Below are 57371 nucleotides of genomic sequence, written 5' to 3'. Positions count from 1 at the left end.
GCGTCGATCCAGAAGCACGGCATCTACAACCAGAACCTTCAGGCCGTCCCGCCGACCGGCTCGATCTCGTACATCAACAACTCCACGTCGTCGATCCACCCGATCGCGTCGAAGATCGAGATCCGCAAGGAAGGCAAGCTCGGTCGCGTCTACTACCCGGCGGCGTTCATGACGAACGACAACCTGGAGTACTACCAGGACGCGTACGAGATCGGCTACGAGAAGGTCATCGACACCTACGCGGCCGCCACGCAGCACGTCGACCAGGGTCTGTCTCTGACCCTGTTCTTCAAGGACACCGCCACCACGCGTGACATCAACAAGGCGCAGATCTACGCATGGCGCAAGGGCATCAAGACGATCTACTACATCCGTCTGCGTCAGCTGGCGCTCGAGGGCACCGACATGGCCGAGTGCGTCTCGTGCATGCTCTGACCTGACAAACTGTCGACCCGAGAACGCGGCTGAAAACCCGAGAAACGACGAAGAAATGACTCCTGAAAGACTCAAGCTGGTCTCCAGCGTGCAGGCGATCAACTGGAACCGCATCCAGGACGACAAGGACCTCGAGGTCTGGAACCGTCTGGTGAACAACTTCTGGCTGCCCGAGAAGGTGCCGCTGTCGAACGACGTGCAGTCGTGGAACACGCTCACCCCCGACGAGCAGCTGCTCACCATGCGGGTGTTCACCGGTCTCACGTTGCTCGACACGATCCAGGGCACCGTGGGCGCGGTGTCGCTGATCCCCGACGCGATCACCCCTCACGAAGAGGCCGTGTACACGAACATCGCGTTCATGGAGTCGGTGCACGCGAAGAGCTACTCCTCGATCTTCTCGACCCTCGCGTCGACGAAGGAGATCGACGAGGCGTTCCGCTGGTCCACCGAGAACCCGAACCTTCAGAAGAAGGCTCAGATCATCATGGACTACTACCAGGGTGACGACCCGCTCAAGCGCAAGGTGGCCTCCACCCTTCTGGAGTCGTTCCTCTTCTACTCGGGCTTCTACCTGCCGATCTACTGGTCCTCGAAGGCGAAGCTGACGAACACGGCCGATCTGATCCGCCTCATCATCCGTGACGAGGCCGTGCACGGGTACTACATCGGCTACAAGTTCCAGAAGGGCCTCGAGAACGAGACCCAGGAGCGCCGCGATGAGCTCAAGGACTACACGTTCTCGCTCATGTACGAGCTCTACGACAACGAGGTGCAGTACACGCAGGACCTCTACGACGGTGTCGGTCTGACCGAAGACGTGAAGAAGTTCCTTCACTACAACGCCAACAAGGCCCTCATGAACCTGGGTTACGAGGCGATGTTCCCCTCCAGTGTCACGAACGTGAACCCGGCGATCCTGTCGGCACTCTCGCCGAACGCCGACGAGAACCACGACTTCTTCTCGGGGTCGGGCTCGTCGTACGTCATCGGCAAGGCCGAGGCCACGGAAGACGACGACTGGGACTTCTGAGAAGTCAGGGAGGATGCCCGAGCTTCGGGCGCATCCAGATCACCAGCGGGTGAGAGGGCCTCGGGATCATTCGATCCCGAGGCCCTCTCTGCGTCGTCGAATCCCTTCGCTCATCCATGCACGGGTGCGGGATCGTGGCCCACTGCGCCCACGAGGTCGGGCGCGGTCATCGCCCTTCGTTCGTGCGCCCGGCAACGCGCGTGGCGCGGCGGCGCCGGGCTGCGTCAATGCGTGACAGAAGTGGCTCCAGAAAGTGATTAAACGATTATGCTGAGGGGATGCCCGAACCTTCCGCACAACGCGTTCGCATCAGGGACGTCGCTCTCGCCGCGGGTGTCTCGGCGGCCACCGTCTCGCACGTCTACAACGGGCGAGGGAGAGTGTCCGAGCGCACGCGCGCCCGTGTGAAGGCGATCGGCGACCGGCTCGGCTACCAGCCGAATCAGACGGGTCAGGCACTGCGACTCGGGCGGACGAACGTGATCGCGGTCGTGGCGAGCTTCCGCGATCCGCGCGTCACGGAAGCCTCGTTCATGCCGTGCTTCCGGAACATCCTCGCGGGGGCGGCGTTGGAGGCCGGCGCGATGGGGTTGGCGGTCACGGCAGGCCGCGCGGGGGTCGACGGTCAGATCACGACCACGCTCTCGTATGACGGGATCATCGTGGTCGACCCCATGCCCAGCGACCCCGTGGTGGAGCGCGCGCTGAGTCTCGGTCGACCGGTCGTCGCCGTCGGCGGATACGACGAGCGTCCGACGGCTCGCATCCAGCAGATTCGGCTGGGCATACGGGATGCGCTTCCGGCTTACCTCGACACAATCGCAGATGCTGAGGAAGAAGTCCGGCCTGCGATCTTCGTCGGGGCGCGACTGGATCACTTCACCAACGATGCCATCGCCGGGTTTCAGCGCTGGTGTGCGCGGCGGGGGATCACGCCGCGGGGAGGGGCGTTGGAGCCGGGGGAGTCGCTGGACCACGCTGCCACGAGGATGCTCTCGGGCGCACTGCCGCCCACGGTGGTGCACTGCATGAACGAGTCATTCAGCGCAGCCATCCTCCGAGCCGCCGAACGGGCTGGGCTCGATGTGCCCGGTCAGTTGCGTGTGACGACGGTCGGTGATCCCGGCGGGCTCGCTGCGCAGCATGGCGTGGACTATTTCGCCACCGATCCGTTCTGGAACGGATCTCTCGCGGTGAAGGCCATGGCCGAGCTCGTAAGCGGCGAGACCCCTGCTGACCTCCTTCTCGAGCTGCCTTCGGTGGCGGTTTCCGCCTCTCCTTCGTCGTACAGGCTTGCGTGATCCCCTGAGGACGTCTTACCTTGTTTCCATCGACCCAGGTGGCGGTTAACCGATTTTGCAGGTCGGTTCCATGTGCCGCCGCGATGCACGCGAGCAAGGAGACGACATGACTGATCACGAGACCTCCAGCCCGGCAACACCGATGTTCGCGAGGCCGGCTGAAGCTGCCGGCGCCGCACGTCATGTCATCCCTGCCGGTGAGTCGCTTCCGGACACGGCGAAGCAGATCGTGGAGGACGAGACGATCCTCGACGGGAACGCGCGGCTGAACCTCGCGACATTCGTGAGCACCTGGATGGACGATGACGCGAAGCAGGTGTACGCCGCGTCGTTCGACAAGAACATGATCGACAAGGACGAGTACCCGCAGACGGCGGCGATCGAGGACAACTGCTGGCACATGCTGGCGAACCTGTGGAACGCCCCGGATGCGGAGAAGAGCATAGGCACCTCGACCATCGGCTCGTCCGAAGCGTGCATGCTCGGCGGTCTCGCCTTCAAGCGGCGGTGGCAGCAGGCCAGGCGTGCAGCGGGCAAGGACACCTCGACGCCGAACCTCGTGATGTCCTCCGCCGTGCAGGTGTGCTGGGAGAAGTTCTGCAACTACTTCGACGTCGAGCCCCGCTACGTGCCGATCAGTGCGGAGCACAAGACGCTCGACGGGCATGACCTGGCGAAGTACGTCGATGAGAACACGATCGGTGTCGTCGCCATCATGGGTGTCACCTACACCGGCATGTACGAACCCGTCGCCGAGATCGCCGCGGCGTTGGACGAGATCCAGAAGAACACCGGCCTCGACATCCCGATCCATGTCGACGGTGCCTCCGGCGCGATGATCGCGCCGTTCCTGCAGCCGGATCTGGTCTGGGACTTCCGTCTCGAGCGCGTGCACTCGATCAGCACCTCGGGTCACAAGTACGGTCTCGTGTACCCGGGGCTCGGGTGGGTGGTCTGGCGTGACGCCCAGTGGCTGCCGGAGGACCTGGTGTTCCAGGTCAGTTACCTCGGTGGGGAGATGCCGACCTTCGCGCTGAACTTCTCGAGGCCCGGCGCCCAGGTGGTGTTGCAGTACTACCTGTTCCTGCGCTTGGGATTCGAGGGATACCGGGCCGTGCAGCAGGCCTCGCAGGACGTCGCGAAGTACCTCTCCGCGGGGATCGCGAAGCTCGACGCGTTCGAACTCTGGAACGACGGCAGCGACATCCCGGTGTTCGCCTGGCGCCTCAAGGACGGGCACACGAAGAACTGGACTCTCTACCATCTGCAGGACCGGTTGCGGATGAAGGGGTGGTTGATCCCCGCCTATCCGATGCCCGCCGACCTCGAGCAGATCACGGTGCAGCGCATCGTCGTCCGCAACGGGCTGAGCATGGACCTCGCGATCGAACTGCTGCAGGCGATCGAGACCGAAGTCGCGTACCTCGACGCGCTCGAGTCGCCGATGCCGATCGAGAAGCCGCAGTCGGCCTTCCACCACTGAGAGAAGCCGCCATGTCCTCGCCTCAGAGTTCCGCTCCGTCGCCGGCACCGGCCGAGTCGTCCCCGACCGCATCGAACCATCCGCTCGCACCCCGTTCCGCGGTGACCTCCTTCCTGGGAGTGGGGCAGCTCGCCCTCCTCACCCTGGTCGTGGTCGCGAGCCTGCGATCGCTCCCGGCGATGGCCGTGTTCGGCCTCGGCAGCATCACGCTCTACATCATCCCCGCGATCCTGTTCCTCGTGCCGACAGCGCTGGTCGCCGCCGAGCTCGCGACCGGGTGGAAGGGAGGCGTGTACATCTGGATCAGGGAGGCGATGGGCAACCGCTGGGGGTTCACCGCCGTGTGGCTGCAGTGGATCCAGAACGTGGTCTGGTACCCCACCCAGCTCGCCTTCATCGCCGGAGCGCTCGCGTTCGTCTTCTTCGACCCCTCCCTGTCGAGTTCCGGCTTCTTCACGGCCGTGGTCATCCTGGTCCTCTACTGGGGATCCACTTTCATCGCGTTGCGAGGCGGCAACCTCTTCGCCAAGCTCGGCTCCTGGGGTGGCATCCTCGGCACCCTGCTCCCCGCAGCCCTCCTCATCGTGTTCGGAGCGATCTGGGTGTTCAGCGGAGAGAAGAGCGAGGTACCCCTCACGCCCGATGCAGTGATTCCCCCCTTCACCGGCATCGCGTCGATCGTGCTGATCGTGTCGAACTTCCTCGCCTACGCCGGCATGGAGGTCAACGCCGTCCACGTGAACCAGATGAAGGACCCGGGCCGGGGCTTTCCTCGCTCCATCTTCATCTCCGCGGTCCTCATCCTCATCGTGTTCATCCTGCCGACGATCGCCATCGCCGTTGCGGTCCCGCAGAAGGAGCTGGGCCTGACCAACGGCATCATGCTCGCGTTCCAGGAGTACTTCTCGCACTGGGGTGTGGGTCAGTGGGCGACGGCGGCGGTGTCCGCGCTGATCGCCGCCGGCGCACTGGCGTCCGTGATCACCTGGATCGTCGGACCGTCCAAAGGTGTTCTCGCCGCGGCGGAGACGGGGCTGCTGCCCCCACTGCTGCAGAAGAAGAACAAGGCCGGTGTGCAGTCCGGAATCCTGATGCTGCAGGGCACGATCGTCACCGCCCTGGCGGCGATCTTCATCATCGTCCCCAACGTCAGTGCGGCGTTCGTCGCCCTGATCGACATGGCCGCAGCCCTGTACCTCATCATGTACATGATGATGTTCGCCTCGGCGATGGTCCTGCGGCGGACGCAGGCGAGCGTGAAGAGGGCCTACCGTGTTCCTGCGATCAACCTCGTGGCGGGCATCGGATTCCTTGCGAGCCTCGCGGCCTTCGTGTTCGCCTTCATCCCGCCGGAAGGGTTCACGGCGTTCCCGCCGGCCCTGTATCCCTGGATCGTGGCGGCGGTGATCGTCGTGCTCGGCGCTCCGCCGCTCATCTTCTATGCGGTTCGCAAGCCCGCCTGGGACATGCGCACCGAGGAGCAGAAGAATGCCCACGGGACCCACGAAGAAGACGAGCACGCGCAGACGTAGGCGAGCGCGCATGCTCCGGAGCGCGTCGACACGCGCCCGGACCTAGAATCGACCCGATGATCGAGGAGACCGCCACCGAGACGCGCGTGCGCGCGAAGGTGAACCGGACGTTCGTGCGCGCGCCGATCGTCGTGGGCACGGTGCTGCTGATCGCAGCCATCGGGTTCACGCTCGCGGGTGATGACCTCAGCTTCTTCCCGTTCCTGCTCATGCTGGTCGGGGGCTGGTGCTTCGGCTTCGCGTTCGTGAACGTCACCCTGGGCATGGTGCCGGCGCGCAACGGGGCAATCCTGCACCTCGGTGTCGCCATCGTGCTCGGGGCCGTCCTGGTCCTCATGGTGGAGTTCGGGGGAGACCTGCTCGACGGCTTCCCCGAGGCGGTGCGCGGGGTCGCCGTCGTCCTGCAGCTCGCGGGGATACCGGCGACCGGGTGGATCTGGCTCGGACTCCTCAGTCGCGTCACCGATCTCTTCGCCCGTCGGGACGCGAAGAAGAAGCCGCTGCCGGTGACGCCGGACTGGGAACGGGAGGAAGGCGGCGACGGGTCGATCGTGCGCTTCCCCGCCATCGAGCTGCGGATGCGCACGCTCACGCAGGCGATCGTCGGGATCGTCGTGGTCGTCGGACTCCTCGGCGTCGCGCTGCTGGTCGGACTCGACGACATCGTGATGCGGATGGGACCGCGGATCGCGATCGTCCTCATGGGAATCGTGCTCGGGCTTCCCGTATACCTCCTGTTCATGGCGATCCTGCGCCGAGGCACAGCGCAGTGCGCGGTCGCCTTCGGGAACGACGAGTTGCGTGTACGGGTAGGCGATCAGCTCCACACGATCCCGTTCCGGAGGCTCGAATTCCTGCGCTGGCGGTGCCGCAGCGACTACGCGCGGATCGAGGTGCGTGGCGCCGGTGTCGACCTGTCGCTCTTCGCCGGGCTCGCCACGCCGCCGCGCGGCTTCTCCGCGGAGCTCCCCGCACTGCCTCGGCGGGTGTATCGACGACTCGAGCTGGCGGGACTCATCGTCGAGAAGGCTCGGCGGGGCGAGGTCGTCACGTTCCGGAGTGCGTCCGAGCCGGCGTCACGCGCACCCGCACACTGAGCACACCGGACGCTGAGCCCACCCGCACACTGAACGCGGTGTCGGAGGCCTGTGGCAGCATCCGAGCATGGAAGACCTGAGACTCAGGATCTGGTCCGAGAACGACCTCGGACTGCTGCACGCGGCCAACACCCCGGAGATGACGGCGCACATCAACGGCCCGGAGAGCGTCGACCAGATCATCGAGCGGCACGCCCGGTACCTGCGGCTGGTCGCCTCCGGGGAAGCACGGATGTTCGTCATCGAAGACGAGGGAGCGCGAGCACTCGGATCGATCGGGTACTGGCACATCGAATGGCGTGAGGAGCCGGCCCTCGAGACCGGATGGTTCGTCCTGCCCGAGGCGCAGGGGCGCGGCGCGGCATCGGCTGCCCTCGCTCTTCTCATCGACGACGCCCGTGCGCATCGCGAGGGACGACGTTTCCTGACTGCATTTCCCGGGGTCGAGAACCCGGCATCGAACGGGGTGTGTCGCCGCAACGGATTTACCCTGGCGGGGAGCTTCACAGAGGAGTTCCGCGGTGCCGAGCTGACCGTGAACGAATGGGCATTCGACCTCGCGGAGTGACCGAGATCACTCCGCGGGATACTCCTGCGCCTTGAGCAGTCGGGCCAGGTGTGCGGCGTTCCTCGTCGCCGTCCCGATGGCCGACGCGACCTTCTCGGGTGTCTCCTCGAGATCCTTGTAGTCGATGGTCTGCATCGCCTCGCCGTTCCAGTAGACCGAGCCCTGTGCGGCGACCGTGTACCCCACGTCGTTCAGCGACTGGAAGAGGATCGCCGCGATGTGGTGTGCACCGTCTTCGTTGCCGACGACGCCCGCGATGGCCACCTTGTCGAACAGGGTGGGACGGCCGCGGGCGTCCGTCTCGCCGAGCTCCGCGTCGAGGCGTTCGAGCACGCGCTGTGCGACGCTCGAATGCTGCCCCATCCACGTGGGGGTGACGAGGACGAGGATGTCGGCGTCCAGCACCCGTCGACGGATCTGGGGCCATTCGTCGTCGCCACCCATGTCCTTCTCGACACCGGGGCTGAGGGAGAGGTCGACGGCGCGGACCACGTCACCGGTGACGCCGTGGTCGGCGAGACCGTCGAGCAGCTGCGTCGCGAGGAGATCGGAGCTGGAGGGCGCGGGCGACGGCTTGAGTGTGCAGGAGATGGCGACCGCGGTCAGTGGTGTCTTCATGCTCCGAGCAGACCAGACGAGGAAGAACATGCACAGGGGGTTTCCGAGTCCGGGCTATCCTGGTAGACGGCACCGACGACAGGAGATCCCGTGATCCTCAGCTTCCTCTTCTTCATGATCCTCTTCATCGGAGGGATCCTGCTGATGGGCATCTCGTTCGGGCTGCCGGCGTTCCAGGCTCTCGCCTTCTGCGGTGGCCTGCTACTGGTGACCCTGGCCATGGCGTTCATCTTCCGCCAGGGCGGCTCGGCCACCCGCCGATCGAACAACTGGTCGGGCAACGCCACCGAGTGACCCTCGGCGGTCTGGGCGTCGTCGGACGACGCGCCTGACCGCGCTCAACGTCGTCGGGCGAGCCTCGCTTCGAGGTTCGCGCGGACTGCGGGCCACTCCGGCTCGATGATGGAATACTCCACGCTGTCGCGCAGTGCACCGTTGCGGTAGCGGCTCATCGCGCGCATCACGCCGTCCTGCTTGGCGCCGAGTCGCTCGATGGCCGTGCGCGACTGGAAGTTCACCCACTGCGTCGTGAGGCCGACGCGGAAGACCCCGAGGGTCTCGAACGCGTGCCGGAGCAGCAGCAGCTTGGACTCGGCATTCGTGCCCGTGCCGTGTGCCGACGGTCGGTTCCACGTGAAGCCGATGTGCAGCCGGGGAACGTCGGCGACGATGTCGTAGTACGACGTGAGTCCCAGGATGCGACCAGTGGCGTCGAACGTCGTGAAAGGGACCATCTCGCCCTTCTCGACGAGCCCGAGCCGGCGCTCGACCTCCGCGGCGACACCATCGGGTGCGGGTACCGAGGTGTACCAGGCCGTCTTCCACAGGTCGCCCTCCTCCACGGCCTCGATCAGTCCATCGACGTGGGCGCGTTCGAGGGGACGGAGTTCGACGAGTTCGCCGGTCAGGGTGACAGGGGAGGGCGTGACGAGGAAGGGCATGACGATATTCAACCAGCGACGAGGATCGTCTGACGCAGCAGCCGCTGGTAGGCCGTGACGAGCTCGATCGTGACCTCCAGCTCGAAGGCCAAGCTCGCGAGATGCGGACCTCGAACCGCTTCTGCTTCCGCGTAGGCGCGCGGCGTGATGAGCTGCGACGCCGCCCATTCATCCGCCTGGCGCTCCTGCTGGGCGCGGATGGCGGGGGTCGGGGCGGGAACGTGGCCGAGAGCGGCGTGTCCGAGCTCGTGCGCGAGCACGCTGCGAGTGGTGCGGACGCTCATGCCGGGGCTGAGGCGGATCGTGCGAGTCGCGGGGTCGTAGCCCCCGCGCGTTCGACCGGTCCGCTCGACGACGCGAACCCGCTGTTCATCGGCGAGCCGGAGAAGGTGGTGCATGGTCACTCCTCCCGTGCCGATCTCGCGCCGGGAGCGGTGCCCGGCCTATTCGTAGAGGTCGTCGGTGTCGGCGTCGTGGCGGACACCGGATTCGAAGGCGACCTCTCGGGTATCTTCGCGCGGGCCGGCGACATCGGGCGCGCGTCGGATCGGCGTGATGCGCGCGACGGCCTCTCCGTCGGCGCGGAGACGTTCTTCCGCGCGTGCCAGCAGCACGTGGGGTTCGACACCGAGATCGGCGCACACCGCGTAGACGACGGGGACCGGGATCGCACGCTTGCCCGTCACGTAGTTGTCCAGTGCGCTGCGCGCGATCCCGATGGTGCGCGCCATGGCGGCGATGCTGCTGCGCGACGCGGCGATCTCGGCACGCATCTGGCGCCCGACAGCGTCGTTGAAATCCTCGGCAGGTGTCTTCACCCGGCTCACCATAGCAGCGAGACGACGCCAAAATGCTGCCATTCTGGTCCATTCGACCGCCATGCGGGTTCGTTCGTGGCGGTAGTGTAGGCGTATGGGGACAGAATTGCGTCATTTGCTGGCATCCGAAGTCGACGGGGCCCGGTTCCACGCCGGAGTGTCCTTCTCCGAGCTCTCCGCGCGCTCGGGCATCGACCCCGATGCCCTGGGGAATCTGCTCGACGGCATGGAGGACTTCACGGTGGTCGACCTCGCGCGCATCGCCGGAGTCCTCGGCGTTCCGGTCACGGCGCTGATTCCCGGCGCCGCGACCGAAGATTCCTGACGACGTCGGTGCGGGGCGGTAGCGTGATGCGCATGAAGACAGTGCCGTTCGGATCAGCCACCGCCCCCGCCGTGATCGCCGGCATGATGCGCATCGACGACAAGGACGATGCTCACATCCGCACGCTGTACGGCACCGCGCGGACGGCGGGCATCGACTTCTTCGACCACGCCGACATCTACGGCGGCAGCATGCACCATTGCGAGGCGCGGTTCGCCGACGCGTTGCAGCTCACCCCGTCCGAGCGTGACGAGATCGTGCTGCAGACGAAGTGCGGCATCGTGCCCTCGCAGGGGATGTTCGACTTCTCGTACGCGCACATCCTGGCGCAGGTGGAGGGCTCGCTCGCGGCGCTGCGCACGGACCGCCTCGACGTGCTCCTGCTCCACCGCCCCGACGCGCTCGTCGAGCCCGACGAGGTGGCGCGCGCGTTCGACGACCTGGAGCGCGCGGGCAAGGTCAGGGCGTTCGGCGTCTCGAACCACACGCCTCGCCAGATCGACCTCCTCCGCACGGCGGTCCGGCAGCCGCTGGTCGCGAATCAGCTGCAGCTGTCGATCACGCACGCGCCGATCGTCGCGCAGCCGGTCGCAGCCAACATGGCCGGGCAGGAGCAGAGCGTGGTGCGCGACGGCGGTGGCATCGTGGAGTACTGCCGCATCAACGACATCACGATCCAGGCCTGGTCGCCGTTCCAGGACGGGTTCTCCCACGGGGTGTTCCTCGGCAACCCCGAATACGCGGAACTGAACGCCGTGATCGATCGCCTCGCAGCGGCGTACGACGTCGCGCCGATCGCCATCGCGACCGCGTGGATCACTCGCCACCCCGCCGGTATGCAGGTCGTGCTCGGTACCACCACACCCCAGCGGGTGCAGGACGCGGCGGCCGGAGCCGACATCACGCTCACGCGGCACGAGTGGTACGAACTGTTCCGCGCCGGCGGGCATCTGCTGCCGTAGCCCGAGCGGCACGGCGCGGCGTCGTCTACCCTGAACTCATGTCGTTCCTGTTCTCGCTCCTCGTCATCGCGCTGATGATCGGTGCACTGATCGACATCATCACGCGGGACAGCTCGCTGGTGAAGTTCCTGCCGAAGCTGGCGTGGATCATCATCGTGATCCTGCTGCCGTTGATCGGTGGCCTGCTGTGGTTCGGGCTCGGGCGTGACTACGACGAGTCCGGCATCCAGATGCCGCGGATGCGGAGAGCCGAGCGACCCGCGACGCCGACCGATGTGCGTCCGGCGCCACCCAGGGACACCCGCACGACGGAGCAGCAGATCGCCGACCTCGACCGTGAGATCGAGGAGTGGCGATTGCGCCAGGAGATCGAGAAGAAGCGCGGCACCGACGGCGAGGGGCCCGCCGGGGCGGCGAACGCCGGCTAAGCAGCGGGTTCGCGGTCGAACGACTCGCGGATCGCCTCTTCGAGGGTCGGGTATCGGAACTCGAATCCGGCCGTGGTGAGCTTCTCCGGCAACACCCACCGACTCTTCAAGATCAGCTCGGTCTCGGTGCGCATGCCGATCGCTCCGAGTTCCAGCATCCACCGCGGCATCGGCACACCGATGCGCGCGCCCAGCACCCGACGCACCGTCGCCATGAATTCGACGTTGTCGACCGGGTGCGGAGATGCGACGTTGACGGGCCCTTCGAGGGAAGGCGTCTGCTCGAGGAACTCGATGATGCGGGCCACGTCTTCGATGTGCACCCAGCTGAAGCGCTGGCGGCCGCGACGGGCGCCGGGGAAGTGGCCGGTGCCTGCGGCCCGACGCGCAGCGCTGACCGGCCATCGTCCGTCGTACTGGGATCCGCCGAGCCCGAGCCGGGCGAGGTCTTTCACCGGACCGAGGACACCGCCGTGGCCGAGGACGATGGCGCTGCGCAGCGCGACGCGTCGCGTGGAGGGGAGGTCGTCGGCGAACAGGGCCTTCTCCCAGGCCTTGGCGACCTCGACCGAGAACCCGGTGCCGATCTCGCCGGTCGACTCGGTCATGGCACGGTCTTCCGCATGACGGTAGATGGTCGCGGTCGAGGAGTTCACCCAGAGCGCCGGCGGCGTCGAGGCGCGGGCGATCGCGGTGCTCAAGGATGCCGTCGTGTCGAGGCGTGAGCGGAAGATCTCCGCGCGATTCTCCGGTGTGTAACGACAGTTCACGCTCTTGCCGGCCAGGCCGACCACGAGGGCCGCGCCATCGACGGCGCGGTCGATCTCGACCTGGTCGCCCCAGCGGATATCGGCGCCCGAACGGGAGATCGTGACGACTTCACGGCCCTCGGCGCGGAACCGCGGCAGCAGGAATCTGCCCATGAAACCCGTGGACCCGCCGACCACGACCCGTCCTGCGCTCATGCCATCTGCTCCGTCTCGGAATGGTGGATGCGGTAAGTGAAGTCGCCTCGATACTCGTACACGCGGCCCAGCAGCGGCGCGTCGACGGTCAGCGACATGCGCTGACGGTCGAGGGCGTCGTCGAAGCGTTCGGTGAGGCGGATCACGGGGGTGACCGCACGCGGGAGGCGCACCCGAAGGCGTCCGAGACGCAGGCCGACCGCGCGACTGGTGAGGTGCAGGGCCCCGTGGTGGACGTCCACATCGAAGCAGGCGGCGAGGAGGGCGGGCTCTCCGAGCTCGTCGACCACGCGGCCGTGTCGCGTGAGTGCGGCCGCGTCGCGCATGGTCCACGCGCCGTGACGAAACTGGAAGGTGCGCTCTCCGATGGCCCTCGAAGCGATGGTCCGATTCTCCACGCGGAACGGCACATCGCGCTCCCACCCTGCGGCGACCACCCCGCGGCGCTCGAGCAGCCGGAGCAACGGCCACAGCCATCGCCGCGGGGTGCCGACGCGCCCGAACACCCCATCGCCGATGCCGACGGCGCCGTCGGGGATCGCCTCGAAGTACGTGCGAAGCCGGGGATGCAGCTCATCGATGCGCTCGCCGAGCGCCCGGGCGTAGGGAGACTGCGGCACGGGCGTCACGTTTCGAGCCTAGCCCGGTCGTCGGGGTCCCGATCCGCGCCACGTCCTGTTCAGGATGCGGGTCTCAGCAGTCGATCGAGGAGCGCGAGCGCTTCGTGCTGCGGTGCGGTCTCATCGAGCAGCCACTGCGTCTGCAAGCCGTCGGACGCCGCGACGACGAGGGCGGCGACCGCATCCGGGTCGATGTCGTCGCGGATCCGGCCGTCCTCCTGCTGGCGTCGGACGACGTCGGCGAGTCGGGCGCGGAGGCGGCTGAAGCGACCGGTGGCGAACGTGCGGGCCGCCGGGTGTCCCTCTTCGAGAGCGGTGGCGACGAGGGTCGAGTAGAGCTGGACGAGGCCGGGGATCGCGCGGTTGGTCCGCGCGGATTCGATCATCATCTCCACCGGTGTCGCATCCTCCGGGGGAGAGCTGGACTGCCGGGACGGGACCGTGCTCTCCTCGTAGACGGCGACGAGGAGCTCCTCCAGCGAGCCGAAGTAGTGCGTGAGTGCCGCATGGGTGACCCCGACCTCGCGAGCGATCGCCCGCAGGCTCGTGCGGTCGGCACCGCGCTCGGCGAAGACCTCGATCGCGCGATCGAGGATCTCCTGTCGTCGAGCGATCCCCTTGGCGTACGCGCCGCGTGGGCGGGGAGGATCGGCGTGATCGGACGTGTCGGGGGGCATGTGGCGAGTCTAGTCAATCAAAACTTCCGCATGGAGGTATTTGGTGATAGCGTGCCTGCACGGGACAGCGGTCCCGCCACGTCACCGATGACCGAAGGAGCACGACCGATGACGATCCGGACTTCCCTGCAGCTGTTCACGATCAAGGACGAGCTGGAGGCCGACCTCGAATCCTCCCTGGCGGCGGTCGCCGCCCGCGGATTCACCGCCGTGGAGCCCTATGACTTCGTCCGCCGCGCCGAGCCCCTCGCTGCCGCACTGTCCACCGCCGGGTTGGTCGCCCCGTCCGGCCACGCCTTCCTGGCGTCGGAGTCGTTCGTGAACCCCGACGGCAGCGGCACCACGGTGCCGGTGCCGTCACCCGCTGAGGTCTTCGCCGCAGCGAAGGTGCTCGGCATGGACACGGTCATCGATCCGTACACCGAGCCTGCGCGCTGGGAGTCGGTCGAGCAGATCGAGCAGACCGCGCGACTGCTGAACGAGGCGGCGGAGATCGGTGCGACCGTGGGCGTGCGCGTCGGATACCACAACCACGCACACGAGCTGGAGGCCGTGTTCGACGGCGTCACCGGATTGGAGGTCCTCGCGGGCCTCCTCGACGAGCGCGTCGTGCTCGAGGTCGACCTGTACTGGGTCGCTCGCGGCGGCGTCGACCCCGTCGCGCTGCTCGAGCGTCTGGGCAGCCGCGTCGTGGCCGTGCACGCCAAGGACGGCACGCTCGACCCCGCGCTCGCCGGCGCCTACCCGCCCGCCGACCAGGTGGCCGCGGGCGAAGGCTCCGTTCCGCTCGTCGAGGCCATCGCCGCGGCTCCGGCCCTCGAGCTCGCGATCGTGGAGTTCGACCACTACGAGGGCGAGCTGTTCGACGCCATCGAGCGCAGCCGGGTGTACCTCGACGAGAAGGTCGCCGGCTGATGGTGGGCGACACCCGTTCGTTCGGGGACGGCCCCGTCGGCGTCGGCATCATCGGCGCCGGGAACATCAGTGATCAGTACCTGTCGAACCTGACGACTTTCCCGGATGTGCGCGTCCTCGCGATCGGCGACCTGCTCGAGGACCGCGCGCAGGCGCAAGCCGCGAAATACGGCGTCCCGCGCTCCGGCGGGGTCGACGCGGTGCTCGCCGATCCGGAGATCGACATCGTCGTGAACCTCACGATCCCTGCCGTGCACGTCGAGGTGTCCGAGGCGATCATCGCGGCGGGCAAGCATGTCTGGACCGAGAAGCCGATCGGCGTGAGCCGTGAGGAGTCCCGCCGACTGCTGGAGAAGGCGGATGCGGCCGGTCTCCGCATCGGAGTCGCCCCCGACACCGTGCTCGGACCGGGTGTGCAGACGGCGAAGCGGGCGATCGCGCGCGGCGACATCGGCCGTCCGCTGTTCGCGCAGACCACGTTCCAGTGGTCGGGACCGGAGATCTTCCACCCGAACCCCGCATTCCTGTACGCCAAGGGCGCGGGCCCGCTGCTCGACATGGGCCCCTACTATGTATCGGCCCTCGTGCACGTCTTCGGCCCGGTCGCCTCGGTCGCGGCCCTCGGGCTGCAGGGGACGCCGACGCGGCGTGTGCAGGTCGGCGAGTTGGCCGGTCAGGAGTTCCCGGTCGAGATCCCGTCGACGCTGAGCGTGCTGATGGACTTCGAGCAGGGCGGCCAGGCGCAGAGCGTCTACAGCACCGACTCGCCCGTCATCCGGCAGGGGATCGTCGAGATCACCGGCACCGAGGGCACCATCGTGATCCCCGACCCGAACACCTTCGGCGGCGCGATCTCGATCACCCGACCGCTCACGCGTCTGTTCATCCCACCGGAGCCCGTCCAGCAGGACATCATCGAGGTCGAGCAGGAGGGTGTGCTCTCCGGCCGCGGCGTGGGGCTGCTCGACATGGCACGCTCGATCGCCGCCGGTCGCCCGCACGTGGCGACGGGGGAGTTCGGCTACCACGTGCTCGACACGCTGCTGTCGATCGAGGAGGCCGCCGAATCGCGCAGCTTCGTAGAGGTCGAGAGCACGCTCGATCAGGTCGGTTCGATCGCCGCCGACTTCGACCCGTTCGAGGCGACCCTCTGACCGCAGCCGGTGGCGGCGGCGGAGGTTCGGATCACCGCGCCTTCGTCGCCACCGACCGGATCAGGGGGCAGATTCGTGTGCTGATCAGGCAGCGGGTCGATCAGGCGGCGGGCTCGCGCAGACGGACGAGTCGCTCGTGCCCGGTCTCCTCCAGTTCGGCGATGTCGTCGCGCGACTTCAGGAAATCGGAGAACGAGCGGTAGCCGAGGGCCTTCTCACTGAAGGACGGATCCATGCGGCGCATGTGCGTCTTGACCGCTGAGCTGTGCAGCCACTCGTCGGCGTCGACCTTGTCGTGGCCGAGACGCAGCGCGCGTTCGAGCAGTTGGGTCGCCTCGCCCTGCTCGTCGAGCTTGGGCTCCTCGACCTTGGGTGCGGCCGCCTTCGACTTCGCCCGGCGCGGGGTCTTCGCCTTGACCGCGTCCGCGACATCGGGCGCAGCCTCGGGCGCGGGCTCCGCGACGGCCTCGGCCTTCGCGGCGACGGCGGGCGCCGCCTTCACGGGGCGGACCACACCGGGAAGCGAGTCGTAGGATTCGAACTCGTCGCACGCGGCGGCCAGCGACTTGGCTGTGGAGCCCGACACTCCGACGCCGATCACGTAGCGTCCGAGACGCTTGCACCGCTGAGCCAGCGGCACGTAGTCGCTGTCGCCCGCCACGATCACGACGTGCGTGAGGTCGGGCAACCGGAACATGTCCTCGACCGCATCGACGGCGAGGCGGATGTCGGCGCCGTTCTTGGCGTAGGCGGCTGCCGGGAACAGCTGCACGAGGTCGACGGCGCGCGCCACGAGCTGCGAACGGTACTCGGCGTTCACGGGAGACGACCAGTCGGCGTAGGCCCTCGTGAGCACCAGGGTGCCGAACGAGGCCGCGTAGTCGATGATGGCGCCGACCTCGATCATCGCGCGACTCAGCCGGTCGGTGACCTCGGGATCGTTCGGGTTCTCGCTGATCCGCTGACGGTCCTTGCCGTAGGCGTTGCGTCCGTGCACGCGGTCGTACCAGGAGATGACGATGTTGTCGAAGTCGAGGTAGACGGCCACGCGGGCATCGGTGGTCTCGGCCATGATCAGACCTCCTCACGGGGATAGCGGACGCCGATCTGCGCTCTGATCTCGTCGAGAGTGCCCATGATGGCGACGCTCTCGGCGATGGGCAGGATGTCGCCCTCGAGGATGCCGTCGCGGACGAGCCGCTCGGCGGCGAGTGCCTGGTACTGCATCCCGCGGCCCTCGACCTCGGACGTGTAGGTCTCGTGAACGGTGCCGTCGGCGAGGACGACCCGGAACGTGGTCGGGCTGTACCAGACCGTATCGATGTCGATGCGGGCGGCCGTGCCGATGATGCTCGCGACGTTGGGTCCGGCGGCGCGCGACGACGACAGACTGGTCGAGATCGCTCCGCCCTCGTGCGTCATGACGGTCGCGACCTCGGAGTCGGCTCCGGTCTCCACGAGCCGGCCGACGGCGTGGAGCGTGGTCGGTGCACCGAGGATGTCCCAGATGAAGGAGATCGGGTAGATCCCGAGGTCGAGGAGCGCGCCGCCGCCGAGCTCGAGGGCATTGAGGCGGTGGGTGGGGTCGGAGGGCAGCAGCTGCGTGTGGTCGGCGCTCACCGCGCGGATCTCGCCGAGGACGCCGTCGGCGATGAGCTCGCGGATGCGGACCATGTGCGGCAGGTAACGGGTCCACATCGCCTCCATGACGAGCAGGCCGCGTTCGGCCGCAAGCGCCTGCAGATCCTCCGCCTCGGCGCGGTTCAGCGTGAACGCCTTCTCGGCGAGCACGTGCTTGCCGTTCTCGAGCGCGAGCCGGGCGTTCTCGTGATGCATGGGGTGCGGCGTCGACACGTAGATGATGTCGACGTCCGGATCGGACACCAGCGCCTCGTACGAGGGGTGCGCGCGGGGGATGTCGAAACGGGCGGCGAACGCGTCCGCCGACTCCTGCGAGCGGGACCCGACGGCCACGAGGTCGAGCCCCGCGGTTCTCAGATCGGACGCGAATGCGCCGGCGATACCGCCGGTCGCGAGGATTCCCCACCGAAGACCTGTCATGGTCTCAGCGTAGGGGGTGTGCCGGCTGTGACGGACTGTTACATCCCGTGACGCCCGGCATCGGCGCCCTGGCAGCGGAGGGTCGACGGCTCCTACCGTGACGCCATGACCGAACCCCTCATCATCGGCGCCATGGTGCGCACCCTGGGCGCGTACCCCTCGGGCTGGCGGCAGCCCGGCGCGCATCGTGATCCCGCGTCCGACGCCGACATCCTGCGGCGCATCGCGCGGGAGGGGGAGGACGCCGGCCTCGACTACCTCTTCTTCGGGGACTGGCTCGCCACCGGCCCGGATCTGGAGTTCCGCGACCCGTACCTGCTGGCCCGCATCGATCCCGTGAGTGCCGTGCTCTTCCTCGCGGGGGTGACCTCGCGGATCGGCCTGATCGCCACGGTCAACACCACGTACGCCGACCCGTACACGACGGCACGCTCGCTGGCGTCCCTCGACGTGCTCACCCGAGGCCGTGCCGGGATCAACCTCGTCACCGGCGCCGAGCCGCGTGCAGCGGGCAACCACGGCCGCGAGGCGCACGCCGACAACGACTCCCGCTACGACCGGGCGGAGGAGTTCGTCGAGGCACTGCGCCGACTGTGGGACTCGTGGGGCGAGGACGCCTGGATCGCCGACGCCGACCGCGGGGTGCTGATCGACCCGGAGGCACTCCGCGCCGCAGACCTGCGGGGGACGCAGGTGCGCGTCACGGGACCGCTCAACGTCGCCCGCCCGCCGCAGGGACAGATCCCGATCGTGCACGCGGGGACGTCGCCGCGCTCGAGGGCACTCGCGGCCGCCGAAGCCGATCTCGCGCTGACGGCCGCGCCCACGCTGGCCGATGCGATCGCGACCCGTCGACTGCTGCGTGACATCGCGGCGGAATCCGGACGATCGCCGGATGCGCTGAAGGTGATCGCCCCGGTGCTTCCCGTCGTCGCGGACACGGATGCCGACGCGCGACGCATCGTGGAGCGGCTGCTCGCCCTGGTGCCGCTGGCCGAGGGACACCAGGCGGCCAGAACGGCGTTCCCGTCGAATCGCACCGTCGCCGCGCTCGCCGATGCATTCGACGTCCCGCTCGACGACCCGCTGCGCACCTCGACCTTCGACGCGCCCGTGACCTCTGCGGAGGCCCTGCGGCTGGGAGAGCGCGGCGCCGCGCTGATCGAGCGCCTCGGCATCATCGCCGGGCTGCGCGTCTCCGCATCGAAGGTCTCCGGATCGGGCATCGGGAACGGCGATCCGCTCACATGGCGGCACCTGGTCGCCGCGCATGCGGTGCCGGCGGCGTTCGTCGTGGGAGACGCGGCGACGATCGCCGACCATTTCGAGACCTGGCGTGAGGAGGGCGCCGCGGACGGGTTCAACGTGCTGTCGGCGTTCCAGCCCGCGCAGTTCGAGGCTTTCACGCGACAGGCGGCTCCCGAGCTGCGTCGTCGCGGCCTGCTGCGAGACGCGCAGGAGAGCACCCGAGCGACCCTCCGCGACCGTCTGCGCATTTCCTCGTATGTCGACGCGTGACCACGCGTGTCGCCACGCGACACCCGGAGTCGGCCACCTCGCGCCGGAGGAGCCGCGATTCCTACGGTGAAGTCACCTCACCACAGCACCAGAAGCACACCACAGCACCCGAAGCACCGCACCCGAAGCACCGCACCCGAAGCACCGCACCCGAATCCTGGAGGCCCACCCATGAACCGTCGTCTCATCCGCGCCGCCGCCATCGCGCTGCCGCTCGTCCTCGCGGGCAGCCTCGCCGCCTGCGCGTCGACGCCCGCACCGGCGAACTCGCCTGCCGAAGGCGGCGACCCCGTCACAGGAGGAACGCTCACCTACCTCGAGCACCAGGCGTACACGAATCTCTACCCGCCGCAGGCCGGCTTCTACCCGAACGGCGGCATCGTGAACAACATCGCGGCCCGTCTCACCTGGCAGAATCCGGACACACTCGAGATCGAGCCCTGGATCGCCTCCGACTGGACCGTGAACGACGACGCCACCGAGTACACGTTCACCCTCAACCCCGACGTCACGTTCTCGGACGGCACGGTGCTCGACGCTGCGGCCGTGAAGAAGAACTTCGACACCTACGGGCTGGGCGATGCCGAGCGGGGACTCACGGTCTCCGAGGCGATCAACAACTACGCCAGCAGCGAGGTGGTCGACGAGGACACCGTCACGTTCCATTTCTCGGCGCCGTCGCCCGGGTTCCTGCAGGCGACCTCGACGATCAACTCGGGCCTCCTGTCGCCTGCGACCCTCGACGGCACGATCGAGGATTTCGGTGCGGGCAACGCGGCCGAGATCATCGGCTCGGGGCCGTTCACCGTCACGGGAGAGAAGCTCGGCACCGAGTACACGCTCACCGCCCGCGACGACTACGACTGGGGCCCCGACAGCGTCGACAACGACGGCCGCCCCTACCTGGATGCCGTGCACGTGCTGATCACGCCGGAGGACTCGGTGCGCATCGGCTCGCTGCTCGCCGGCCAGGCCGACTACGTCCGCTACGTGCAGGCGTTCGACGAGGACCGCGTCGAGGGGGCCGGCTTCACGCTCTACGCCCCGCAGACCCGCGGCGTGAACAACTCGATCGCCCTCCGTCCCGAGAACCCGCTGCTCACCGACATCCGCGTCCGGCAGGCGATCATCTCCGCCGTGGACGCGCAGGAGATCGTGGACACGCTCTTCACCGAGAACTACCCGGTGGCGACCTCGGTGCTGTCCTCTCAGGCCCTCGGCTACAAGGACGAATCAGAGCACTACGAGTACGACCCGAAGAAGGCCGAGAAGCTGCTCGACGAGGCCGGATGGAAGCCCGGTGCCGACGGCATCCGCGAGAAGGACGGAGAGCGTCTCGCGATCACGGTCTACGAGGCGAAGCCCCAGCCCCTGTCGAAGCAGACCCTCGAACTCGTCGCGCAGCAGCTGGCGAAGGTGGGCGTCGAGCTCTCGGTCAAGCCCGGCGACGCGGGCAGCTACGCCGAAGACACCCGTGACCCGCTGAAGACCGGCTTCTACCACTCGATGGTCGGCCGGGCGGATCTCGACGTGATCAAGAGCCAGTACTTCACGAAGAACCGCGACGTGCTCATCTCGAAGGATGCGAAGCTCGACGAGCTGCTCCTCGCGGTGGCCTCCGAGCCCGACGCCGACAAGCGCGTCGCCGCGTCGCAGGCCGTGCAGGATTACATCGCCGAGCAGGCCTACGTCATCCCGCTGTTCGAGGAGCCGCAGGTGTACGGCACGGCGACATATGTGCACGGCGTCGCGTTCGAGTCGGTGGGGCGCCCGACGTTCTCCGGCGTCTGGCTCTCCGAGCACTGATCGGCATGGTGCGTCGATGAATTTCGTCCTCCGACGAGCCGGGCAGGCCGCGATCGTTCTGATCGCGGCCTTCACGGCCACCTTCTTCCTGCTGCAGCTGTTGCCGGGCGATGCGATCCTGATCAAGTTCTCCGACCCCAGCCTCGGGCTGTCGCCGGATCAGCTCGACAGCATCCGCGCCACGTACGGTGCCGACCTGCCCTGGTGGCAGCAGTACGTGCACGCAGGGCTCGGCTTCCTCGCCGGGGACTTCGGATTCTCGACGCAGTTCGGCACGCCGGTGCTGGCGATGCTCGCCGAGGCGCTGCCGGCGACACTGCTGCTCGCGTCGCTCGGACTCCTCGTCGCGCTGCTGCTGGCGGTCCTGATCGCGGGGCTCTCGTCCCTCGCGCCGTTCGCCTGGCTGCGTGATGGTCTGCGCCAGATCCCCGGACTCTTCGTCGCCGTGCCGGTGTTCTGGCTGGGCATCCTGCTCATCCAGGTGTTCTCGTTCGGACTCGGCTGGGTGCCGATCGTCGGGGCCGACCCGGCGAGCGGGCTCATCCTCCCCGTGCTGACCCTCGCGGTGCCGATCTCGGCGCCCTTGGCGCAGGTGCTGGTCCGGGCGATCGATCAGGTGCAGGCGCAGCCGTTCGTCACGGTGGTGCGCGCGAAGGGCGCGCCGCCGCTGTGGGTGCTCACGCGTTCGGTCGCCCGCAACGCCGCGGTGCCGACGTTGACCATCGCCGGCGTGCTGTTCGGAGAGCTCGTCGGGGGAGCGGTCGTGACCGAGACCGTGTTCGGTCGCACGGGAGTGGGCAGGCTCACGGAGCAGGCCGTCGCGAACCAGGACATCCCGGTGCTGCAGGGCGTCGTGCTGCTCTCGGCTCTCGGTTTCGTGGTCATCAGCTTCGCGGTCGACCTCGTCACCCCGCTCATCGACCCGCGCCAGCGGACGCTCACGCGCTCCCGCCCATCCGCCGCGTTCGCCGCCTCGAAGCCCGCACCTCAGGAGGTGTCTTCATGACCGCTCCCGTGATCGCCGAGACGAGTCTCGAGCCCGGAGCCGTGCCGGCACCGATCCCTCAGGAGCAAGCGCCGGCACCTCGGCGGCGTGGTCGTCTGCGCGGCCGCGCCTGGGGTCTGTATCTGGCGCTCGCCGTCGTGGCGCTCGCCGTGCTCTGGGCAGTCATCCCCGGGGTGTTCGCCCCCGGCGACCCTCTCACCGGCGTACCGGCCGACAAGCTGCTGCCGCCGAGCGCCGCCCACTGGTTCGGAACCGACACCCTCGGACGCGACCTGTTCGGACGCGTCGTCCATGGCGCGGTGCATTCGCTCTCCGGCGCGCTGATCGCGGTCACGGTCGGCCTCGCGCTCGGCACGGTGCTGGGCGCGATCGCCGGGGCCGTGGGCGGTGTGGTCGATGACGTGCTCATGCGCGTCGTCGACGTGCTCCTCGCGATCCCCGGGCTCCTGCTGTCGCTGTCGGTCATCATCCTGCTCGGATTCGGCACCGTCAATGCCGCCATCGCGGTCGGTCTCGGCAGCGTCGCCGCCTTCGCCCGGCTGATGCGCGCCGAGGTCGCCCGCGTGCGGCGCACCGAGTACGTCGAGGCGGCCTTCGGCAGCGGCGCCACCTTCTTCGCGGTGCTGCGTCGGCATGTGCTGCCCAATTCGCTCACACCCATCGTGGCGCTCGCTGCGCTGCAGTTCGGCACCGCGATCCTGGCGATCTCGACTCTCGGCTTCCTCGGCTACGGCGCCCCGCCGCCCACCCCGGAATGGGGGCTGCTGATCGCCGAAGGACGCAACTACGTGGGGACCGCCTGGTGGCTCACGGCACTTCCCGGTCTCGTCGTCGTCGCGGTCGTGCTCAGCGCCAACCGCATCAGCCACCGCATCGGAAGGGGGACGCGATGAGCGTTCTGGCTGCGACGGATCTGCGGATCTCCTACGGGGGTCGCGAAGTCGTGCACGGCATCTCGTTCGAGATCGAGGAGGGCGAGACCCTCGCGCTCGTCGGCGAGTCGGGATCGGGCAAGTCCACGACCGCTCATGCGCTCCTCGGTCTGCTTCCGGCCGGCGGGACGGTCGATGGCGGGACCGTGGCACTCGGAGACCTCGACATCTCCGGATGGACCGATCGCGCGCTTCGGGGCATCCGCGGCGCGGAGATCGGCCTCGTGCCGCAGGACCCCACGACCTCGCTCGATCCGGTGCGTACGATCGGCGCGCAGGTCGAGGAGATCCTGCGCCTGCACGGACACCGGGACCGGCGTTCGCGTCGCGCGCGTGCGATCGAGCTGCTCGACCGCGTCGGCATCGACGATCCGGACCTGCGGGCGCGCCAGTACCCGCACGAGCTCTCCGGCGGTATGCGGCAGCGCGTGCTGATCGCGACCGCGATCGCCCTGCAGCCGCGCCTGCTGATCGCGGACGAACCGACCAGCGCCCTCGATGCCACGGTGCAGCGCAAGGTGCTCGACCTGCTCGACGAGCTGCAACGTGAGGAGGGCACCAGCATCCTGCTCGTGACCCACGACCTCGGTGTGGCCGCCGATCGCGCGGAAAGGCTGGTCGTGCTCAAAGACGGCCGGATCGTGGAGCAGGGCCCGAGCGCAGCGGTGCTCGCTGCGCCGTCCGACCCGTACACGCGGCAGCTGCTCGCCGATGCTCCTGCATTCACGACCGGATTCCGCCGCCCGGAGGCGCCGCCGTTCCTGCGGGACGCGGCGGCCGTCGCCGCGGAGAACCCCTATGCGATCGTGGCCGAGGGGCTCGTGAAGGAGTTCCGCGTCGCGGGGCGCGAGCGCTTCCGCGCGGTCGACGACGTCTCGTTCCGCGTGCGTCGGGGCACCACTCACGCTCTCGTCGGGGAGTCCGGGTCAGGCAAGACGACCACGGCGCGGCTGGTCACGCGCTTCCATCAGCCCGACGCCGGCACGATCGAGGTCGACGGCGAAGACGTGACCCACGCGAAGCGCGAACAGCTGCGCGCGCTGCGCCGACGCGTGCAACTCGTCTACCAGAACCCGTTCGCCTCGTTGGATCCTCGTCAGCACATCATCGACATCGTGGCGGAGCCGCTGCAGAACTTCCGCGTCGGATCGAGCGCCGAGCGCCGAGAGCGGGCGCTGGCCCTCCTCGACCGGGTCTCGCTCCCGGCCGACGTCGCGAGGCGCACTCCGCGCGAGCTCTCGGGTGGCCAGCGACAGCGCGTCGCGATCGCCAGGGCGCTCGCGATCGATCCGGAGGTCGTGGTGCTCGACGAGGCGGTGTCGGCACTGGACGTGACCGTGCAGGCGCGCATCCTCGAGCTGCTCACCTCGCTGCAGTCCGAGCTCGGGCTCACGTACCTGTTCATCTCGCACGACCTCGCGGTGGTGCGCAGGATCAGCCACACGGTCTCGGTGATGCGTCGTGGCCGGATCGTCGAGGAAGGGCAGACGGAGGAACTCTTCCGCGACCCGCAGCACGACTACACCCGGGAGCTGCTCGCCGCTGTCCCCGGACGAACGGAGACCGTCGTATGACCACCGCACCCACCGTCGCCTTCTTCACCCGCCTGCTCGACGACGCTGCACCTGTCGAAAGGTATGCGCTCGCGACCGCGCAGATCCAGCAGGCCGAGCGGCACGGGATCGGGAGGGCCTGGGTCGCCCAACACCACTTCCACGCGGCCGAGGGCGGGCTGCCGTCCCCTCTGGTGTTCCTCGCCCACGTGGCCGCCGTGACCCGCGGCATCCGGCTCGGAACCGGGGTCATCACCCTGCCGCTGGAGGATCCGGTGCGGGTGGCCGAAGATGCCGTAGTCGCTGATCTGCTCTCCGGGGGGCGCGTGGATCTGGGACTCGGCAGCGGCGGGACACCGTCGTCGTTCGTGCCCTTCGGGGAGGACGTGCGCGACAAGGCACCGACCTACGACCGCAAGCTGCGCACGCTGCTCGACGGGCTGGCGGGTCGCGACATCGGGGCGGGCAACACGCTCTACCCGGATGCCGGAGATCTCGCCGACCGCATCTGGCAGGCCACCTTCTCGGCGCCCGGTGGGCACCGCGCCGGGGTGCACGGGCACGGACTACTGCTCTCGCGCACGCAGCCTCGCCGCGCCGACCGACAGCACGCACCGCTCTCCGAACTGCAGGATCCGATCATCGACGCGTACCTCGAGGCGCTTCCGGCCGGGGTGGAGCCGAGGATCACCGCGTCGCGGACCGTGTTCGTCGCGGACGACCGCGCCGAAGCGCTGCGGTTCGCCGAGGTCGGGCTGCGCCGGGCGGCGGAGGGCTTCCGCCGACAGGGGCAGACCATCCCCGGAGACAGCATCGACGAGTTGATCGCCGCTCTCGACACGCACCTCGGCACGCCCGAGGAAGTGGCAGAGTCGCTCGCCGCCGACACCACTCTCGCCCGCGCGACCGAGGTGGCCTTCCAGGTGCACTCGGTCGACGCCCCGCACGAGCACGTGCTGCGATCCATCGCCCTCTTCGCCGATGAGGTCGCGCCGGCCCTCGGCTACGCACTCAGCCCTTCCGCCCCAGACACCCTCACCATCAAGGAGAACGCATGACCGACGACATCGTGGACCGCATCGTGGAGGTGACGCCGGAGCTGGATGCGCTGCGCCGTCGCCGGCCGGTCACCCGAGAGCAGTTGCAGGCGAGCTTCGACGCACTCTTCCGACCGGTCACGGTCGAACACGTCTCGCAGGCGGAGCGCGAGCTCGTCGCCGCCTTCGCGACGGGGCTCGCCGGAGCGGATGACGCGACCGCGGTGTTCTATGCCGACCGCGCACAGGACGCGGATCCGGAGACCGCGAGCGTCGTGCTCACCGAGGCCGCCGGCGCGGCCGTCAGCGGACCCTTCGGCGCGTACACCGAGCTGGGGCTGCAGGAGGAGAACACGGAGGGGGAGCGGTACGTCCCCTCCGACGCGGTCACCGCGGTCATCGGTGAGCGCCTCGCCGCGGCCCTCGCACACACGCACCTGCTCGTGTTCCGGCCCCGCGAGGCCTCGGGAGCCGACCTCGGGCGGCTGCTCGACGCCGGGTGGTCGACCGACGGGATCGTGACGCTGTCGCAGCTGGTGTCGTTCCTCGCCTTCCAGCAGCGCGTCGTCACCGGACTCCGCGTGCTCGGGGCCGCGGGGCTGGCGACCGCTCCCGATACCGCCGTCTCCGAGGAAGAGGAAGCCGCATGACCATCGAACAGACCGTGCTCCGTCACGACGACGCTCCGCACCCGCACGCCTTCACCCGCGGGGAGGTCGGCTGGGTCCCGCACCTGGAACCCCTCGCGGAGGAGGAGCTGACGGCGCGGCACCACGACGGTCTCGTCGACGCCGCGCGGGCGAAGAACGACTACTTCCGACTGCTCGCCCGCGATCCCGAGGTGCTCAGGGCGCGGACCCTCGTCGACAAGGACATCTTCTACAACGCGGCCGAGGGGCTCCCGCGTGCCGACCGCGAGCTGGCGGCCACTGCGGCATCCCGCCGCAACGGCTGCGTGTTCTGCGCGTCGGTGCACTCGCGGTTCGCCGCACACCACAGCAAGCGCGTCGACGACGTCGACCTGCTGCTCGACGAGGGCGTCGATGCGGACCTGGGCGAGCGGTGGAACGCGATCGTCGCGGCATCCGTCGCGCTCACCGATACCCCCAGCGCATTCGGCGAGGAGGAGATCGGGCGGCTGCGCGCGGCAGGGCTCGACGATCTGGAGGTCGCCGACGTGATCCACGGTGCCGCGTTCTTCAACTGGGCGAACCGGCTGATGCTGTCGATCGGACGGCCGGTGGCGCCGGCCTGACCCGGAGCCCCGCGCTATGGCAGCAGGATGATCTTGCCCGAGGCGGCGCCGGATTCCATGAGCTCATGGGCCTGCGCCGCTTCGGCGAGCGGCAGCTGCGGTCCGAGCTCGATCGTGAAGTCGCCGGTGTCCAGGAGTGCGATCGTCTCGGACAGCGCCTCGGCGCGCCAGGCGAGTTCCTGGTCGGTCAGCGGCACCGGCGATCCACCGGAGAAGGCGCGGATGCCGAAGGACGCAGCATCCGGACCCCGCACGATCGTGGCGATGCGGTCGCGGTCGGACACCAGCGCGAGCGAGGTCTCGATCGCCTCGTCGGTGCCCGCGCAATCGAGCACCACCGTGACGGCGGACGGAGCCGCCTCACGGACCCGGTCGAGCAGGCCGTCGCCGTAGGCCACCGGGATGGCGCCGAGCTCGCGCAGCTGGTCGTGACGGGCGGGGCTTCCGGTCGCGATCACGGTCGCGCCCCAGGCGACGGCGAACTGCACGGCTGCCTGTCCGACGGCTCCGGAGCCTCCGTGCACGAGCAGCACGTCGCCCTCGGTCACCCCGAGCGAGCGCAGCGCCTGGTAGGCGGTTCCGGCGGGGATGCCGATGCCCGCGCCCTCTGCGGTGGTCACGGAGTCGGGGAGCTTCGCGAGGTTCCCGGTCGGGACGGCGAGCGCCGAAGCGTAGGTGCCGTGCCCATCGCGGATCGCCACCCGGTCGCCGACCGCGAAGTCGTCGACGCCTTCGCCGAGTGCTTCGACGACACCGGCACCGTCGAAGCCGACCGGACGCGGTTCGGTGATCGGCGGCGACGGGCGCTTGCCGCCGCGCAGCTTCGCATCGATCGGGTTCGCCCCCGCCGCCTCGATGCGGACCACGACCTCGCCGCGGCCCGCCACGGGGTCGGGGATCTCGATCAGATGCAGGACAGCGGGGGAGCCGATTTCGGTGTACACGATCGCGCGAGCCATGCGTTCAGGCTACCCGCGCCGAGAGTGGCGGTCGCGGCTCAGCGCCCGGACAGCACCTTCATGATGCGCTGCGGCGACACCGGCTGCGCGGTGCCCAGACGCTGCGCGAACACGCTGACGCGGTACTCCTCGAGCAGCCAGCGCACCTCCACGAGCGCCGGCGAGGCGTCGGCCGCGAGCGGGATCGTGCCACCGGCGTCTTCGAAGGCCTTCGCCATCCGCTCGTACTCGGTCAGGCGTGCACGGTCCTTGCCGGGCTCGCTGGACAGGGTCTTCAACCGGTCGAGCATCCCCTCCAGGTACCGGGGGAAGTGCGCGAGGCGGTCGACACCGGCGGTGGAGACGAACCCGGGGTGCAGCAGTCCGCTCAACTGGGTGCGGATGTCGTTCAGCGGGCCGAGGAGGGCGAGCGAGTTCTGCGACTTGATGCCGCGCTCCACGTCGCGTGACTTCGTGAGGATGCGTGCGACCAGGGAGACGCAGGCGAACAGTTCGTCGACGAGGACGGCGGAGACCGCGTCGCGCACGCGGGCGAAACCCGCCTCGTCGCGCACGATGCCATCCGGCACGATGCCTTCGATGACTGTGCGGGCGACCGCCGCACGCGAGTCCTCGATGAGGGCGGCGGCCGACGGATAGGGTGAGGCGGCGAGGGCGAGCTTCTCCTGGCTCGTCAGGTGCTCCTGCACGTACGAGGAGGGCGAGGGCACACCCAGCAGAACGAGGCGCAGCACGCCGTCGCGGGTGGCGGCCGCCGCGGCATCCGGGGTCGATTCGACGCGCACCGACACGCTCTTGCCCTGGTCGACGATGGCCGGGTACCCCCGCACGACGCCGCCGGCGACGCGGGTGTCGAGCACCTCGGGCAGTTCGCCGAACGTCCACGCCGTGAGGCCGGTCTGCTCGATCGGTGCCGACGCGATGCGTTCGATCCCCCCGCGCTCGGTGCCGCGTCTCGCTCCCGTCCCCCCGGAGCGGGGAGGAGCTGCGATCGAGCGGGCGACGCTGCTGCGGGCGCGGTCCGAGAGCTGGGTCTGCAGCGCCCGCAGGTCGCGTCCGGAGCCGACGATCCTGCCGCGTTCGTCGACGGCGCGGAAGTTCATGCGCAGGTGCGGGGGCACGCGCTCGTCGTCGAAGTCGGCGGCGGAGACCAGCTGGTTCGCGAGGGGCTGGATGCGGCGGGCGAGCGCCTCCTTGAGCGTGCGCGGAGGCAGGCCGCCGTGCGACTCCGGCCCCTCCTCGACGAGCTCGGCACCGAACTTCTCGGCCCAGTCGGCGGCGGGGACCACGTGGCGACGGATCGCCTTGGGGAGGGCGCGCAGCAGGCCCGTCACCAGCTCGGCACGCAGGCCGGGAACCTGCCAGTCGAAGCCGCGGTCCTCGATCTGCGCGAGGAGCGGCAGCGGCACGACCACGCTCACGCCGTCGTCGTCGGCGCCCGGCTCGAACCGATACGCGAGGCCGAGCACCTGGTCGCCCTGGGTCCACCGGGTCGGGAACTCGCGCTGATCCGCACGCTCCTCGTCGTCGATCAGGTCGCTCTCGCGCATCACGAGCAGCTTCGGCGTCGTCGCCATGGCCTCTCGCCACCAGCTCTCGAACGACCGCACGTCGAACACCTCGGCGGGGATGCGCTCGTCGTAGAAGCGGAACACGGCTTCGTCGCCGGCGAGGATGTCGCGGCGACGCTCGCGCTCCTCGAGCTTCTCGAGGCGCTTGCGCAGTTCGGCGTTGCTGCGCCAGAACGCGCTCACCCGCTTGTCGATCCGTGTCGGATCCCACTCGCCCTCGACGAGAGCGTGCCGCACGAACAGCTCGCGTGAAGCGGCGCGGTCGACGCGGGCGAACTGCACGCGCCGACGCGGGATGATCTCGAGGCCGAACAGGGTCACCTTCTCGAAGGCGACCGCAGCACCGGCATCCTTCGACCAGTGCGGCTCGGTGACCTGACGCTTGGCGAGGTCGCCGGCGAGGGGCTCGGCCCAGGCGGGGTCGATCGCGGCGACCGTGCGGGCGAACGTGCGGGAGGTCTCGACGATCTCGGCGGCGATCACCGCACGCGGACTCTTCTTGCGCAGACCGGAGCCGGGGAAGATCGAGAAGCGGATGCCGCGCGCCCCGCGGTACTCGGCGATGCGACGGCCTTTCGGTTCCTTCGCAGGGGAGTGCGCCTTGCCTGCGGGGGCCGTGCGCTCGTCGAGGATGCCGATCTGCGAGAGCAGGCCCGACAGCAGTGCACGGTGGATGGCATCGGGATCGCTGGTGCCGCCGTCGTCGCCCGCTCTCCGGTCGTCGCGGGGGCGGTCGGGCGTCTTCACGAGCGTGCGCAGCTGGCGATGCACGTCGAACCACTCGCGCACCCGCACGTAGTTGAGGTGCTCGGAACGGCACAGGCGGCGGAACGCGCTCGAGCCGAGCTCGCGCTGCTGCTCGCGCAGGTGGTTCCAGAGGTTCAGCAGGGTGAGGAAGTCACTGGTCGGGTCCACGAAACGCGCGTGCATCCGGTCGGCTTCGTCCCGGCGCTCCTCCGGCCGCTCCCGCACGTCCTGGATGGTCATGCCCGAGACGATCGCGAGCACGTCACGCGTCACGGTGCCGCCGGAGTCCGCCTTCCCTGCTTCGATCAGCATGCGCGCGAACCGCGGATCGATCGGCATGCGGGAGATGTCGCGACCCGTGCGGGTGAGGTGCGGGGTACCGTCTCGGCGCGATGCCTCGACGGCGCCGAGCTCGGTGAGCAGGTCGAACGCGGCCTTCACGCCCCGCGAGTCGGGCGGGGTGAGGAAGGGGAACGCGGTGATGTCGCCGAATCCGAGCGACAGCATCTGCAGGATGACCGAGGCCAGCGAGGTGCGCAGGATCTCGGGCTCGGTGTACTCCGGTCGCTTGTCGTAGTCCTCTTCCGAGTAGAGACGGATCGCGATGCCGTCGCTGGTGCGGCCCGCACGGCCCGAACGCTGATTGGCCGAGGCCTGGGAGACAGCCTCGATCGGCAGGCGCTGCACCTTGGACCGGTTGCTGTACCGGGAGATACGCGCGGTGCCGGTGTCGATCACATATTTGATGCCGGGCACCGTGAGGCTGGTCTCGGCGACGTTCGTGGCGAGGATCACCCGGCGGCGCACGCCGGCCACCCGGCTGCGCTCGAACACCCGATGCTGGTCGGCGGCGGAGAGCCGTCCGAACAGCGGCAGCACCTCGGTGGGGGCGCGGTCGCTCGCGTAGGCGCCGCGCACGGCATCGGCGGCATCGCGGATCTCGGCCTCGCCGGGGAGGAAGACGAGCACATCGCCCGGTGCTTCCCGGTCGAGCTCGCGCAGGGCCGCGACGATCGCCGAGACCTCGTCCTCCGGCTCGGTTGGCGCGCCCTCTTCGTCTGCATCCTCGACCGGCCCGCGGTAGCGGATCTCCACCGGATAGGTGCGGCCGGAGACCTCGATGATCGGTGCCGGGGTGCCGTCCGGAGCGGCGAAGTGCTTGGCGAAGCTCTCCGGATCGATCGTCGCCGAGGTGATGATCACCTTGAGGTCGGGGCGCTCCGGGAGGATGCGGGACAGGTAGCCGAGCAGGAAGTCGACATTGAGGGAGCGCTCGTGCGCCTCGTCGATGATGATCGTGTCGTAGCGGGTGAGCAACCGGTCGCGGTGGATCTCGTTGAGCAGGATGCCGTCGGTCATCAGGGCGATGCGCGTGACGTCCGACACCTTGTCGGTGAACCGCACCTTGTATCCGACGAGCGTGCCCAGCTCGACGTGGAGCTCTTCGGCGACGCGCTCGGCGATCGTGCGGGCGGCGAGGCGTCGCGGTTGCGTGTGGGCGATGCGCTCCCGACCGAGTTCCAGGGCGATCTTCGGCAGCTGGGTGGTCTTTCCCGATCCGGTCGCACCGGCGACGATCACGACCTGGTGGTCGCGGATGGCGTCGGCGATCTCAGCCCTGGCGGCGCTGACCGGCAGCTCCGGGGGATAGGAGATCACGGGGGAAGACATAGCCCTCCATCGTATGCCGGGATCGGTCATCCACGCACCGATGCCGGCCTCTACGATCAGGGGGTGATCACTGCTCTCGCCCCCGTCCGGTGGTTCCACGAGTTCGGACGACCTCCGCGCATCCTCGGGCTCGACGTCGCCCGAGGACTGGCGATCCTCGGCATGGCCGGAGCGCACATCGGCGAGACCGAGCCGTTCGACTGGTTCGACCCGTCGACGTGGACCGACCTGGTGCATGGACGCTCGTCGATCCTGTTCGCGGTGCTCGCGGGCATCTCGATCGCCCTCATGACGGGACGCAGCGCGCTGCCCGAACGTGAGCGCATCCCCGGCATCCGCCTGAACCTCATCGGCCGGGGCGCGGTGATCTTCGTGATCGGGCTGGCCCTCGAGATGTTGAACACCCCGATCGCAGTGATCCTCACGCTCTACGGTCTGCTCTACGTCGCGGTCATCCCGTTCCTGCGCTGGAGGCCCTGGCAGCTGCTGACGGGGGCGGCGGTGCTCGCACTCCTCGGTCCGGCGCTGCTCGCGTTCCTGAACGCGGTGATGCTGAACCCCTACGGTTCCGGCATCGGGTTCGTGCTGTACGGCACGTACCCGATCACGGTCTGGATGTCACTGGTGCTGGCCGGCATGGCCCTCGGACGCCTGCGCGTCGAGCGGATGCGCACCGCGGCGGTCGCGCTCGGCGTCGGATTCGCGCTCGTGGTGGTCGGGTACGGCCTGGGCGGCATCGGACAGGCTGCGGGCCTCACCGGTGGCATCGGGAACGGCTCTTCGGGGACGGAGATCTCGTCGGGCAGCTCGATCATCGACCCCGGCTTCGTCGACATGGGCACGGCTCCCACCGGGTGGGAGGCCTACCCGCAGGCGGTCGCCGAGACCGACCCGCTCCGTGCCGTGCTCACGGCGGTCTTCGCCGTCGATCCGCACAGCGGAGGTACGGCCGAGATCCTCGGGTCCGGCGGGTTCGCCCTCGTCGTCATCGCCCTGTGCCTGCTGCTGAGCACACCTCTGCGCTGGGCGCTGCTCCCGCTGGGTGCGCTCGGTTCCATGCCGCTCTCGGCATACAGCGCGCATGTGCTCTCGATCATGCTGGTCGGTGGACCGGGGTCGTTCTTCACCAGCAACACGTTCTGGGCCGCGACCGCGATCGGTCTGCTCCTGCTGACCACGCTCTGGTCGATGTTCTTCGGCCGCGGACCGCTCGAACGCCTGGTCGGTCGGGGAGCGACGGCGATGGCGTCGGTGCCCCGGAGCTGACTCCGTCGATGCCGACCACGTCGCCGACCATAGGGCCGACCACGTCGCCGACCACGACGAGGGCAGAGAAGACGATGTGCTAGCGTGGAACGGCGACGCTTTCTGGCGTTCGCGACCGACCCCGATCTCGGGTCGGACTGGGGAGTTTCGAACTGGGGAGTTCACACCACCGCGTTGCGGCGATCCATTCGCCGTCTCGACGTCGTCGAGTGCGCGGGGGATGACGCCTGCGCGTTCGGAACGGCATCGACTGGGGAGTCACGGTGGGGAACACGAGTTTCGGGCGACGGGCACGCGGTGCCGTCGCATCAATGCTGACGGCCGGCCTGCTGATCGCGGGTCTGTCCGGTGTGGGAGCGACGGCGGCTGCTGCAGCCGACGTGCCGCCGACGACGCCGCCGCAGCTGCAGCGCGACGAGAACGTGGTGACGTCGGATCCGATTCCGACCGTCCAGATCGACAACGGATACGTGTGGGCACAGACCACGATCGGCACCACCGTGTACGCGGTCGGCAAGTTCGACAACGCGCGTGAGCCGAAGGCCGCGCCCGGCACGGCCCTCACCGCACGCTCGAACGTGCTGGCGTACGACATCGTCTCCGGCGCGCTGTCGTCGTTCGCCCCGAAGGTCAACGGCGTGATCAAGGCCGTCGCGGCATCGCCCGACGGCACGCGCATCTACATCGGCGGATCCTTCAACAATGTGAACGGCAAGGACCGGTGGAACTTCGCGGCACTCGATGCGAAGACCGGCGAGCTGGTCCCGCAGTTCGCGCCGTCGATCGGCGGCAGTGGCGTGTACGCGATCACCACCGACGGATCGAACATCTACCTCGGGGGTCTGTTCACTCAGGCCAACGGCGTCGCCCGGAAGAACCTCGCCGCCTTCGACCAGAAGAACGGTGCGCTGCTGAGCTGGGCTCCCCAGGCCGACCGCCAGGTCGATGCCCTGGTGATGGATCCGGCCGGCACGAACGTCATCGTCGGAGGGCGCTTCTCGACGGTCAACGGCAGCAGTCTCCGTGGCTCGGCCGCTGTGGACAAATCCACCGGTGCAGCGGACACCTCCTGGGGCATCTCCCAGGTCGTGAAGAACAGCGGGAGCAGCAGCAACTCCGGTATCTTCGCCCTCGCCACCGACGCGAACTCGGTCTACGGCACCGGGTGGAGCTGGGCCGGCGGGGGCAACCTCGAGGGCACGTTCGCCGCAGAGGCGGGAACCGGAGCGGTGCGCTGGATCGCGGATTGCCACGGCGATCACTACGGCGTGTACTCGACCGGCAAAGTTGTCTACACGACGAGCCACATGCACTCCTGCAACACGATGGGCCTGCAGCCGCAGAAGAACCCGGCGGTCTACCAGTACGCCGAGGCGTACACGGCCGATGCGCGCGGCACCCTCTCCGCGAACACCTACTCGGGGTACGCAAACTGGGCGGGAACCCCTGCGCCGTCGCCCTACCAGTGGGCACCGGACTGGTCGGTGGGCACCACCACCGGACTCGGCCAGGCGGGCCTGTCCATCACGGGCGCGGGCGACATGATCTCGATCGGCGGCGAGTTCCGATCCGTCAACGGCGGTCAGTTCGAGGGACTGGTCCGGTTCTCCACGAACCCGCCTGGCGGCGCCAAGGACGGTCCCCGTGTCGCCGCTGCGGACTGGAAGCCCACGGCGGGCACATCGCCCGTCCCCGGGCGCGCTCGCGTGACGATCCAGACGAACTGGGATCGGGATGACCTGGCCCTCACCTACGAGCTGTACCGAGCCGGAACCGCTGAACCTGTGGCGAGCACGACTGCGGACGGCACCTGGTGGAAGCGCGCCACGGTCACGCTCGACGACCCGACGGCGACGCCGGGCGCGACGCAGAGCTACACCGTGGTCGCGAAGGACGCCGCCGGGAACATCGCGACCAGTGCGAGCGTGAACGCGAAGGCGAACGCGGGGACCGTCTCTGCATACACGGCCAAGGTCCTCGCGGACGGTCCCTCGCTGTACTACCCGATGGGGAACGTCGCGAAGGACTGGGCGGGCGCGAACACCCCGGTGAGCGGGTCGGGCGCCACGGTCTCGTCGGCCGGCATCGAGAACAGCGGCACGGGATCGACCGCCTTCAACGGCACCACGGCCGGCCGGGTGTCGTCCGACGCCAAGGCGGCGGCGTCGAAGGATTTCTCCTCGGAGATCTGGTTCCAGACGACCACGAAGACCGGCGGCATGCTCATCGGCTCCGGAGCCGCCAAGACGGGAAGCTCCGCGACCGTCGACCGACAGCTCTACATGACGAACAGCGGCACCCTGACCTTCGGCGTCTTCGCCGGCCAGACGCGCGCCACTGTGGCAGGGGACAAGGCGCTGAACGACGGAACGTGGCATCACGCGGTCGTCTCGCAGAACGCGGAGGGGATGAAGCTCTACGTCGACGGTGAGCTCGTCGCCTCGGATCCTGCGGTGACGACGTCCAGGACCGACTCCGCCTACCTCCGCATCGGGGGCGATGCCCTCGCGGGCTGGCCATCGGCTCCCTCGTCGAACTACTTCAAGGGTGCGCTGGATGAGGCCGCGGTGTACCCGTTCGCGTTGAACGCGGACCAGGTGCGGTCGCACTTCCAGCTGGGGAAGGGCCTGAAGGCTCCGACGGCGGCCTTCACGGCGCAGTCGACCGATCTGAGCGTGGCGGTCGACGCGTCGGGCTCGTCCGCGGACAGCGGGGCATCGATCAGCGCTTACGCCTGGGACTTCGGCGACGGTTCGACGGCCACGGGCGCGACCGCGACGCACGGATACACGGCGGCGGGGACCTACACGGTGCGCGTGACGGTGACGGACAGTCGTGGACTGTCGGCATCGAGCGAGAAGCAGGTCGTGGTCACGGCCCCCGTCGTCGCCGATGTCGTCGTGGCATCGGACGGGTTCGACCGCGCGGTCGATTCCGGCTGGGGCACCGCTGATGTCGGTGGTCTGTGGACGCCGATGCAGGGCAAGTCGACCGCGCTCTCCGTGGCAGAGGGTGCCGGGGTGATCGACCTCGCCGCAGGGCAGACGCGCGAGATGCTGCTGGACGATGCATCGGCGCGGGATTCCGCCACGACGATGTCGTACACGCTCTCGGCCGGTCCGGAGTCCGGCACGGCGTACGTCGGTGCGGGTTCTCGTCGCGCCGGCGACAGCGGGTTCCGTGCCCTGGCCTGGCATCGCGCCGATGGGGCGGTCTGGGTGGTGATCCAGCGCAACGGGACGGCGATCGCCAGCGCGGCGGTCCCCGGTCTGACCTGGAGTGCCGGGACGATGTTCCACCTGTCGACGGAGACGTCGGGTTCACCGTCGACGACCATCCGCGCCAAGGTGTGGGCCGACGGCCAGCCCGAGCCGGCGGCGTGGCAGGTGTCCGCGACGGATGCGACGTCGACGCTCCAGGGCGAGGGATCGCCGTCGGTGTTCTCGTATCGGGCCGGCAGCGCGACCGGCACGAACATCGTGCGGGTGCACGATGTCAAGGCCATCCGCTCGGGCGAGTGAGCTCAGGAACGAGTGCGCGGGTGGGGGCACCGGATCGGGTGCCCCCACCCGGTCCTCTCAGAAGTGCGTGCCGCCGTCGATGCGCACCTCGGTGCCGGTGATGAACGCACCGTCCTCGCTCGCGAGCATCGCCACGACGCCGGCGACCGACTCCGGTCCGGCGAAACCCTGACCGATCGCGGGCGCGAGCTTCATGAACAGGCTCATGTCGGCGTCGGCGGGCAGGCCCGGACCGTTGCTCTGGTTGCTCTGGCCGGATCCGTCGGTCATGCCGGACGAGATCGACCCGGGCTGCACCGCGGTGAAGCGGATCCCGCTCTTCGCGTATTCCGCGGCGAGCGCGTGGGTCATCGACTGCACGCCGCCCTTGCTGGCCGCGTAGGCCGCCATGTAGGGGTGCGCGAAGCCGGCTGAGGTCGAGCTGAAGTTCACCACGGCGGACGACGAGCCTTCGAGCAGTGCGGGGATCGCCGCGCGGATCACGAGGAACGTGCCGACCAGGTTGATCCGGATGACCTGCTCGAACTGGGCGAGCGTCGTCTCGTGGGTGTGCGAGGAGCGCAGGATTCCGGCGGCGTTCACGAGCACGTCGAGTCCGCCCAGAGCAGCGACGGCCTCGGCGACGCCGGCAGCCACGGAGGCTTCGTCGGCGATGTTCATCGTGACGGTCGTGAGGCGTTCGGCGAGTGCGCCGGCCTTGGAGACCGTGTCTTCGAGACCCGCGGTGCTGACGTCGGCGGCGACGACGCTGCCGCCTTCGCGGAGCATGCGCAGCACGGTGGCCTGACCGATGCCCGACCCTCCGCCGGTGACGAGCGCCCGACGTCCTTCGTAGCGGTTCATGATCTTCCCTTTCGTGGTGAATGTCGTGGTGGATGCGGTGATGGTGTCGCGAGGCGACGTTCCGTTGTAGGCAGACTATGCCTCTATGGCAGAACGTGCCACATAGACCCAACCTGCCGCGGCGTTCGCCTATTCCCGTACGCTGTGACGGTGGAGACCTCGACCCTCACCGAACGCCGCCGGGCCGCGACCGAGCGGGACATCGCGGCGGCCGCCGCCGCGCTGTTCGCCGAGCAGAGCGTGGCGGGGGGCACCGCCGAGCAGATCGCGGCGCGCGCGGGTGTCTCGGTGCGTACGTTCTACCGGTACTTCGCCCGGAAGGAAGACGCGATCACGCCCATCCTCAGCGTCGGCGCCCAGCGCTGGCAGGAGGCATTCGCGCAGGTGGGGGAGCTTTCGCTGCGGGAGCGGATCCCCGCCGTGATCCACGCCCAGCTCGCCGAGGACGGGTCAGGGGAGCGGTCATCCGACGGGCTCGAACTCGACACGATGCTCGGCGTGCTCCGGGGCCTCGACGACGACACGGCGATGCGCGATGTCTGGCTGCGCGTCAACGACGACTCCGAGCGTCGACTGCGAGCGATCCTCCGGGAGCGGGGGATCGCGGTGTGGGATGCGGCTCTGCTCGCCGCTGTCGCGACGGCCTCCATCCGCGTCGGTCTCGAACAGTGGGCGGCGGATCCCGACGGTGCTCGTCCCGCGGAGCGCGCTGTCGAGGCCTTCCAGGCCATGTCGCAGGGGCTCGACGGGCTCGACTGACTTCTTTCGTCACCGGCCGGTCCGACCTGTCATCACAGGTCATAGGCTGGAGGCATGACGATTCCTGCACTCGAACTGAACGACGGCAACTCCATCCCGCAGCTCGGCTACGGCGTCTTCAAGGTGCCGCCGGCAGAGACCGAGCGGGCGGTGAGCGAGGCGCTCGAGATCGGCTACCGCCACATCGACACCGCCGCCATCTACGGCAACGAAGAGGGCGTCGGCGCCGCCATCGCCGCCTCCGGCATCCCGCGCGACGAGCTGTTCGTCACGACGAAGCTCTGGAACGACCGTCACCACGACGACGAGCCGCGCGCCGCCATCGGCGAGAGCCTCGAGAAGCTCGGACTCGACGAGGTCGACCTCTACCTCGTGCACTGGCCGACCCCGGCCAAGGACGACTATGTGCACGCGTTCGCGAAGCTCATCGAGCTCCGCGAGGCGGGTCTCACCCGCAGCATCGGCGTCTCGAACTTCCTGGTCCCGCACCTGGAGCGCACGGTCAAGGAGACCGGCGTCGTCCCGGCCGTGAACCAGATCGAGCTGCACCCGGCGTACCAGCGCCGCGAAGAGGTCGCCTGGGCCGACGCGAACGGCGTCCGTATCGAGGCGTGGGGTCCTCTCGGCCAGGGCAAGTACGACCTCTTCGGCATCCCGGCGGTGGCAGATGCCGCCGCAGCGCACGGCGTCACCCCGGCACAGGCGGTGCTCCGCTGGCACCTGCAGAAGGGCATCATCGTGTTCCCGAAGTCGGTGCGCGCCGAGCGGCTGCGTGAGAACCTCGACGTCTTCGGCTTCGAACTGACCGACGCCGAGATCGCGGCGATCGACGCCCTCGACCCGCTCGACGGCTCCGGCCGCGTCGGCTCGCACCCGGACGAGGTCAACTGACCCCGCTCCCGTGGGACGGAGCCTCGGGCTCACATGACGCCCCGTGTCGCATCGCGCGACACGGGGCGCCGTCGTGAGTACCGTCGAGGCATGACAGCTCCGTTCCGTGTCGTCGCCGTGTCGGGATCCCTGCACGAGCCCAGCAAGACGACCGCCCTCGTCCGCGCGATCACCGCCGCCATCGCCGAGCGCGCCGAGGTCGAGTCGCAGCTCATCGAACTGACGCAGATCGGTCCGGGACTGGCCGGCGCGCTGCAGCGCGATCAGCTGCCGCCGGAGGTCGAGGCGCAGCTGCAGGCGATCGAATCGGCCGACCTGCTGATCGTGGGCAGCCCCGTCTACCGGGCGTCGTTCACGGGGCTCTTCAAGCACCTGTTCGATTTCGTCGGCCAGTACGACCTGGTGGGCAAGCCGGTGCTGCTCGCCGCGACCGGTGGCGGCGAGAAGCACGCGCTGATCATCGAGCACCAGCTGCGTCCGCTGTTCGCGTTCTTCCAGGCGCTCACCCTTCCGCTCGGCGTCTACGCGAGCAACACCGACTTCGACGGCTACGAGATCGCCTCCGAGGTGCTCGAGGCCCGCATCGCGTTGGCTGCCGAGCGCGCCCTTCCGCTGGTGGGGTACGCGGCATCGCGTCCGATCGAGCTGCTCGTCGGCTGACCGCACCCCCTCCGCGCGGCGTAGCGTGAAGGCATGACCAATCGGCTCGCCGACACTCTCAGCCCGTATCTCCGCGCGCACGCCGACAACCCCGTCGACTGGTACCCGTGGGGCGAGGAGGCATTCGACGAGGCGCGGCGGCGGGATGTGCCGCTCCTGATCTCGATCGGCTACTCGACCTGCCACTGGTGCCATGTGATGGCTCGGGAGTCGTTCGCCGACCCGGCCACCGCCGCGCTCATCAACGACGGGTTCGTGGCCGTCAAAGTCGACCGTGAGGAGCACCCGCAGGTGGACGGCGCCTACATGGCCGCGGCCTCCGCCTTCACGCAGAACCTCGGCTGGCCGCTCACCGTGTTCGCCACACCGCGTGGGCGCACCTTCTATGCCGGCACCTACTGGCCACCGGAAGCCCGGCCGCCGCTGCCGGCATTCCGCGACGTGCTCGCGGCGGTGCGGGAGGCGTGGACGCTGCGTCGTGCGCAGGCGGAGGAGTCGGCGGATGCCGTGACCGACGCGCTCGCCCGGGCGGCGGAATCCACACCATCCGACCTGCCGGACATGGTGGCGATCGCCGCGGCGGCCGTGTCCATCGCGCAGCGCGAGGATCAGCAGTTCGGCGGCTTCGGAGGTGCGCCCAAGTTCCCCGTCGCCACGACGCTGCGATTCCTGCAGCATCCGCTCGTGCGAGAAGGCGCTCCCGAGGCGGCGGCCGCGGCGGCACGCGCACTCGCGGCGATGGCGGGTTCGGACCTGCGCGACGCCGATGGAGGATTCTTCCGTTACGCGACACAGCGTGACTGGACCGTGCCGCACTACGAGCGGATGCTGACCGACAACGCGCAACTGCTCGAGATCGCGCGCGACGCGGGAGACGAGCAGACCGTGCGGGGCATCGCCTCCTTCCTGATCGACGTGCTCCAGCGCGACGGCGGGGGATTCGGCGCGGCGCAGGACTCGGAGTCGACGATCGACGGAGTGCGCAACGAGGGTGGCTACTACCTCCGCGCCCTCGCCGACCGTGCGGGTCTGGAGGTGCCGGCGGTCGACGGGAAGGTGATCACCGGTTGGAACGGACTCGCGATCGCCGCCCTCGCCCGGGCGGGGGCGGCCTTCGGGGAGCAGGGCTGGATCGACGCGGCCACCTCCGCTGCGGAACAGGTGCTGCGGATCAACCGGGATGCCGACGGTGCCCTGGTACGTGCTTCCCTCGACGGGCGGGCATCCGCCGCGGTCGCGACCGCCGCCGACCTCGGGCTGCTCGCCGACGGTCTGTTCGCGCTCGCCCTGGCGACGGGCGACGCGGGGTGGGCGGTCGAGGCGCGCGTCGTCCTCGACGAGGCTCTCGAGGGGGCGGCCGGTGACGACCCGCTCCTGTCGGCCCAGGGCATCGCGACGTCGCCTGATCAGACCGATGGCGACCTGCCCTCAGACGCGGCGGCCGTCGCCGGTGCCGCCCTGACGGCCTGGTGGCTGGGGGCGGGGGAGCGATATCGCGAAGCGACCGTCTCGACGGTGCGCGCGCTCGCCGAGCGCTCTCGGGAGCAGCCGTTCGCCCACGGCACGCTGCTGCGGGTGGCCGCAGGACTCGCCGTTCCGCCTCGCCAGCTCGTCGTCGTCACCGAAGCACGTGACAGCGCCCTGGCCGTGGCGGGCAGCGGTGCGGACGCCGAGGTGGTCGCCGTGGTCAGCGCCGAGCAGGCGCGATCGTTCGCGGATGCGGGATTCGCCCTGTTCCAGGGCAAGGATGCGACGACGGAACGCGCCTACGACTGCCGGGCGTTCGTGTGCCGACTGCCGGTGAGCGATCCCGCCGAGGTGTCGATCGCGCGCTGACGGTCGGCCCGCGCTCCCGCCAGGGCTCCTACGCTGGGAAGGAAACCGGTTTCGACGGAGGAGCGGGCATGGCCGTGCAGCAGATCGAGTGGGTCGACATCCCGGCGGGGACACTGCAGCGGGGAACGCCGCTCGATCAGATCGGCGCCCTCACCGTCCGGTATGCCGCCACCGGTGTTCCGCCCGCCTGGTATCGGAAGGAGACGCCGCGCCTGGCGGTCGCCGTCCCGGCGTTCCGACTCGCCCGCACCCCGGTGACGGTGGCGCAGTGGACGGCGTTCGCGGAGGCGACCGGCGCCCGTGCCCTCTCCGGCATCGACGAGCATCCGGTGATCGGGGTCTCGTGGCACGAGGCCACCGCGTACGCCGCCTGGATCGGCTCGCAGCACGGTGTGGACGCCCGCCTGCCGACCGAAGACGAGTGGGAGCGGGCGGCGCGCGGCGACGACACCCGCGAGTTCCCGTGGGGTGACGAGTACGTCCAGGGCCGGGCGAACCTGTTCGACCTGGGACTCGGCACCACGACACCCGTCGGTTCGTTTCCCGAAGGCGCCAGTCCGTTCGGGGTGCTCGACATGGCGGGCAACGTCGACGAATGGACCTCGACCCTGTACGCGCCGTATCCGGGGGCGCCCGACGACGTCCCTGCCGTCGAGGACTGGGCGGCCGACCCGCACATCACGCGCGGCGGAGCGTTCCGCCACGACGTGGATCTTGCCCGCTGTGCCCGACGGCACGGGGCGTACGAGGCGGACCTCGTCGCTGTGGGCATCGGCTTCCGCCTCGCGGCGCCGGCGATCGCGACAGCGTGACTGTGCAATCTGACTAACCGTCGCCCCAGGAGTGCCGGTCGGTTGCGCGAGATGCGCAGCTTCCGGTGCGCCGATTGCTCAGTCGATGCGATCCGTTCTACTGTTGCGCGACAGCAGGCGGTGCCGCTCGGGGGCCGCCCATGGATCACAGCAAGGACGCTCTGACGATGCCCCTCCCCACCCGCGCCGGACTCGACGCCGTTCCCGCGTACCGTCAGGGGCGCTCCGCCCCGGCCGGTGCCTCGAAGCTCTCCTCGAACGAGTCCCCGCATCCGCCGCTGCCCTCGGTCGTCGCGGCCGTGCGCGATCGCCTCGACGGCATCCACCGCTACCCGGACATGAGCGCCGCCGCCCTGCGCGAACGGCTGGCCGACCGCTACGGCGTCGATCCGTCGGAGGTCACGGTCGGTGCGGGGTCGGTCGAGATCGCCGCTCAGCTCATCCACGCGGTCGCCGGCGATGGTGACGAGGTGGTCTTCGCGTGGCGGTCGTTCGAGGCGTACCCGTCCCTGGTTCGCATCGCCGGTGCCACGCCCGTCCCGGTGCCGCTCGACGCAGACCACGGACACGACCTCGACGCGATGCTCGCGGCGATCACTCCGCGCACCCGCCTGATCTTCGTGTGCAACCCGAACAACCCGACGGGCACCGTGGTCGGCGCCGACGAGCTCGAGAGCTTCGTCGCCGCGGTGCCGCACGATGTGCTCGTGGTGATCGACGAGGCCTATGTGCACTTCGATCGCACCGAGAGTCGAGGTGCCGGCATCGAGCTGTTCCGGCGGCACCCGCATGTGGCGGTGCTGCACACGTTCTCGAAGGCCTACGGGCTCGCGGGCCTGCGCATCGGCTATGCGATCGCCCCGGCCGCCGTCGCGGAGAACCAGCGCAAGGTCGCCGTGCCGTTCGGCGTGACCGACCTCGCGCAGACCGCGGCACTCGCCTCGCTGGACGCCGAGGACGAGCTCGCGACGCGCATCGACGAGGTCGTCGTGCAGCGCGACCGTCTCCATGCCGTGCTCGTCGCGGCCGGATGGCCCGCCGTCCGGTCCCAGGCGAACTTCGTGTGGGTGCCGTCCGCCGACCGCACCGCGGAGCTCGAGAGCCTCCTGCAGAGAGGCGGCGTGATCGCGCGCGCCTTCGCCGGGGAGGGCATCCGCATCTCCTCGGGCTCTGCGGAGGACATCGACCGGGTGGAGGCCGCGCTCGCAGGCGCCGCCCGGGAACGCGGTGCTGCTGAGCGTGTGGAGGTCGGCGCATGACCGATGACCGCATGACCGAGATCCCCCCGACCACCACGACCACCAAGGGCCTGCACCCGGGCCTGACCCGCCGCCAGATCTCGATGATGGGGCTGGGAGGTGCGATCGGCGCCGGGCTGTTCGTCGGATCAGGTCAGGCGATCAGCATCGCGGGGCCCGCCGTGCTGGTGTCGTACCTGGTCGCGGGCGGCATCGTCGTGCTCGTGATGGCCATGCTGGCCGAGATGGTCGCCGCCCGGCCCAGCTCGGGTGCTTTCAGCTCATACGCCCAGAAGGCGATGGGACGCAGCGCCGGCAGCGCGGTCGGCTGGCTCTACTGGATCCAGCTGGTCGTGGTGATCGCCGCCGAGGCGACCGGTGCCGGTGCGATCGTGGCCAACTGGACGCCGGGCATCCCGGCCTGGGTGTGGGTGCTGATCTTCGTCGTCGCGCTCACCGCGGTGAATCTGTTCGGGGTGCGTAACTACGGCCGCTTCGAGTTCTGGTTCGCGGCGATCAAGGTCGCGGCGATCATCGCCTTCCTCGTGGTGGGGGTGTGCGCGATCGTCGGGCTGATCCCCGGTGTGCCGGCGACCGGCATCGCGAACCTGGTCGACAACGGCGGCTTCGCACCGAACGGCATCGCCGGGATCGCCGGCGCCCTGCTGATCGTCGTCTTCGCGTTCGGAGGTACCGAGGTCGTCGCGATCGCCGCCGCGGAGTCGAACGATCCCGCCCACAACATCCGCCGCATCGTGCGGGAGGTGCTCGTGCGCATCCTCGTCTTCTACGTCGGATCGATCTTCGTGATCGTGGCTGTGCTGCCCTGGAACGACCCCGCCGTGAAGGCGGGGCCCTTCTCGGCGGTGCTCGAGACGCTGAACGTGCCCGGCGTCGGTCTGGTGATGGACCTCATCGTGATCATCGCGCTGCTGTCGGCCATGAACGCCAACATCTACGGCGCCTCGCGCATGGCGTATTCGCTGGGGGAGCGCGGGCTCGCCCCGCTGGCCGCGACCCGCACGAGCCTCAAGGGCGTGCCGTTCGTCGCCGTGCTGGCCTCCGTGGCGTTCGGGTTCGTCACGGTCGGGCTCAACTGGGCCTTCCCTGACGTGGTGCTGCCCGCCCTGCTCAACGTGGTCGGCTCGACGCTGCTCGTGATCTGGACCGCCACCGCGGTGGCGCAGATCATCCTCCGCCGTCGCGCGGATCGTGCCGGCGAGGCGATGCCGATGCGTATGTGGGGCTTCCCCTGGCTGTCGTGGCTGTGCCTGGTGCTGCTCGCCGCGGTGATCGCCCTCGCGATGATCGATGAGGCCGCGCGCATCCAGCTGCTGCTCACGCTGGGTCTCACCGCCGTCCTCCTCCTCGTCGCCCGGGCGACCAGGAGCGTGGCCCGGCCCGGCGTCCCACGGGAGTAGCGATGCGCATCGATCGCCTCGACGCCCAGCTCATCCGCCTGCTCACGGAGTCGCCGCAGCTACCGATCCTGGAGTGCGCACGGCGACTCGGGATCGCGCGCGGCACCGCGACGAGCCGGCTCGCGCGCCTGCACGAGGGCGGGGTGATCGAGGCGATCGTGCCGCGGATCGATCCGGCGGGTTTCGGCTACGGCGTCGTCGCGTTCTGCCTGGTCGAGATCGATCAGAAGGTGGGGCACGACGACGTCGCCACGGCTCTTGCGGATGCCGTCCCCGAGATCGTCGACATGCACACCGTCACGGGGGCCAGCGACATGCAGCTGCGGCTGGTGGCGCGCGATGCCACGCGGCTGCAGGAGGTGCTCGATCGGGTCGCCCTGGTGCCGGGAGTCGCGCGCACCGCCTCGTCGATCGCGATGCGCACGCATCTCTCGGGCCGTGTGCTCCCGCTGGTCGAGCACGTCGCCGCGGACGAGGTGCTCTAGGGCGACGGTGATCCCGCTAGCATCGTCGTCATGGTCGCTGCTCCTGTGCTCGTGGACCTCGACCGTGACAGCGTCGCGATGGGCGACGACATGTCCTCCCATGCGCGCCGCCTGTCGTTTCCGGGCGGCACGCGCCTGGCAGATCTGCTCGAGGCGACGCATCCGGAGATCGAGAACCGCGGATGGTCGTGGGTCGCCGTCGTCGACGGCACCGTGTCGGCGGTGTGGTCGGTGGACCACGGTGTGCGTCTGCTGGTCAGGAACCGCCGACTGCGAGGGTCGGCGTCGCCGATCCCGGTCGTCTTCCGCTACTTCCTGCAGCTCGATCCGCAGTGGCTGCACGGGCGACTGGCGGCGGGCGCGGCGGCGAATCGGGATGCCCTGAGCGGGGAGTACGCGCCGCTCGCGGCCGAGCGCCTGGAGGCGGAACAGCGCCGCCGCGAGCGGGAGGTTCCGGAGAAGCTGCTCTCGGCACCGGCCGTCGGCGCGCTCGCGCGGCTCGGCGCGACGATCGACCTGCACTCCGACGCGCGCTGTCGGTTCCTCGCCGCGGGGGAGCGATGGGTCGTCGTGCGTTCCGACTCCATGACGGTCGTCTACCGCGCGGAGACCCCCGCACCGATCGCGTCGCTGCGTCCCCGCGCCTTCGCCGAGCTCTGGCTCGCGACGGCTGTGGGGGCGCGTGGACGGCAGGCGCACGGCCTTCCTCCGTTGCCGCCATCCGCGTCGACGGAGGTTCCGCAGCCGGAGACCATGGCGTCCTGGCCCCCAGGCACCTCGCGATGGTCGTTCAGCGGCGAGGACGGTCACGTCGCTCAGCTCTCCGGCGAGGACGCCCTGGACTGGTACCGCTTCGCGTTCGGGCGCACGCTCGACGAGATCGTGGAGTCACTCGCGGTCTGAGGGACGCCGTGGTGCGTCAGGCGGGCTCACACCCAGCCGGGCAGCCAGTTGTGCACCAGCCAGAACTCGTATGGCACGCTCATCCCCGTCCACAGGGGAAGGAAGAACGCCGACACGAGCACCACGAACGCGAGGAAGATCATCACGGTGCGCTCGCCGGACTGCCGGCGGTGCAGCGGATCCTCGCGTCGCCCGGCGATGATCCGCAGTGTCATCGCCAGCGCGAGCACGAGGAACGGCATCATCACGACGGTGTAGAACTGGAAGATCGTGCGGTCGGGGAACATCAGCCACGGCACGTAGGTGACGGCGAGGCCGACCAGGGGGATGCTCAGCTCCGGGCCGACGGGCTGCCGGGTGATCCAGCCGCGCACCAGGCGGTAGAGCAGGTAGACCGCTGCGGCCACGCCCGCGTACCAGATGAGCGGATTCGGGATCGCCGAGATCACGCCGATGCAGTGATCCGTCCCGCAGCCCGCGGGGTCGGAGTCGACCCAGACCGCCGTGGGGCGCAGCAGGAACGGCCACTCCCAGGCGGGACTCGCGTAGGGGTGCCCGCGAGTGAGGCCGACGTGGAAGCCGAGCATCGACTCGTGGTACTTCCACAGCGCGATCAGCGGGTTCGGGTCGCTCTGCCGGTCATAGCCCCCTGCCGTCACCAGCCAGCCGGTCCAGCTGATCAGGTACACCGCCAGGGCGGGGAAGACGAGCAGCACGAACGAGACCGGCCCCTGTCGGAACGCGGCCGCGGTCGGCCACAGCACCACTCCCGCGCGACGGCGGGCGAGCGCATCCGTGACGACGACGTACAGGCCGAAGCCCGCCAGCACGTACAGCCCCGACCACTTCACGGCCGACGCCGCGCCGAGGGCGGCTCCCGCGGCGATCAGCCACGGACGACGCCAGAGCACCGGACCCCAGAACGGATCGGGGGTGTCGGGATCGCGCTTCTCGAGCACCGGGATCGTCCGCTGCCGGTCGATGATCACGAAGAGCACACCCAGCAGGACGAAGAAGGTCAGGATGCCGTCGAGCAGGGCGATGCGACTCATCACGATGCTGAGACCGTCGATCGCGAGCAGCGTCCCGGCCACGCTCGCGACGATCACGGAACCGCTGAGCCGTCGCGCGATCAGGTAGACCAGGAGCACCGAGGCGCTGCCGAGCACCGCGGTCGCGAGTCGCCAGCCGGCGCTGTTGTCCGGCCCGCCGATCGCCATGCCGAGCGCGATGAGCCACTTGCCGAGCGGCGGATGCACGATGAACGCGCCCTGTTCGGACAGCGGCAGCTGCTGCAGCGTGACGAAGGCGTCGTTGGCGTTCTCGCCCCAGGTGCCCTCGTAGCCGAGCGTCCACAGCGACCAGGCGTCTTTGACGTAGTACGTCTCGTCGAAAGCGAGCTGATGCGGATGGGCGACGTTGATCAGCCGGAGGAGGGCGGCGATCGCGGTGATGACGAGGGGTGCGAGCCACCGGATCGCGCGTCCCCAGTCGGGGGCGTTGAGCAGGCGGTCACGCAGTCGCCCGTAGCGCGTCAACCGCTCATCGGGAGCGGGAAGCAGGGGCACGGGCGCGGTCACCGCTCCAGCCTAGACAACCGGCCTTCTCGGTCGGCTGCATCCGGCCCGCCTAAGCTGGGCGGGTGATCATCCTCGCCGCCACTCCGATCGGAAATCTCGGCGACGCGTCGCGCCGTCTCGTGGAGGTCTTGGAGAACGCCGAGGTCGTCGTGGCCGAAGACACCCGCACCACGCAACGTCTGCTGAAGGCCCTGCAGATCGAGAATCGCCCGCGCCTGATCGCCCTGCACGACCACAACGAGAAGCAGAAGGCCGCCGAGCTGGCGGCTCTCGCGGCCGAGACCGACATCGTGGTGATGAGCGATGCCGGGATGCCCACCGTGAGCGACCCCGGCTACGGGCTGGTCGCCGAAGCGGTCGCTCAGGGCGTCACGGTGACCGCGATCCCCGGGCCGAGCGCGGTGCTGATGGCACTCGCGATCTCGGGCCTGCCCACCGACCGCTTCACGTTCGAGGGGTTCCTGCCGCGCAAGCCGGGGGAGCGGCGTTCGACTCTGCGCGCGCTGGCGGCCGAACCCCGCACCATGGTCTTCTTCGAATCGCCCGCCCGCCTCGCGAGCTCCCTCGCCGACATGGGGGCGGCATTCGGCGACGACCGGCGGATCGCGGTGTGCCGAGAGCTGACGAAACTGTACGAGGAGGTGCGCCGCGGCACAGCATCGGAACTCGTCGCCTGGGCCGAGGACGGCGTGAAGGGTGAGATCGTCGTCGTGGTCGAAGGGGCGGCGCACCGCGATGCCTCCCCGGAAGACGCTCTCGCGCAGGTGCAGAAGCTCGTCGCCGACGGCATCCGGTTGAAGGACGCCGCCTCCGAGGTCGCCGGCCTCACGGGTCTCTCCTCCCGCGACCTCTATCAGGCCGCCCTCGCCGCCCGCTCCGGAGGAGCGTGACCGTGAGCAAGGCGGCGACCGTGTACGACGTGGCCGATCGGGCCGGCGTCTCGATCGCCACGGTCTCGCGTGTGCTGCGCTCGCCGGATGCGGTGCGCCCGGTCACCCGTGAGCGCGTGCTCGACGCCGTCGCCGCGCTGGGGTACGTGCCCAGCGGCAGCGCCCGCGGACTCGCCGAGCGTCGAACCGGGGTGCTCGGGCTGTACTTCCCGGGGTTCGACGCCGCCGAGGATGCTCCGCCCCTCGACGCGCTCTCCGCCGCCGACGCCGACGCACCGCCGTTCGAGATCGTCCGCGACGAGGTGGAATCCGACGGCCGGCACACCTCGATGCTGTTTCTCGACGAGGTGCTGCGCGGTGCGGAGCTGGAGGCCTGGAAGCAGGGTTTCGTGCTGATGGTCGGCGTCGGGCGGGACGACCCGGATCGCTCTACCGTGCGCGACATGGCGGGCCGTGTGGACGGGCTCATGGTCCTCGCGAGCAGCGTGCCGGACGACGTGCTGGCCCGGCTGGCGCGGCGCATCCCCGTGGTGGTGCTCTCGGGTCCTCCCCGCGGCGATCACTACGACCACGTCACGGTGAGCAACGCCGAGGCGATGGGTGAGCTGACCAGGCACGTGCTGGTGCAGGTGGGAGACGGGCGGCTCGCGTTCCTCGCGGGGCCCGCGGATTCGCCGGACGGCCTGCAGCGCTGGGAGGGGTTCGCGGCCGCCGTGACGGCTGCCGGTGGTGGGCTCGACGACGTGACCGTGCTGCGCGGTGACTTCACCCGCGCATCGGGGCGCCGCGCGGCCGAGGAGCTTCTCGCCGCGGGGGTGCCGGCCGCGCTGATCGCCGCGAACGATCAGATGGCGCTCGGAGCGCTCGACGTGCTCCGAGGCGCCGGTATCCGCGTGCCGGACGACGTGCTGGTGACGGGCTTCGACGGGATCGAGGCCGCCGCGCTGTCGCAGCCTCCGCTGACCACGATCCGTCAGCCGATGATCGACCTCGGCCGGGCGGCCGTTCAGGTGCTCGCCCGGCGGCTGGAGAACGCGGAAGCCGACCCGGTGGTCGCCCGGCTGCCCCTCCAGATCCTGCTGCGCGAGAGCTCTCAGCGCCCCGTCTGAACGGCGCGGCCATGGTCGGCGCGCCCGTGTCAAGGGGTTGCGATCGCAAAATGTATGCGCTTACAATCACTGAGGCGGTGCACACCGCCCTGAGACGGCGCAGGCCGTGCGGGTGTTCCGAAGTTCCGGTGGTCCGGCAGGGGCGCCCTTCATGACAGAGACGACATGAGGTGGCAGATGTCAGGTGGCAGAACACCGGGACGGCGCATGATGCAGCGCTGGCGCCGAGCGACGATCGTGGGCCTCGCGGCCGTGGCGGTCGCCCTCAGCGGCTGCAGCATCCAGATCACGTCCCAACCCGATCCGTCGATCGGTGCCGACACGATGCTGATCAATGCCGACAAGGGCAACCCGTTCTTCACGAAGAACTTCAACCCGTACCTCACCAACACGCGCACCGCGTCGCGGTGGATCTACGAGCCGCTGATCCTGATCAATCCGCTCGACGGCACGCAGAACCCGTGGCTCGCCTCCGAATGGAGTCAGCCCGACGCGCGCACGATCGTCATGACGATCCGCGACGACGTGAAGTGGAGCGACGGCGAAGACCTGACGCCCGAGGACGTGGCCTTCACGTTCCAGCTGCTCAAGGACAACCCGTCGCTCGACATCAAGGGCGCATGGCAGCACCTCGACAGCGTCGAGACCGAGGGCAGCGACGTGATCCTGCACCTCAAGACCGAGGACGCGCCATCGCTGGCGATCCTCGGTCAGACCATGATCGTGCCCGAGCACCTCTGGTCCGATGTGAAGGACCCCGGAACGTATCGCAACGAGGATCCGGTCGGAACCGGGCCGTTCGTGCTCGGCAACTACAACGACCAGCAGTACTCGATGGACAAGAACCCCGACTACTGGCAGGCCGACTCGATCGAGATCGAGCACATCATCCTCCCCGCCACGAACTCGCAGCTCGACACCGTCACCCGCGGTTATGACTGGGCCTACTCCTTCATCTCCGACGTCGAGGGCACCTGGGGCGCGGCGAGCGAGCACAACGCGTGGTGGTTCCCGCCCGGCGGCGTGATCGCGTTGATGCCGAACCTCGAGGTCGCGCCCTTCGACGACGTGAACGTGCGACGCGGCATCGCGCTCTCCCTCGATCGTGAGGAGATCGCCGAGACCGCCTCCGAGGGATACATGAAGCCGGCGGGCCAGACGGGTCTCATCCTGCCGAACCAGGAGCAGTACCTCGATCCGAGCATCCCCGATCAGGGCATGATCACCCAGGACGAGGATGCCGCTCTCGCCGCCTTCGCCGACGCGGGCTACACCCTCGACGGCGACCGTCTCGTCGACGCGAACGGCGAGCAGCTCGAGTTCGCGCTGACCACGGCGAACGGGTATTCCGACTGGACCAGGGCGGCGCAGACCGTGCGCAGCCAGCTGGCCGACGTCGGCGTGAAGGTCACGCTCAAGCTTCCGCAGCCCGCGGGATATCAGAGCGCGATCAGCAACGGCGACTTCGAGATGGCGATCGGCGGCATGGGCAACGGCGACGTGTACCAGGCCTACAACAACCTGCTCTCCAGCGAGTTCTACGTGCCGTCGGGAAAGCCGACCGCGAACAACTTCGAGCGCTACAAGTCGGACAAGGTCGACGCACTGCTCGCCGAGTATCGCGAGACCGTCGACGCCGCCCGCCAGGCCGAGATCGTGAAGGAGCTGCAGGGCGTCGTCTATGACGAGATGCCCGTGATCGGCCTCTACTACGGCGGCATCTGGGGCCTGTTCAGCGACGCCAAGTTCACCGGCTGGCCGAGTGAGGAAGACCCGTACATGATCCCGCAGAACTACGACTCCGCGCCGCTGGGCATCTTCACCCGGCTCGAGCGCGTGAAGGAGGACGACAAGTGAAGTACGTGCTCCAGAAGTTCGGCCTGTTCGTGCTCACGCTGTGGGCCGCGGTCACCCTGAACTTCTTCCTCCCGCGCATGATGCCCGGCTCCCCGGCGGATGCCGCCATCGCCAAGCTGTCCCAGAACGGGCCGGTGTCGGACGCCACGCGCGCAGCCATCGAGGCGCAGCTGGGGGTTCCGACCGGATCGCTGTGGGACCAGTACATCGCCTATCTCGGCCAGGTCGTCCGGCTCGACTTCGGCGTCTCGTACACGTTCTATCCGCAGTCGGTGTCGAGCATGGTGTCCACGGCGCTGCCGTACACGATCGGGCTCGTCGGCATCGTCACGATCCTCGCGTTCGTGATCGGCACGCTCATCGGCGTCGCTGCCGCCTGGCGTCGCGGCACCTGGCTCGACACGCTCCCGACGCTGACCGGTTCGTTCCTCAGCACGTTCCCGTACTTCTGGACCGCGCTGCTGCTGCTGTTCTTCTTCGGCTACGTGCTGCACTGGTTCCCGACCACCGGCGCCTATTCGGCGACCACGACACCCGGGTTCACCTGGGAGTTCCTCGGAGACCTGCTCAGCCACGCGTTCCTGCCGGCCCTGACGATCCTGCTCACCTCCCTGGGCGGCTGGATCATCGGCATGCGCAACGCCATGATCAACACGCTCGGCGAGGACTACATCACGTTCGGCGAGGCGAACGGGCTGCACGGCCGCACGATCGCCCTCCGCTACGCCGCGCGCAACGCGATCCTGCCGAACCTCACCGGCTTCGGGCTCACGCTCGGCGGTGTGGTCGGTGGATCGATCCTGGTGGAACAGGTGTTCGGGTATCCGGGCATCGGCTATCTGCTCTTCAACGCCGTGATCGGGCAGGACTACCCGCTCATGCAGGCGCTCTTCCTGATGATCACCGTGAGCGTGCTCATCGCCAACTTCCTCGTTGACATCCTGTACGGGGTACTCGACCCAAGGACCCGCCGATGACTTCCACCATGAACGTCAAGATCCCCGCCGAGCGCATCGCCGCGCCCAGCCCATGGCGCGCCTTCGGACGCATGGTCGCCACCCTCTGGAGCAATGGCAAGGCACGGCTCGGACTGTGCATCCTCGCCTTCTTCGTGCTCGTGGCGGTGTTCGCCCCCGTCCTCGCCCCCTACGGCGCGAAGGACAACACCTTCGAGCGCAACGCCGATGCGTCGTGGGCGCACTGGCTCGGCACGACGGCCGCGGGGGAGGACGTGCTCAGCCAGCTCATCTACGGCGCACAGGTCAGCCTGCTCGTCGGCTTCGCCGCCGGCATCCTGTCGACCATCGTGGCGGTGCTCATCGGTCTCAGCTGGGGCTACATGCGCGGCTTCGCCGGCGAGGTGGTCGGCTTCATCGTCAACCTCTTCCTGGTGATCCCCGGACTCCCGCTCATGATCGTGATCGCCGCGTACCTGCAGAACGGCGGCATCCTGATGATCATCGCGGTCATCGTGGTGACCGGCTGGGCCTGGGGCGCCCGTGTGCTCCGCAGCCAGACGCAGTCGCTGCGCGGCAACGACTTCGTCACCTCGGCGCAGTTCTCGGGCGACAGCAGGACGCGCATCATCTTCCGCGAGATCCTGCCCAACATGACGTCGATCATCGCCGGCACGCTCTTCGGGGCGGCGACGGCCGCGATCCTGGCGGAGGCAGGCCTGGAGTTCCTCGGCCTCGGCGACTCCAGCATCGTCAGCTGGGGCACCATGCTCTACTGGGCGCAGAACTCCAACTCCCTGCTCACCGGACAGTGGCTGCTGCTGTTCGCCCCCGGTCTGTGCATCGCACTGCTGGCGTTGAGCCTGACACTGATCAACTTCGGCGTGGACGGCATCTCCAATCCGCGCCTGCGAGAGGGGAAGGGTCGATGACCGCCATGGCACCCGCGACCACCACCACGGAGAACGACATCCTGCTCGAGGTGCAGGGGCTGTCCGTCGAATACGCCTCGCCGGGCACGAAGCCCGTCACCGCGGTCGAGAACGTGTCGTTCTCGCTCCGCCGCGGCGAGTTCGTCGGTCTGGTCGGCGAGTCGGGGTCGGGCAAGTCGACCCTCGGCTTCGCCCTCACGCGACTGCAGAAGCCCCCGGCGCGCATCAGCGCTGGGCGCATCCTCTTCGGCGGGCGCGACATCCGCGAGCTGGATGCCGAGGAGCTGCGTCGTCAGCGTCAGGGCGGATTCGCCATGGTGCTGCAGTCGGGCATGAACGCCCTCAACCCCGTGCGCACGATCGGCAACCACTTCCGCGACATCTTCGCGGCGCACGGACACGTGCCCAAGGACGCCCGCGATGCGCGTGCCCGTGAGCTCATCGGCAAGGTCGGCCTCGACGCGTCGGTGCTCGCCCGTTACCCGGGTGAGCTCTCCGGCGGTATGCGCCAGCGTGCCTCGATCGCGCTCGCGCTGTCTCTCGAACCACAGCTGATGGTGTTCGACGAGCCCACCACGGCGCTCGACGTGCTCGTGCAGCACGCGGTGATGGACACGATCAAGGAGCTGCAGCGGGCCGAGCACTTCACCGCCATCCTCATCAGTCACGACCTCGGCATCGTGCTGGAGGCGACGGACCGGGTGATGGTGATGCACGAAGGGCACATCGTCGAAGACGCCAGGAGCATCGACATCCTCGAGCGCCCGCAGGACGAGTACACCCGGATGCTCCTCAGCCACTACGCGGACCCCCGCGCGGAGAAGATCGAGATCCCCGGCTTCCTCGACGCCGGTACCCGCCGTCGTGAAGGACGTGCGCGGACCGACGTCACCGAGACGCTGCCGACCGTGTCGTCGCGCGACACCCGTCGTGCGGATGCGGCGATCGTGGTGGAGGGCGTCTCGAAGCACTACCCGGCCCCTCGACGTGGGCAGGACGCCGTGACCGCGGTCGACGACGTGTCGTTCCGGCTCGAACCGGGGGAGGCCCTGGCACTCGTGGGCGCCTCGGGCTCGGGCAAGTCGACCATCGCCAAGATGTTGACGGGCGTCGAGAAGCCGACCTCCGGTACGGTGCACTTCGGCGATGTCGACGTCGCGACGCTCAAACGCCGTGGACTGCGCGACCTGCGCAAGGACGTGCAGATGGTGTTCCAGGATCCGTATGCGGCGCTCAACCCGCTGCACACCGTCGAATACGCCCTCACCCGTCCGGTCATGAACTACACGACGCTGCGCGGGCCAGAGGCCAGGGCGCGAGTGCTCGAACTGCTCGAGACGGTCGGCCTCACGCCCGTCGAGCAGTTCGCGGCCAAGCTGCCGCACCAGCTCTCCGGCGGGCAGCGGCAGCGCGTCGTGATCGCCAGGGCGCTCGCGAGCGACCCGCAGGTGCTGATCGCCGATGAACCCGTCTCGATGCTCGACGTCTCGCTGCGCGCCGGGGTGCTGGCTCTGCTGGAGGATCTGCGCGAGAGGTGGGGCATCAGCATGCTCTACATCACGCACGACCTGCTGAGCGCGCGCCTGGTGACCCAGAACATCCTGGTGCTCAACGGCGGCCGGGTGGTCGAGCGTGGTGAGACCTCGGAGGTGCTGCAGCATCCGGAGGATCCATACACGATCCAGCTGCTGGACGCGGTGCCCAATCCCGCGCGCCTGCGCTGACCGTCACGACTTCAACAAAAGAGAGAGGAGAGCACTCGTGCTCGCATTCCCCGACGGCTTCCTGTGGGGTGCCGCGACAGCGGCCCACCAGGTGGAGGGCAACAACACCACGAGCAACTGGTGGGCGATGGAACACGCGCCCGGCTCGCCCATGGTGGAGCCCTCCGGTGACGCCGCCGACCACTTCCACCGCTACCCGGAGGACATGCGGCTGCTCGCCGCCGCCGGGCTGAACTCCTACCGGTTCTCGGTGGAGTGGGCGCGGATCGAGCCCGAGCGCGGCTTCGTCTCCCGGGCGATGCTCGACCACTACCGTCGCATGATCGACACCGCGCGCGAGAACGGGCTCGACCCCACGGTCACGCTCATGCACTTCACGGTGCCGCAGTGGTTCCAGAAGGACGGCTTCTGGCGTGCCGACGACGCGGTGGATCTGTTCGCCCGCTACGTCGAGACCGTGCTGCCGATCCTCGACGGCATCGACTACGTGTGCACGATCAACGAGCCGAACATCGCGGCGATGCTGGCCGGGGGAGAGGACGCGGCGAACCTCGTCGCCTACGGCCTCCCGAACCCCGACCTCGCCGTCGCCGACACGCTGCTCGAGGCGCACCACCGCGCATCGGAGATCCTGCATTCGGTGCCCGGTGTCAAGGCCGGATGGACCATCGCCACGCAGGCGTTCCACTCCACGGGAGAGCCGGGAGCCGACGAGATGCTCGCCGCGTACGGCGACCCCCGCGACCACTGGTACCTCGACCAATCGGCCGGCGACGACTTCGTCGGCGTGCAGGCCTACACCCGCACCTTCATCGGTCCCGAGGGCCCGCGCCCGGTGGCGGACGATGTGGAGACCACGCTGACCGGCTGGGAGTTCTTCCCCGAGGCGCTCGAGATGGGAGTGCGCAGCGCCTGGGAGCGCAGCGGGGGAGTGCCCGTGCTCGTGACCGAGAACGGCATCGCGACCGCTGACGACACGCGGCGCATCGCCTACACGCAGGGTGCGCTCGAAGGACTGCACCGCGCCATCTCCGACGGCATCGACGTGCGCGCCTACCAGCACTGGAGCGCGCTCGACAACTACGAATGGGCCAGCGGCTTCCGGCCCACGTTCGGCCTGATCGGCTTCGACCACGAGACGTTCGAGCGCTCGCCGAAGCCGTCGCTCGCCTGGCTCGGAGAGGTCGCGCGCCGCAACGGCCTCTGAGAGGCGCCGCCGACCCCGCCGCGGATGCGCCCCCGGCATCCGCGGCGGGGTTACCCTCGGGTCATGACGAACGCGATGCACGCGACGCGGGGGGAAGAGACGCGGCGGGACACCCTCCGGGCAGCCGCCGCCGGCCTGAGCGCGTCGTTCCTCGCCGTCGGCCTGGCGGAGCTCGTCGCCGCGGTGGTGGAGCCGAGCGCGAGCCCGTTCGCCGTGATCGGGAGCGGGCTCATCGATCTCGCACCGAGCTGGGCGAAGGACACCGCCATCGCGCTGTTCGGCACCGGGGACAAGGCGGCCCTGATCACGGGGATCGCCGTCGTGCTCGTCGTCGTCGCCGCCGTCGCCGGGATCCTGGAGCGCAGACGATCCGGTATCGGGGCGGTGATCCTGGGAGCCCTCGGCGTTCTCGCCGTCGTCGCGGCGATGGTCCGACCCGGCGCGGGACCCTTCGCCTGGCTCCCCGGTCTCATCGCCGGGCTCGTGGCGGTGA

General features: G+C 69.2%; 52 protein-coding genes and 1 pseudogene (1 of these 53 running past the window's edge). 40 read left to right on the top strand and 13 right to left on the bottom strand.

Annotated features, from left to right (window positions below; translation table 11 throughout):
- The 7 genes from nrdE to B2869_RS11640 all read left to right on the top strand — a co-directional run.
- A protein-coding gene (nrdE, locus tag B2869_RS11670; protein WP_021199955.1) for a class 1b ribonucleoside-diphosphate reductase subunit alpha crosses the window boundary here: on the top strand, positions 1-435 show its end. Its footprint begins 1710 nt before the window's first position; the window shows 435 of its 2145 coding nt (coding positions 1711-2145); its start codon lies off the left edge, out of view; its stop codon occupies positions 433-435.
- A gap of 55 nt (positions 436-490) precedes the next feature.
- Positions 491-1468 carry a class 1b ribonucleoside-diphosphate reductase subunit beta gene (nrdF, locus tag B2869_RS11665; protein ID WP_017828866.1) on the top strand — a complete coding sequence of 326 codons (978 nt, stop codon included), beginning with the start codon at positions 491-493 and terminating at the stop codon, positions 1466-1468.
- 278 nt (positions 1469-1746) lie between these two features.
- A complete protein-coding gene (locus tag B2869_RS11660) occupies positions 1747-2769 on the top strand; it encodes a LacI family DNA-binding transcriptional regulator (RefSeq protein ID WP_292766661.1) in 1023 nt (340 codons plus the stop codon).
- A 106-nt stretch (positions 2770-2875) separates the two neighbouring features.
- Entirely contained in the window at positions 2876-4252 is a 1377-nt protein-coding gene (locus B2869_RS11655; protein WP_292766658.1) for a glutamate decarboxylase, read from the top strand.
- 11 nt (positions 4253-4263) lie between these two features.
- Complete coding sequence (locus B2869_RS11650) at positions 4264-5784, top strand: amino acid permease (RefSeq protein WP_292766655.1); 1521 nt, start codon at positions 4264-4266, stop codon at positions 5782-5784.
- Between the two features lie 56 nt (positions 5785-5840).
- On the top strand, positions 5841-6881 hold the full coding sequence (locus B2869_RS11645; protein WP_292766651.1) for a hypothetical protein: 1041 nt from the start codon (positions 5841-5843) through the stop codon (positions 6879-6881).
- Between the two features lie 67 nt (positions 6882-6948).
- Complete coding sequence (locus tag B2869_RS11640; RefSeq protein WP_292766647.1) at positions 6949-7449, top strand: GNAT family N-acetyltransferase; 501 nt, start codon at positions 6949-6951, stop codon at positions 7447-7449.
- 6 nt (positions 7450-7455) lie between these two features.
- On the opposite strand, the gene B2869_RS11635 is transcribed toward B2869_RS11640, so the two are convergent.
- A complete protein-coding gene (locus tag B2869_RS11635; protein ID WP_292766644.1) occupies positions 7456-8067 on the bottom strand; it encodes a flavodoxin family protein in 612 nt (203 codons plus the stop codon).
- Positions 8068-8157: 90 nt separating this feature from the next.
- Here B2869_RS11635 and B2869_RS11630 point away from each other — a divergent pair, with 90 nt between their 5' ends.
- Positions 8158-8361 carry a hypothetical protein gene (locus tag B2869_RS11630; RefSeq protein WP_136024181.1) on the top strand — a complete coding sequence of 68 codons (204 nt, stop codon included), beginning with the start codon at positions 8158-8160 and terminating at the stop codon, positions 8359-8361.
- A gap of 44 nt (positions 8362-8405) precedes the next feature.
- Here the strand turns inward: B2869_RS11630 and B2869_RS11625 are convergent, their stop codons facing one another.
- Genes B2869_RS11625 through B2869_RS11615 form a run of 3 tightly spaced genes read right to left on the bottom strand, consistent with a single transcriptional unit; the run spans position 8406 to position 9826 of the window.
- Positions 8406-9008: a GNAT family N-acetyltransferase gene (locus tag B2869_RS11625; RefSeq protein ID WP_136024182.1), complete on the bottom strand. Its 603-nt coding sequence runs from the start codon at positions 9006-9008 to the stop codon at positions 8406-8408.
- A gap of 8 nt (positions 9009-9016) precedes the next feature.
- Complete coding sequence (locus B2869_RS11620) at positions 9017-9427, bottom strand: zinc metallopeptidase (RefSeq protein ID WP_268741825.1); 411 nt, start codon at positions 9425-9427, stop codon at positions 9017-9019.
- A 24-nt stretch (positions 9428-9451) separates the two neighbouring features.
- Positions 9452-9826, bottom strand: coding sequence for a helix-turn-helix domain-containing protein (locus tag B2869_RS11615; protein WP_231479904.1), 375 nt, complete (start codon positions 9824-9826; stop codon positions 9452-9454).
- A gap of 94 nt (positions 9827-9920) precedes the next feature.
- Here B2869_RS11615 and B2869_RS11610 point away from each other — a divergent pair, with 94 nt between their 5' ends.
- The 3 genes from B2869_RS11610 to B2869_RS11600 are packed head-to-tail and all read left to right on the top strand — an operon-like array spanning position 9921 to position 11541.
- Positions 9921-10151, top strand: a complete 231-nt coding sequence (locus tag B2869_RS11610) for a helix-turn-helix domain-containing protein (RefSeq protein ID WP_235045227.1) — start codon at positions 9921-9923, stop codon at positions 10149-10151.
- Positions 10152-10183: 32 nt separating this feature from the next.
- Positions 10184-11113, top strand: coding sequence for an aldo/keto reductase (locus tag B2869_RS11605; protein ID WP_373695389.1), 930 nt, complete (start codon positions 10184-10186; stop codon positions 11111-11113).
- A gap of 38 nt (positions 11114-11151) precedes the next feature.
- On the top strand, positions 11152-11541 hold the full coding sequence (locus tag B2869_RS11600) for a PLDc N-terminal domain-containing protein (RefSeq protein WP_292766632.1): 390 nt from the start codon (positions 11152-11154) through the stop codon (positions 11539-11541).
- Here the strand turns inward: B2869_RS11600 and B2869_RS11595 are convergent.
- The 3 genes from B2869_RS11595 to B2869_RS11585 are packed head-to-tail and all read right to left on the bottom strand — an operon-like array spanning position 11538 to position 13803.
- Positions 11538-12506 (bottom strand): epimerase, encoded by a 969-nt coding sequence (locus B2869_RS11595; RefSeq protein WP_292766629.1) that lies wholly within the window; start codon positions 12504-12506, stop codon positions 11538-11540. The genes B2869_RS11600 and B2869_RS11595 overlap by 4 nt on opposite strands.
- Positions 12503-13135, bottom strand: coding sequence for a DUF4166 domain-containing protein (locus tag B2869_RS11590; protein ID WP_021199940.1), 633 nt, complete (start codon positions 13133-13135; stop codon positions 12503-12505). Before B2869_RS11590 ends, B2869_RS11595 begins: the two co-directional genes overlap by 4 nt.
- Positions 13136-13185: 50 nt before the next feature.
- Entirely contained in the window at positions 13186-13803 is a 618-nt protein-coding gene (locus tag B2869_RS11585) for a TetR/AcrR family transcriptional regulator (protein WP_029259583.1), read from the bottom strand.
- Between the two features lie 108 nt (positions 13804-13911).
- On the opposite strand from B2869_RS11585, the gene B2869_RS11580 reads away from it, so the two are divergent.
- Positions 13912-14718 (top strand): sugar phosphate isomerase/epimerase family protein, encoded by an 807-nt coding sequence (locus B2869_RS11580; protein WP_292766625.1) that lies wholly within the window; start codon positions 13912-13914, stop codon positions 14716-14718.
- A complete protein-coding gene (locus tag B2869_RS11575; protein ID WP_292766622.1) occupies positions 14718-15872 on the top strand; it encodes a Gfo/Idh/MocA family protein in 1155 nt (384 codons plus the stop codon). Before B2869_RS11580 ends, B2869_RS11575 begins: the two co-directional genes overlap by 1 nt.
- A 100-nt stretch (positions 15873-15972) precedes the next feature.
- Here the strand turns inward: B2869_RS11575 and B2869_RS11570 are convergent, their stop codons facing one another.
- Together B2869_RS11570 and B2869_RS11565 are read right to left on the bottom strand one after the other, a co-directional pair.
- Complete coding sequence (locus B2869_RS11570; RefSeq protein WP_292766619.1) at positions 15973-16944, bottom strand: NYN domain-containing protein; 972 nt, start codon at positions 16942-16944, stop codon at positions 15973-15975.
- A 2-nt stretch (positions 16945-16946) separates the two neighbouring features.
- Positions 16947-17933, bottom strand: a complete 987-nt coding sequence (locus B2869_RS11565; RefSeq protein ID WP_292766616.1) for a Gfo/Idh/MocA family protein — start codon at positions 17931-17933, stop codon at positions 16947-16949.
- A gap of 105 nt (positions 17934-18038) precedes the next feature.
- Here B2869_RS11565 and B2869_RS11560 point away from each other — a divergent pair, with 105 nt between their 5' ends.
- The 8 genes from B2869_RS11560 to B2869_RS11525 all read left to right on the top strand — a co-directional run bounded on the left by B2869_RS11560 (position 18039) and on the right by B2869_RS11525 (position 27040).
- A complete protein-coding gene (locus tag B2869_RS11560; protein ID WP_292766613.1) occupies positions 18039-19451 on the top strand; it encodes an NtaA/DmoA family FMN-dependent monooxygenase in 1413 nt (470 codons plus the stop codon).
- A gap of 171 nt (positions 19452-19622) precedes the next feature.
- Positions 19623-21257: a TIGR04028 family ABC transporter substrate-binding protein gene (locus tag B2869_RS11555; protein ID WP_292766610.1), complete on the top strand. Its 1635-nt coding sequence runs from the start codon at positions 19623-19625 to the stop codon at positions 21255-21257.
- A gap of 16 nt (positions 21258-21273) precedes the next feature.
- On the top strand, positions 21274-22263 hold the full coding sequence (locus tag B2869_RS11550) for an ABC transporter permease (RefSeq protein WP_292766607.1): 990 nt from the start codon (positions 21274-21276) through the stop codon (positions 22261-22263).
- Complete coding sequence (locus B2869_RS11545; protein ID WP_292766605.1) at positions 22260-23156, top strand: ABC transporter permease; 897 nt, start codon at positions 22260-22262, stop codon at positions 23154-23156. The genes B2869_RS11550 and B2869_RS11545 overlap by 4 nt, the downstream gene beginning before the upstream one ends.
- Positions 23153-24769, top strand: a complete 1617-nt coding sequence (locus tag B2869_RS11540) for a dipeptide ABC transporter ATP-binding protein (protein WP_292766602.1) — start codon at positions 23153-23155, stop codon at positions 24767-24769. Before B2869_RS11545 ends, B2869_RS11540 begins: the two co-directional genes overlap by 4 nt.
- Positions 24766-25806 (top strand): putative FMN-dependent luciferase-like monooxygenase, encoded by a 1041-nt coding sequence (locus B2869_RS11535; protein ID WP_292766599.1) that lies wholly within the window; start codon positions 24766-24768, stop codon positions 25804-25806. The genes B2869_RS11540 and B2869_RS11535 overlap by 4 nt, the downstream gene beginning before the upstream one ends.
- Positions 25803-26435, top strand: a complete 633-nt coding sequence (locus B2869_RS11530; RefSeq protein ID WP_292766596.1) for a CMD domain protein — start codon at positions 25803-25805, stop codon at positions 26433-26435. The genes B2869_RS11535 and B2869_RS11530 overlap by 4 nt, the downstream gene beginning before the upstream one ends.
- On the top strand, positions 26432-27040 hold the full coding sequence (locus B2869_RS11525; protein ID WP_292766593.1) for an alkylhydroperoxidase domain protein: 609 nt from the start codon (positions 26432-26434) through the stop codon (positions 27038-27040). Before B2869_RS11530 ends, B2869_RS11525 begins: the two co-directional genes overlap by 4 nt.
- Before the next feature lie 14 nt (positions 27041-27054).
- Here B2869_RS11525 and B2869_RS11520 read toward each other — a convergent pair whose 3' ends face one another.
- Positions 27055-27999, bottom strand: a complete 945-nt coding sequence (locus B2869_RS11520) for a quinone oxidoreductase family protein (RefSeq protein WP_292766590.1) — start codon at positions 27997-27999, stop codon at positions 27055-27057.
- Between the two features lie 38 nt (positions 28000-28037).
- Positions 28038-31988, bottom strand: coding sequence for an ATP-dependent RNA helicase HrpA (hrpA, locus tag B2869_RS11515; protein WP_292766587.1), 3951 nt, complete (start codon positions 31986-31988; stop codon positions 28038-28040).
- A gap of 63 nt (positions 31989-32051) precedes the next feature.
- Between hrpA and B2869_RS11510 the strand changes: the two genes are divergently transcribed.
- Together B2869_RS11510 and B2869_RS11505 are read left to right on the top strand one after the other, a co-directional pair.
- Positions 32052-33254 (top strand): heparan-alpha-glucosaminide N-acetyltransferase domain-containing protein, encoded by a 1203-nt coding sequence (locus B2869_RS11510; protein WP_292766584.1) that lies wholly within the window; start codon positions 32052-32054, stop codon positions 33252-33254.
- Positions 33255-33565: 311 nt separating this feature from the next.
- Positions 33566-36775 (top strand): LamG-like jellyroll fold domain-containing protein, encoded by a 3210-nt coding sequence (locus B2869_RS11505; RefSeq protein WP_292766581.1) that lies wholly within the window; start codon positions 33566-33568, stop codon positions 36773-36775.
- Between the two features lie 57 nt (positions 36776-36832).
- Here B2869_RS11505 and B2869_RS11500 read toward each other — a convergent pair whose 3' ends face one another.
- Positions 36833-37618 carry an SDR family NAD(P)-dependent oxidoreductase gene (locus B2869_RS11500; RefSeq protein WP_292766578.1) on the bottom strand — a complete coding sequence of 262 codons (786 nt, stop codon included), beginning with the start codon at positions 37616-37618 and terminating at the stop codon, positions 36833-36835.
- 150 nt (positions 37619-37768) lie between these two features.
- On the opposite strand from B2869_RS11500, the gene B2869_RS11495 reads away from it, so the two are divergent.
- From B2869_RS11495 to B2869_RS11455, 9 genes are all read left to right on the top strand, one after another.
- On the top strand, positions 37769-38377 hold the full coding sequence (locus B2869_RS11495; protein ID WP_292766576.1) for a TetR/AcrR family transcriptional regulator: 609 nt from the start codon (positions 37769-37771) through the stop codon (positions 38375-38377).
- A gap of 54 nt (positions 38378-38431) precedes the next feature.
- Positions 38432-39268, top strand: a complete 837-nt coding sequence (locus B2869_RS11490; RefSeq protein ID WP_029267081.1) for an aldo/keto reductase — start codon at positions 38432-38434, stop codon at positions 39266-39268.
- Between the two features lie 90 nt (positions 39269-39358).
- Positions 39359-39928 carry an FMN reductase gene (msuE, locus tag B2869_RS11485; RefSeq protein ID WP_029259601.1) on the top strand — a complete coding sequence of 190 codons (570 nt, stop codon included), beginning with the start codon at positions 39359-39361 and terminating at the stop codon, positions 39926-39928.
- A 33-nt stretch (positions 39929-39961) separates the two neighbouring features.
- Positions 39962-41764, top strand: coding sequence for a thioredoxin domain-containing protein (locus B2869_RS11480; protein ID WP_292766569.1), 1803 nt, complete (start codon positions 39962-39964; stop codon positions 41762-41764).
- A 68-nt stretch (positions 41765-41832) separates the two neighbouring features.
- On the top strand, positions 41833-42576 hold the full coding sequence (locus B2869_RS11475; RefSeq protein ID WP_292766566.1) for a formylglycine-generating enzyme family protein: 744 nt from the start codon (positions 41833-41835) through the stop codon (positions 42574-42576).
- A 167-nt stretch (positions 42577-42743) separates the two neighbouring features.
- Positions 42744-43835, top strand: a complete 1092-nt coding sequence (hisC, locus tag B2869_RS11470) for a histidinol-phosphate transaminase (RefSeq protein ID WP_292766563.1) — start codon at positions 42744-42746, stop codon at positions 43833-43835.
- 11 nt (positions 43836-43846) lie between these two features.
- Positions 43847-45235, top strand: a complete 1389-nt coding sequence (locus B2869_RS11465) for an amino acid permease (RefSeq protein WP_231494457.1) — start codon at positions 43847-43849, stop codon at positions 45233-45235.
- A 2-nt stretch (positions 45236-45237) separates the two neighbouring features.
- Positions 45238-45720: an Lrp/AsnC family transcriptional regulator gene (locus tag B2869_RS11460; RefSeq protein WP_021199914.1), complete on the top strand. Its 483-nt coding sequence runs from the start codon at positions 45238-45240 to the stop codon at positions 45718-45720.
- A gap of 30 nt (positions 45721-45750) precedes the next feature.
- Entirely contained in the window at positions 45751-46623 is an 873-nt protein-coding gene (locus tag B2869_RS11455) for a hypothetical protein (protein WP_292766557.1), read from the top strand.
- A 26-nt stretch (positions 46624-46649) separates the two neighbouring features.
- Here the strand turns inward: B2869_RS11455 and B2869_RS11450 are convergent, their stop codons facing one another.
- Positions 46650-48203 carry a dolichyl-phosphate-mannose--protein mannosyltransferase gene (locus B2869_RS11450; protein WP_292766554.1) on the bottom strand — a complete coding sequence of 518 codons (1554 nt, stop codon included), beginning with the start codon at positions 48201-48203 and terminating at the stop codon, positions 46650-46652.
- 62 nt (positions 48204-48265) lie between these two features.
- Between B2869_RS11450 and rsmI the strand changes: the two genes are divergently transcribed.
- The 8 genes and pseudogenes from rsmI to B2869_RS11410 form a co-directional block, all read left to right on the top strand.
- Positions 48266-49093 (top strand): 16S rRNA (cytidine(1402)-2'-O)-methyltransferase, encoded by an 828-nt coding sequence (gene rsmI / locus B2869_RS11445; protein ID WP_292766550.1) that lies wholly within the window; start codon positions 48266-48268, stop codon positions 49091-49093.
- Positions 49090-50202, top strand: a complete 1113-nt coding sequence (locus B2869_RS11440; RefSeq protein ID WP_292766548.1) for a LacI family DNA-binding transcriptional regulator — start codon at positions 49090-49092, stop codon at positions 50200-50202. The genes rsmI and B2869_RS11440 overlap by 4 nt, the downstream gene beginning before the upstream one ends.
- Before the next feature lie 177 nt (positions 50203-50379).
- A complete protein-coding gene (locus B2869_RS11435; protein WP_292766546.1) occupies positions 50380-52059 on the top strand; it encodes an ABC transporter substrate-binding protein in 1680 nt (559 codons plus the stop codon).
- Positions 52056-53036, top strand: coding sequence for an ABC transporter permease (locus B2869_RS11430; RefSeq protein ID WP_021199908.1), 981 nt, complete (start codon positions 52056-52058; stop codon positions 53034-53036). Before B2869_RS11435 ends, B2869_RS11430 begins: the two co-directional genes overlap by 4 nt.
- Positions 53033-53947: an ABC transporter permease gene (locus B2869_RS11425; RefSeq protein WP_021199907.1), complete on the top strand. Its 915-nt coding sequence runs from the start codon at positions 53033-53035 to the stop codon at positions 53945-53947. The genes B2869_RS11430 and B2869_RS11425 overlap by 4 nt, the downstream gene beginning before the upstream one ends.
- Entirely contained in the window at positions 53944-55671 is a 1728-nt protein-coding gene (locus B2869_RS11420) for an ABC transporter ATP-binding protein (RefSeq protein ID WP_021199906.1), read from the top strand. The genes B2869_RS11425 and B2869_RS11420 overlap by 4 nt, the downstream gene beginning before the upstream one ends.
- Before the next feature lie 37 nt (positions 55672-55708).
- Positions 55709-56878 carry a glycoside hydrolase family 1 protein gene (locus B2869_RS11415; RefSeq protein WP_021199905.1) on the top strand — a complete coding sequence of 390 codons (1170 nt, stop codon included), beginning with the start codon at positions 55709-55711 and terminating at the stop codon, positions 56876-56878.
- Between the two features lie 63 nt (positions 56879-56941).
- A pseudogene (locus tag B2869_RS11410) lies at positions 56942-57371 on the top strand (oxidoreductase); the annotation flags it as partial.

The organism is Microbacterium sp. UBA3486, assembly GCF_002377845.1.
Taxonomy (GTDB): domain Bacteria; phylum Actinomycetota; class Actinomycetes; order Actinomycetales; family Microbacteriaceae; genus Microbacterium; species Microbacterium maritypicum_A.
This window is presented reverse-complemented; position numbering and strand designations above follow the sequence as displayed.

Coding starts and splice junctions, on each gene's coding strand:
- B2869_RS11505 (WP_292766581.1), top strand. CDS start 33,566: ATGCTGACGGCCGGCCTGCTGATCGCGGGTCTGTCCGGTGTGGGAGCG.
- B2869_RS11520 (WP_292766590.1), bottom strand. CDS start 27,999: ATGGCTCGCGCGATCGTGTACACCGAAATCGGCTCCCCCGCTGTCCTG.
- B2869_RS11460 (WP_021199914.1), top strand. CDS start 45,238: ATGCGCATCGATCGCCTCGACGCCCAGCTCATCCGCCTGCTCACGGAG.
- B2869_RS11420 (WP_021199906.1), top strand. CDS start 53,944: ATGACCGCCATGGCACCCGCGACCACCACCACGGAGAACGACATCCTG.
- B2869_RS11475 (WP_292766566.1), top strand. CDS start 41,833: ATGGCCGTGCAGCAGATCGAGTGGGTCGACATCCCGGCGGGGACACTG.
- B2869_RS11595 (WP_292766629.1), bottom strand. CDS start 12,506: ATGAGCGCAGGACGGGTCGTGGTCGGCGGGTCCACGGGTTTCATGGGC.
- B2869_RS11655 (WP_292766658.1), top strand. CDS start 2,876: ATGACTGATCACGAGACCTCCAGCCCGGCAACACCGATGTTCGCGAGG.
- B2869_RS11575 (WP_292766622.1), top strand. CDS start 14,718: ATGGTGGGCGACACCCGTTCGTTCGGGGACGGCCCCGTCGGCGTCGGC.
- B2869_RS11610 (WP_235045227.1), top strand. CDS start 9,921: ATGGGGACAGAATTGCGTCATTTGCTGGCATCCGAAGTCGACGGGGCC.
- B2869_RS11600 (WP_292766632.1), top strand. CDS start 11,152: ATGTCGTTCCTGTTCTCGCTCCTCGTCATCGCGCTGATGATCGGTGCA.
- B2869_RS11540 (WP_292766602.1), top strand. CDS start 23,153: ATGAGCGTTCTGGCTGCGACGGATCTGCGGATCTCCTACGGGGGTCGC.
- msuE (WP_029259601.1), top strand. CDS start 39,359: ATGACAGCTCCGTTCCGTGTCGTCGCCGTGTCGGGATCCCTGCACGAG.
- B2869_RS11565 (WP_292766616.1), bottom strand. CDS start 17,933: ATGACAGGTCTTCGGTGGGGAATCCTCGCGACCGGCGGTATCGCCGGC.
- B2869_RS11530 (WP_292766596.1), top strand. CDS start 25,803: ATGACCGACGACATCGTGGACCGCATCGTGGAGGTGACGCCGGAGCTG.
- B2869_RS11425 (WP_021199907.1), top strand. CDS start 53,033: ATGACTTCCACCATGAACGTCAAGATCCCCGCCGAGCGCATCGCCGCG.
- B2869_RS11635 (WP_292766644.1), bottom strand. CDS start 8,067: ATGAAGACACCACTGACCGCGGTCGCCATCTCCTGCACACTCAAGCCG.
- B2869_RS11455 (WP_292766557.1), top strand. CDS start 45,751: ATGGTCGCTGCTCCTGTGCTCGTGGACCTCGACCGTGACAGCGTCGCG.
- B2869_RS11535 (WP_292766599.1), top strand. CDS start 24,766: ATGACCACCGCACCCACCGTCGCCTTCTTCACCCGCCTGCTCGACGAC.
- B2869_RS11640 (WP_292766647.1), top strand. CDS start 6,949: ATGGAAGACCTGAGACTCAGGATCTGGTCCGAGAACGACCTCGGACTG.
- B2869_RS11570 (WP_292766619.1), bottom strand. CDS start 16,944: ATGGCCGAGACCACCGATGCCCGCGTGGCCGTCTACCTCGACTTCGAC.
- B2869_RS11490 (WP_029267081.1), top strand. CDS start 38,432: ATGACGATTCCTGCACTCGAACTGAACGACGGCAACTCCATCCCGCAG.
- B2869_RS11480 (WP_292766569.1), top strand. CDS start 39,962: ATGACCAATCGGCTCGCCGACACTCTCAGCCCGTATCTCCGCGCGCAC.
- B2869_RS11660 (WP_292766661.1), top strand. CDS start 1,747: ATGCCCGAACCTTCCGCACAACGCGTTCGCATCAGGGACGTCGCTCTC.
- hisC (WP_292766563.1), top strand. CDS start 42,744: ATGCCCCTCCCCACCCGCGCCGGACTCGACGCCGTTCCCGCGTACCGT.
- B2869_RS11500 (WP_292766578.1), bottom strand. CDS start 37,618: ATGAACCGCTACGAAGGACGTCGGGCGCTCGTCACCGGCGGAGGGTCG.
- B2869_RS11525 (WP_292766593.1), top strand. CDS start 26,432: ATGACCATCGAACAGACCGTGCTCCGTCACGACGACGCTCCGCACCCG.
- B2869_RS11545 (WP_292766605.1), top strand. CDS start 22,260: ATGACCGCTCCCGTGATCGCCGAGACGAGTCTCGAGCCCGGAGCCGTG.
- B2869_RS11625 (WP_136024182.1), bottom strand. CDS start 9,008: ATGCCCTTCCTCGTCACGCCCTCCCCTGTCACCCTGACCGGCGAACTC.
- B2869_RS11435 (WP_292766546.1), top strand. CDS start 50,380: ATGTCAGGTGGCAGAACACCGGGACGGCGCATGATGCAGCGCTGGCGC.
- B2869_RS11465 (WP_231494457.1), top strand. CDS start 43,847: ATGACCGAGATCCCCCCGACCACCACGACCACCAAGGGCCTGCACCCG.
- B2869_RS11555 (WP_292766610.1), top strand. CDS start 19,623: ATGAACCGTCGTCTCATCCGCGCCGCCGCCATCGCGCTGCCGCTCGTC.
- B2869_RS11645 (WP_292766651.1), top strand. CDS start 5,841: ATGATCGAGGAGACCGCCACCGAGACGCGCGTGCGCGCGAAGGTGAAC.
- nrdF (WP_017828866.1), top strand. CDS start 491: ATGACTCCTGAAAGACTCAAGCTGGTCTCCAGCGTGCAGGCGATCAAC.
- B2869_RS11550 (WP_292766607.1), top strand. CDS start 21,274: ATGAATTTCGTCCTCCGACGAGCCGGGCAGGCCGCGATCGTTCTGATC.
- B2869_RS11650 (WP_292766655.1), top strand. CDS start 4,264: ATGTCCTCGCCTCAGAGTTCCGCTCCGTCGCCGGCACCGGCCGAGTCG.
- B2869_RS11585 (WP_029259583.1), bottom strand. CDS start 13,803: ATGCCCCCCGACACGTCCGATCACGCCGATCCTCCCCGCCCACGCGGC.
- B2869_RS11580 (WP_292766625.1), top strand. CDS start 13,912: ATGACGATCCGGACTTCCCTGCAGCTGTTCACGATCAAGGACGAGCTG.
- B2869_RS11605 (WP_373695389.1), top strand. CDS start 10,184: ATGAAGACAGTGCCGTTCGGATCAGCCACCGCCCCCGCCGTGATCGCC.
- B2869_RS11560 (WP_292766613.1), top strand. CDS start 18,039: ATGACCGAACCCCTCATCATCGGCGCCATGGTGCGCACCCTGGGCGCG.
- hrpA (WP_292766587.1), bottom strand. CDS start 31,988: ATGTCTTCCCCCGTGATCTCCTATCCCCCGGAGCTGCCGGTCAGCGCC.